We start from the raw sequence: 57,671 nt of genomic DNA on the forward strand, positions 1-57,671 counted from the left end.
AATCGGCAGGATGGGACGGTACCTATAATGGAAATCCATTGCCATCGAGTGATTACTGGTTTAGGGTAGAATATATGGAAGACGAAACCCCTAAAGAATTTAAAGGGCATTTTACCCTAAAAAGATAAGAATTAAGCATTATGAAGATTACTAAAATCTACTTATTACTTTTATTAGTAACACAATTTAGCTTTGCTCAGGATGGGATACCATTCTATTCAGATTATTTGTCTGATAATCTTTATTTGTTGCATCCCTCTATGGCAGGTGCAGCTTCTCATAATCAAGTGAGGTTAACGGCACGTCAGCAATGGTTTGACCAAAATGAAGCCCCTAATTTACAAACCTTGAGTTTTAATGCAAGACTCGGAGATAAATCTGGGGTAGGAGCCATATTATTTAACGATCAAAACGGATATTTTTCTCAGTCTGGAGGATACCTTACGTATGCGCACCATTTAATGTTTTCAAGAAGCGATGCAGATCTTAATCAGTTATCATTTGGGCTTAGTGCTGGATTGATACAAACACGTTTGGATGAAACACAATTTGATCCGCGGGACTTTGACCCAATTATTGCGGGGATCATTCAGAGTAGTTCTTATTTTAATGTTGATGCAGGTGTTTCATATAATTTCTTGAATTTTTCAGGACATTTTACGGTAAAGAACATAATATTCCAAAATAGAAATCTTTTTTCTGAAGAGTTTGAAAACAACAATCAACGCCGCTACATACTTTCGGCTGCTTACGCCATAGGAAAAGTGGGCGCCGATTGGAGCTTTGAGCCTTCCGCTTTGGTTCAGTTTCAGGAAAGAACAGGAGAACAAACAGTAGATGTGAATTTTAAAGCCTATCGTATGATGGACTTTGGAAAACTATGGGGAGGGTTATCCTATCGTAGAAGTTTTGATGGAGCAGAATTCCTTGATGGAAATGAAATTAAAGGTCAAAAGCTACAGTATTTTACTCCTATTTTGGGGGTGAACTATAAAAATTTTATGTTCGCATACACATATACTTACCAATCTGGGCAGGTTAAATTTGAAAGTGGTGGTTTTCACCAGATCACTTTAGGATATGACTTTTTGGGAGGTAGACCAGAGCCTTACGATTGTAATTGTCCTGCGATAAACTAATAAAAAAGCCCCTTTATGAGGGGCTTTTTTGCTTAATCCCAAATATAATTTTTACGTTTAGCTTGTTTTTTAAGGGCTTGAATCATGGCATTTTCTAAATTTTTAGACTCCGTATTTTTCTTGTTCTGAATAAAATTTCTTCGCTTCAGATTTTGTTGGGCTATTTCAGATTGGATGGTCTCACGTTCCTTTCGCATGTATTCTACATACGCTTTTATTTGACTTTCAGATTTCCCTCTTAACTCGGTGGGAAGTTCTTCATCTTTTAGTTTTGAATAGCTAAAACCGGCTTCTTTTTCGGCATCTACAAGGTCCCAGGTACTATTTTTATAGAGGTGCGACCCTTTAGAAACCGTTCGGCTTACGGCATTAGCTTTGCTATACTCTGCTGCGTTCTCATCCTGTTCTTGCTGCATGGCTACTTTTTTTCGTCCTTGACTTCCGTAGGGAATATAAGTATTGTTAAGGCGAATATTTAATTGTAAAATTATATCATCGTAAGGAGATGCGATATGAACGGTTTCTTTATTATGGTCAATTGCTATATAATCTCCATAGGTGATTTGTGCTCCGTCTTTCCATTTGGTTTCAACACCATGTTCATACTTTCCGCAGAAAATGGTATTGACCACAATATCTTTCTCTTTTGCCTGAAGCCCCGCATCTTTATAATTTATTTTTCCCTGAGTAAAAGGTTCATTTCCGGCAATAAAAATCATTTTTAAATCATCTGCATTATTTCCCCAGTCAAGTTGATCAAGCGAAGCCCTAATTACTGTTCCACAGAATTCGCTTCCGCCGTTTGTAGTCAGCGAAAAAAGTTCTTTTGAGACATCATCTAAATCTTCTGTAAAACCAAGAATCTTTCTAAGATATCCCGTTCTTTCAGATAAATTATCATTACCGTATTCATACAAGGCAATTTGTAGATCTGGACGGGAGTTTTCGCATTTAGCATACGATAGCTCATTGACTATTTCCCATAATTGTGATTTTGCTTGATCTATCAATCCATCCATGCTGTTGCTAGTATCCAATAATAATGCAACTTTAATTTGATAATTTTCAACATTCGCAGAGGGGGTGTATTGTGCGAGGAAGACTTCTTTTTTTGCATCAGCTTTGCAAGCTCCAATAGTACATAAAAAGAGTACAATACTTAAAAATTTAACTGTTTTCATAATTTTATTCTGTTTTTAATTCTTTTACATCAATAGTCCCATTTGGAGAAATGACGTAGTATTTATTTTTGACTTCAGTGTTGGTGATGGGTTCCTGTTTCTTTTCTTTGGGTCTAGGGGTAAATTGTAAAGCGATATGCATCCCTATTTGGATAACAGGTTCTAAAATGGAGGCGTTTAATACTAAATCATACTCCTGATATGACAATGGCTGGTAATAAAAGGAAGTTTCTTTTTCGACAGTAGTAACACTTTTAGGTTTTTTTAAAGCTTCAAATGAAATACTATTATATGCCTGATAGCTTTGGTAAAAATCTTTTGGGAAGAAACAAAATTTGTTATCTGCTATACGAGCATCATACGTAGAGACATCAAATCCTAGTGCTTTGTAGTATGCTTTTTTCTCGGCAATTAAGGAGAGTAATTCTTTTTGAAGTTCTTTGTAAACAGCAGCAATGTCCTCAATAAAGTAATCTACTTTTACGAGATTATAAATTTCATTTTTAGCACAAGCAGTAAGAATATTTTCAAAAGTTCTGGTTTTGGTAAAGCGAATATGTAAGTTTTGCTGGAGCTTAAATCCCTTTGGCACTTCGTTATATTTTGTACTGAAGATTTTTTTCTCCACTTCAATTTCATATACTGGAACAAATGATATGACATCAACTACCATGTCTTTTTCTGAAATACCTTTACTCACTAATTCGGCTCTCACATTTGCGATACGCTCTGCTGCCAAACTATTTGTTTCTTCGGCGGTAGCTCCAATCTGGGTTAAATTGAATATAGCTGTAAATGAAGTGGCTTCTACATTTTTTAACGCCCGAACATCTATAGAAATCATATCGCTGGGGATTAATTTCTGTAACTGTTGCTGAATATTAGGATTGTTTATATAAGCATTTCCATAGGCAGCCGTTGCAATATTCTGACGTGATATTTGAATGTCTTCATTATAATTGCCTTTATGTTGCGCAGGCATTGAAAGAAAAGATGTCAGTACTAAGAATAATAAGATCTGTTGTAGTTTCATAAGTTGTATATTTTGGTGTAAACCTAGAATCATCTTTTTTACTATAAAACAAATGATGAGTGAAGCAGTAGTTTGAATGAGTGAAATTGAACAGCGAATGAGAGAACCTCTTAAAAGTCAATGATAAATACAAGATATTGCCATTTTGCCATTTTAGGATATGGTAATAAGTCCGTAAGTTTACGTTTTAATAGCATATGAAATTAATTAACATCTTAGTGTCTCTTGCTTTTCTCTTATGCGTTAGTCAGCTAAGCGCACAGAGTAAACGTATTCAACGGCCCGTAATATCGATTGAAGGAGAAGTGGTGGACTCAGATAAAAATACTCCCTTATCTAAAGTAAACGTGGAGATTGTTGGAGGTGATTACACCACGACAAATACTTCTGGAAAATTTAGAATTCAAGCAAGGGTGGGAGATCTCATTGTAATTAAAAGTGATGAATTTGAGACTGTATATCACGAGATAAAGAATAACGATTACATTAAAATTCGAGTTGAAAAGGATAAAGCTCTACAGCCAATTCCAAAGGCTACCTCAAGAGAAGAGGCTAAAAGTATGTTCAATACCTATATTGATTCAGCTGGAAGTATCCTAAAAAAAGATGCCCAAAAAAGTATCGATTATGTGACCAAAGCCTTTGAGGCGATCCCTGGTAAAAATGCTTCCGCAGTACAAAACAGTATTGCTTTTGAGATGCTGGGAGATATCAACTTGTATTGGGATCAAAATGATCTAGCGGTAGATAATTTTAAAAGGAGTCTTGCTGCGAGGGGTACTATTGATGTTAAGATAAAACTGGCCAAAGCCTATCGAAAAAATAAGAACTATCAAGAAAGTATTACAACATACAATCAATTGCTACAACAAAACCTTTCTAGCTATCAGCGAGTTCTTGTATATGAGGGGCTTGGTGATACCTACAAGGAAATCAATGATACGGTAAAGAGTATTTTTAACTATCAAAAAGGATTAGATCTTGCCACAATACATTCTATTACACCTAAGATCACAGACTTGAATTCTAAAATTGGAGCCGTGTATGCTCAAGGAGGTGCTTTAGCTGAAGCTGAGACCTATTTTGATAACTCTCTTAGTTTGTCACGAAATGAGAATAAAAAACGAGCTGTTGAAGAAAAAAATAATGTAGCAGATTTTTATAATCAGAAACGTGATTTTGATAAAGAAATACAATTAAGAACTGAAGCCATTAAAGAAATACAATCGTTAAAAGATTCAGAAAAAATTGACGATGTAAACAGTCCTTTGACTCCACAGCGACAAAATTATAAAATAGCCAATGCTTTTTTAGGACAGGAAAAGTATGAAGAAGCTATTCCATTTTTAGAAAAGAGTATCGCTGAAGCCGATGCAGAAGAAGATTTGGTGGTTGAAAAAGATGCGACCAGAAAACTTTCAGAAATATACAGAGATATTGGAAATTTTGACAAAGCAGCCGAAAGCTATGAACGATATGTTGAAGTTGTAGATGAATTATATATTAAAAAAGAACAGGAAATTTCGCAGGCAGCCCGCTTTAGTCGTGAGATCACTCAAAAGCAAAACAGAATTGCAAGCTTAGAAAACGAACGACAGATTAACGAAAGTAGATATGCACTCGCTTTTGAAAATCAGGAGCTTATTGAAAAAAATAATAAAGTGCAAAAATGGGTTATTGGCTCCTTAATTTTAATTGCTTTGTTGTTACTGGGAATGGCTTACTTTCAATTCAAAAATGTTAAGCAGCAAAAATATGCCAATAGTCTACTCGCCTTAAAGTCATTACGAACCCAAATGAATCCTCACTTTATTTTTAATGCTTTAAACTCTGTAAATAGCTTTATCGCCAATAGCGACGAGCGCTCTGCCAATAGGTACTTAAGCGAATTTTCGCAATTAATGAGATCGGTTTTGGAGAATAGTGAAGAAGATTTTATACCATTAACAAAAGAAATAGAACTATTAGAACTGTATACGAAGCTAGAACATTTCAGATTTCAGGATAAATTTGAGTACCAAATTAATATTGATGAAGAAATCAAGCTGGATGAATTTGTAATTCCGCCTATGTTGCTTCAGCCGTATGTAGAAAATGCAGTATGGCACGGCTTACGTTATAAAGAAGAAAAAGGTACACTTCTCATAAATTTTGAATCGGTCTCTTCCGAAGCCATTAGAATTAGTATTATCGATAATGGAATTGGTCGAAAAAAATCTCAAGAATTGAAGACTGAAAACCAGAAAAAACAAAAATCTAAAGGGATGGGAAATACTCAAAAGCGTATTGCAATCCTAAATAAAATGTATAAAGATAAAGTGGACGTACTTGTAGAAAATGAATTTCAAAATGAAGAAGGAACCCGGGTAACGCTACTGTTAAAGAAGGATTAATATGATGCTAAAAGCAATTATCGTTGAAGACGAGGAGACAAGTAGAGAAATTTTAAAAAACTATTTAATAAAATACTGCCCAAAGGTTCAACTTATGGGAGAGGCCGAAAATGTGGACCAGGGATTAGAACTCATTAGGAACAACGATTTGGATCTGGTATTCCTTGATGTTGAAATGCCCTACGGAAATGCATTTGATCTACTTGATAAAGTTGGAGATAGGCAGTTTGAAACTGTTTTTGTAACAGCTTATAATCATTATGCGATCGATGCATTAAATGCACACGCCGCTTATTATCTTTTAAAACCTATTAGCATCGATACATTAATTGAAGCAGTAGCGTATGTATATGACATCAAAGAAAAGGAAAACAGTTTGCAGAATAGAGTTCTCCAGCCTAAACACAAAGTGGTTGCGAACAAAATCACTATTCCTGTGCAAAATGGATTTGAAGTATTGGATATCCCAGATATCTTATATTGCCAGGCAGACGATAACTACACCAATATATACCTTACCCATAAAAAGAAACTGGTAAGTAAAACGCTGAAGTATTTTGAAGAGATGCTTGCTGAAAGTGGGTTTGCTCGAGTTCACAAATCGTATTTGATTAATGTAAATGCTATTACCGAATATAAAAAGGGAAAGGGTGGAAGTGTGGTTCTGTCTAACGGAAAGGAAATTATGGTAAGTCCTTCAAAAAAGAAAGATTTGCTGGCATTTTTTAGCTGATTAAAACACTTTTTTTTCAATCGTAATATCTGAAGCATATTCTTTAAGCAAAAATTGTAAGGTGGTTGTTTCAGCATTTGTATAAAACTGAAGCAAAGGTTTTGTTGTTTTTTCTGAAAGTAAATGGTGTGCTGTTAGAATAGATTCCGTTTGTTTCGCTACTGCTAAACCAGAGTCGATGATGGTGACAGTAGGAGGAAGTAGATTTTTAATCTGCGGAATTAAATAGGGGTAATGGCTGCAGCCTAAAACTAGATAATCGATTTTAGCCGCAATCATCGGTAACAGATGTTTTTTAAGTAAACCTATTGTTTTTGGATCATCAAGCTTTCCAGCTTCAATTAGAGGCACCAATCCTTCCCCAATAATCTCAACAACCGATACATCTTTTGTGAATTCTTGAGAAGTTGCATGAAACAAAGCGCTGCTTAAGGTGCCTTTTGTGGCAAGTATTCCTATGCTTCCTGTTTTGGTTTGTAATGCTGCAGGTTTAATGGCAGGTTCAATTCCTATGATTGGAATCTCATAGGTTGCTCTAAGCGTCCTAATCGCATTAGTTGTCGCCGTATTACAGGCAACTACAATTAGTTTGCAACCTAGTTTTATAAGTGCTTCGGTATTTTTTACACTAAGCTTAGTAATCTCTTCGGAAGATTTATCGCCATAGGGGGCGTTCTTACTATCGGCCAGAAAGATCGTATCTTCAAAAGGAAGTTGTTTGTGGATCTCTTTCCAGATAGAGGTTCCACCTACACCTGAATCAAAAATTCCTATAGGTTTGTTTTTGAGCATATGTAAAAATAAAAAATGCTCACCAACTGGTGAGCATTTTTAACTAATCTTATACTTTTTAAAAGTTAGATTCCTAAATCTTTCTTTACGTCTCCCATTAGGTCTTTACCATCTGCAAGTAAGATACCAGATCCTTGTGAAGAGTCAACTACATATTGAAATCCTTGAGCACGAGCTACTTTTTGAATAGCAGCACGAGCTTTTTCCAATACTGGCTTTAAGATGTCCACTTCTTTTTTCTGAAGATCCTGTAAAGCTTGTTGTCTGTAAGCTGCAATATTATTTTGCATTCCTTGCACTTCTTGAACGCGCTTTCCGTTCTCTTCATCAGATTTACTTTCTGCCTCTGCTTCGTACTGCTTAATTTTAGTATCAAGCTCTTTTGCCAAAGATTTGATCTCTGTGTCGTACGTTTTTCTAATTTTTTCTAGTTCGCTTTGTGCAGTTTTCATTTGCGGCATTGACTCAACAAGCGCTTGCGTGTCGATATGTGCTATTTTGGATTGTGCATTCACAGTCGTTGCTCCAATAAATAGTACGATAGCTACTAAAAAAAGTTTTAAATTCTTCATTTTCAATGTATTTAATTAAATGTTTATGGTTTATAAATATTTGGAAAATTAATTTTCTCCGTTTCTGTTTTCTCTTGCTTCTCTTATCGAGTCAATTCTTCGTTGGCGTTCCTCTAAAAGGCGTTGTCTTCTAGCTTCAAACTCTGCCGCTTTTGCAGCTTTGATTGAGTCACGAACTCTTTTACGTTCTGCCATTAATGCTTCTCTCTCGTTCTTTTTTGCTTCAACCGCTGCTTCTCTTTCATCTTTTTTAGCTTCAATAGCCTGCTCTCTTTCGGTAACAGCTTGATCTTCTTCTAAAGATAAATTGTCACGTGCTTCAACTTCTCGCTTCTCTTGTCTTGTTTTTACCTCTTCACGCTTTGCAGCTCTATTGATTTGCCTAAGAACTTGATCGCTTATATCGTTTCTTTCCGCAGCAAATAACATAACAATATCTGCAGACTTATCAAAGATGAAATCATATTTTTTGGCTTCTGCAATTTCCTGAACAATATTAAAAACCTGATCTTGAATTGGCTGAACTAACTGTCTTCTCTGGATAATCAAGTCTCCATTAGGACCAAAACGATCTTGCTGGTATTTGAGCATTTCATCTTCTTTGATTTGAATCTCTTCTTCTCGCTCTTCAACAAGTTCTGCTGTAAGCAACACGCGTTCGTTACTAAGATTAAGTTTCATCTGGTCAATCTCTTTATTTTTTTTCTCAATATCAACCTTCCAGCGTTCTACTTTGCCTTCTAACTGTGTTGATGCTTCACTATATTCAGGAACACTTTCAAGAATATATTCCATGTCGATGTATCCAATACGAACTCCTCTTTGTGCTTGTATTGTTAACGTAAAGCAAAAAAGGATAACAGCGAAAAAAGCTAATTTTTTTGTTTTCATAATTAATGGTTATGGTTTAAGAAAATATCGTGCCAAAGTTAAAATTGTTGTCCTATTATAAAATGTGTTTCCCAGCCATTAGGTTGTATACCCCCCAAAACAGGATCAAAACCATAGCCAAAATCAATACCTAATAATCCAAATGCTGGCATAAATATACGTAATCCTAAGCCGGCAGATCTTTTAAGATCGAACGGATTATATTCTCTAAAGCCATCAAATGAGTTTCCACCTTCGGCAAATGCAAGCCCATAAATAGATGCCAATTGTCCTAATGTAATAGGATACCTTACTTCTAACGAAAATTTATTAAAAATGGTATTTCCATCAACATTAGATAATGACTGATTAGGATATCCTCTTAACTGGATCACCTCACGACCATCCAGACTAAAAGCTCCCAGTCCGTCACCTCCAACAAAAAACCGTTCAAAAGGAGGAATTCCTCTATCTTGATTGTAAGCTCCTAAGAACCCAAATTCGGTATTTGTTCGGAGTACTAATTTATCAATAATATTTGTATACCAAGTACCTTTAAACTTAATCTTATAATATTCTAACCATTTAAAGCGCTCTTGGTCGATTTTTGCCTGATCGGGATTTCCTTCAAAATTTTGAAATTCAGGATCATTTCCTAGGTTTCCATAATCAACATTGTTAAATGCAGAAAAGGGAGGAGTTAATTTTGCTGTTAAACTAAAGTCTGAACCAGCTAATGGATATATTGGATTAACAGTAGTATTATTTCTACTTAGTCCTATGGTGTAAGCGAGATTATTTGCATACCCATCTCCGAAAGTAAACAACCCAGTATTGTAATTTTGAAGGTTGTAATGCTGAAAACTAATGGCTTGTGAGAGTACAAAAAAGTCATCAGGCCATTTTAGCTTTTGGGCTACTCCTATAGATCCACCCGTAATCAAAAAGCGCCTATTACGATCTGTGTCTCTTTCTCTAAAATCGTAAAAATATTGAACCGTATGAGAAAGTGAAGTACTTAATTGTACAGGTTTTTTTCCTCCTAACCATGGTTCGACTAAAGATAAACTATAGGTTTGGTAAAAAGTACTTCCTTGAGCTCTAATGGATAATTTTTGTCCATCACCCATAGGTAAAGGCTTATAGGCTTCTTTGTTAAAGATATTACGAAGGGAAAAATTATTAAATGAAAGCCCTAAAGTACCTACAAAACCTCCACCACCATACCCCCCTTGTAATTCGATTTGGCTGGCGCCTTTTTCTACCAATGAATATTCTAAGTCTAGCGTACCATTATTTGGATCTACGTTCTTAAATTCTGGGGATAATTGTTCTGGATCAAAGAATCCTAATTGTCCCAATTCACGAAGTGTTCGAACCACATTTCTTTTGCTGTATTTCTGGCCTGGACGTGTTCTTAATTCCCTGTATATAACATGGTCATTTGTTTTTGTGTTTCCCACAACGTCTATATGGTCGAAATAAGCAATTTTTCCTTCTACAATTCTAATTTCAAAATCGATAGTATCATTTCTAACCGCAACCTCTACAGGGCTTATTCTTGAAAATAAATATCCTGTGTTTTGATAAAGATTGGTTAAGTCATCTGCTTCAGGATTTTCCACATCTGCAATACGTTCTTGAAGTAACACACCATTGTAGGTTTCACCTTTTTTTATACCAAGTTGCTGGCGAAGTTGGCCATCTGTATAAACGCTATTTCCAATAAAACGAATATCACCAAAGTAATATTTTTTTCCTTCTTCTACATTTATTCGCAATGCTACATTCTTTTCATCTTTTGCAATGAGTGTGTCCGAAAGTATGCGGGCATCTCTGAATCCATTGGATTTATACTTAGCAATAATGGATGCTTTGTCTTCATTAAAGCCTTCTTCAGAAAACTTAGATCTTTTATAAAATCTAAGTGGATTTTTTTGCTTTACATTTTTCATTGCACGCTTAACTTTAGCGTCAGAAAGCTCCTCATTGCCTACAATATCTATCTTAGAGACTTTTACACGTTCTCCCTTATCAATAAGAATCTTTAAATCTTTTCCAATTTCAGTTCCTGTAGAATCAATTGCTGGAGTAGTGCTTAATATGACTTCAGTATTTAAGAAACCATCTTTTTTATATTTATTTGTAATGTAGTTCTTTGTAGTCGTTAGGAGATTTTTGGTAAGTTTTACTCCCTTTTTAAGATTATTATCTTCTATTAATGTTTTGATTTTCTTTTTCCGAATACCTTCAATTGATACTTCGTTTAATTTAGGAAGTTCAACAATATAAAGTTCAAGATCTACGAGATTTTCATTAATATCTGTTACGTAAAAAGCGATGTCACTAAAGAGGTTTTGCTCCCAAAGTTTTTTAGTGACCGTACTTAATTTTTCTCCAGGAATATAAATCTGTTCTCCCTCCTTTAGGCCTGTAAATGCAATCACTGTTTGCTCATTGAAATTTTGAGCTCCGGTTACTGTAATTTTATTAATGGTGTATTTTTTACCACTATCAAGCTCTTTTTGTTGCGCCGAGAGGGTGCAAACCGAAAGTATTGTAATAAGTATGGTACAATAAAACTTTTTGTATACGTGCAATAGTAAGCTATTATTTAAGCTGTTCACTTGTCTTTCCAAATCTTCTTTCTCTGTTTTGATAATTTAATATTGCTTCAAAAAGATGGTTTTTTGTGTAATCGGGCCAAAGAGTATCGGTAAAATACAATTCGGCATAAGCAATTTGCCATAGTAAAAAATTGCTAATACGTTGCTCACCACTGGTGCGTATTAACAAATCGACATCTGGCAAATTACGGGTATATAGATGATTATTAATAACCGCTTCGTCAATAATTTCGGGCGAAATTAGGTTATTTTTTACTTTAAGACTAATCTCTTTAATGGTTTTTACAATTTCTTCTCTGGAGCCGTAACTCAAGGCAAGTGTAAGAGTCATTCGAGTGTTTGTTTTTGTTGCCTCTATCACATCGAGTAATTCTTTATGCGCCTTTTTTGGTAATGCTTCCAGATTGCCTATTGCATTCAATTTGATGTTATTATCCTGTAAAGTCTTAATTTCTTTTTTTAGGGAAGAAACCAAAAGCTTCATTAATAGTTCTACTTCTAGTTTTGGACGATTCCAATTTTCAGTAGAAAAGGCATATAATGTCAAATAAGGGATATTAATCTCAGCACACGCTTCCACGGTTTCACGGACTGCTTTTGTGCCATTTTCATGACCTATAGATCTAAACAATCCCTTTTGTTTTGCCCAACGGCCATTGCCGTCCATGATGACAGCAAGGTGTTGTGGGAGTTTGCTTGTATCTATTTGGTCAAGTAATTTCATGTCATCTACGTTACTGCTGTTCCTTTTTGAGTTATTAAATCATTTTTTGTTAAGTTGCCCTAAAGACTTGATCTATATTTAAAAATTACAATAGCAAGGTCTTCTTCCAAATGTAAAGGCAATTGTGACTCCAGTAAAAACATACCAGTCATCACTGTTGATGTTTCCGAAGCGTAATGTTTCATCATTTTTTAGTCCTTTTACAGGAAAGCTTCCGTCGAGATCATCTGTAAAGGTATATCTCGCGCCTATTTCCATCCCAATAGCAATACCATTAAATGGAGTTGCTTTAAATCCTACGACCATTGGAATTGCAAAGGATCCTGCAGTATCGTATTTTTCAATAGCATCATTTGCATCTTTAAATAATGCATCATAGGTAAAATATGTAATTCCAGTATATAAATAAGGAGCAGAAACGGGTTTTCCACTATGTACTTTATAATCCCAGAAAGTCAACTCAATACCAAGGGAAGCTTCTAATATGTTATTACTAAATGAATACCCTCTCTCTTTTCTTCTTGTTTCTTCACTATCAATATCATCTCCTTCGATTCTAGCAAATGTAATTGATCCTCTAAAGGCATGCCGCAAACTTCTGTTCCATTTAAAAATGGCTCCAAAAGCAGGTGTTTTAGGAGCAATGTAATTGGTTCTCCCTACATCGCCTACGTAATTTGCGCCGCCTATAAATCCACCGAATTCATAGGTTTGTGAATAGCTTGAAAATGTTGCAGTTAGTACTACAATGACGACTGCTAAATACCTCATATGCCTTAAAAGTTTGCAAATATAATAATAAACTTCGCTCTACCACAGGTTAAGCGAAATAGTCTCTGTTGATTAACAAATTTTGAAGGATTTTATTGTCTAATTTCTCTTGTCTTCACCCCAAAGTAATTTTTTCCGAAGTGTTTTAATAAAACTATCCTCAGGTAGCTGTACAAACTTAATCGTAAAAGGTGCCTTTTTAATGAGTAATATAGTTTCATTAGCAAGAGTCATAATGCGCGAATCAAGGGAAACTAAAAAAGTGTCTTCACGACCACTTACTTTTAAGGAGATTTCACTAGAATCTGGTAAAACTAAGGGTCTTGCGGTAAGGTTATGCGGCGCTATAGGGGTAATAACAACACTATTTGTAGAAGGGTCAATAACTGGTCCGCCACAACTTAAAGAATATCCAGTAGAGCCAGTAGGTGTTGCCACAATTAACCCGTCACTCCAGTATGAATTAAGATATTTGTCATTTACTTTAGTTTCTACTTTAATCATCGAAGTTGTATTTTTTCTGTTAACAGCAACTTCATTAAGGGCAAAATTAAGGGAAGTAGTTAGCGATTCGTCAGCCGGGTATGTTTCAATTGTTAGCAGGCTTCTTTCTGAAACCGAATATTCTTTGTTTAATATTTGAGCAATACTTTCAGAAATGTTTTCTTTCTGAATAGTTGCCAGAAACCCTAGTCTTCCCGTATTAATACCAACAATCGGGATATTCAAATTACGGACAAATGTAACCGACTTTAATATAGTGCCATCTCCTCCAATGCTAAAAAATAAATCATACGAGGAGTCGAGCTGTGTAAATGTGTTGAGTGCTTCAACGTTATGGGTAATCTCTTGGTGGTCTTTTAATATTTTTAAAAAATTCGCTTCAATAACTATCTCCACATTGTTTTTTTGAAGCGCGTCAAGAATTAACTGAATATAAGCTTCAGAATTATCATGATAAAATTGCCCGTAGATTCCAACCTTCATAATTACATATTAAGATATTTATCCAGATAATTGGAGCGTTTTTTTAAATCTTCCAAGAATTTATCTTCTTCATGATTAGAAATTACGTTGTAGCTATACCTTCTAAAAGTTTGCACAATTTCATTCATACCAGTATGTCCTATTTTAATAGTTGCCTGCATAAGATCATTTTCCATTTTTGAAATAAAAACTCCTAAGATTTTAGCATCATTGGATTCAACAATTTGGCAAATTTCACTAAACGAGTAATCGTGGATACCTTTTTCAATTACAATAATCCCTCCCGCTTCATTTAAAAAAGGGGTGTCATTAAAAAGGTTCATAATGTCACTAAGCTCGTAATATCCAAGATATTTTCCTGAAGCATCAAGTACAGGCATAATATTACTATTGTTCAATGCAAAAGATTCTAGGATGTCTAGCCAATTAGTTTCCTGTCTTACAAAAAAGGGTTCTAATGCATATTGATAATCACTTAAGACTTTTTCACTGTCAAAACAATACGCATCTGTTTCATTAATGCAGCCTACATAAGCCCCATCTTTTTTTACAGGAACGTGCGAATAGGTTAGCTGGTTAAACACATTTTGTATCTCCTTCATCTTTGAAGATATTTCAAAAGGTGTGATGTCGTTAATTATATAATGTTGTGTTTTCAAAAACTGAATTTTTATGCAAATTACTTAAAATATACCTTCAAAACCCTGCCAAAGGGTTGTATTTTTGTTATTATTATTTATTCTGAAAGAGAATCCTTCTATTTCTAATTGAGGTAGAATTTAATAATTTGCCCATTTTTGGGAGCATATATATGACAAAGTTAAGTGTAAATATCAATAAAATAGCTACGTTGCGAAATGCAAGAGGCGGGAATGTTCCCAATTTAATTCAAGTTGCAAAAGATGTTCAGCGTTTTGGAGCACAAGGGATTACCATACACCCTAGACCTGATGAACGCCATATTCGATATCAGGATGCTTATGATTTAAAATCGGTGGTCACGACTGAGTATAACATTGAAGGAAATCCTATGGATTCATTTCTAGACATGGTGCTACAAATACAGCCTACTCAGGTAACCTTGGTTCCAGATTCTGTAGACGCAATTACTTCTAATGCAGGTTGGGATACTGTAAAACATAAAGATTATTTAGCTGAAATCATTTCCGAATGTAAACGCAACCATATACGTACATCTATTTTTGTCGACCCAGAAATAGCCATGATTGAAGGGGCTGCTAAAACAGGAACAGATCGAATTGAGCTATATACCGAAGCATTTGCACACCAATACAGCCTGGGAAACAAAAAAGCTATTGAACCCTATACTGCATGTGCGGTAAGAGCAACCCAACTAGGCATAGGAATTAATGCAGGGCACGACTTATCTTTGGATAATATTCAGTTTTTTAAAGAACATATCCCAAATTTATTAGAGGTATCTATTGGACATGCCCTTATATGTGAAGCAATTTATCTAGGACTGGAAACTGTTGTAAGCCAATATCTCACTAAATTAAAATAAGATGGAATTACATTCTCAAATAATAGGAGAAGGCAAACCATTTGTCATCCTGCATGGTTTTTTAGGAATGAGCGATAACTGGAAAACACTCGGGAATGAGTTTGCAGAGGCTGGATATGAAGTGCATCTTGTCGATCAGCGCAACCATGGACGCAGTTTTCACAGTGATAATTTTAGCTATGAACTTATGGCAGAAGACGTCGTTTCCTATTGTGCTACTCACGATTTGGAAAATATAATTTTGTTGGGACACTCTATGGGAGGTAAGACAGCGATGCAAATTGCGACCACCCATTCAGATTTAGTTTCAAAATTACTGGTTGCAGATATAGGGCCTAAAGCATATCCGCAACACCATCAGGATATTTTAAAAGCCCTGTCAATACTGGATTTTTCAGAAATAAAAAGCAGAGGCGCAGCAGACAAAATTCTTTCAGAATATATTAAGGACTTGGGAACCCGTCAATTCTTGCTGAAAAATCTGTACTGGAAACAGAAAGGGACATTGGCACTGCGTATGAATTTACCGATACTTTCTGAAAAAATAGCTGAAGTAGGGAAAGCGCTAGCTGAAGATGCAACCTATGAAAAAGAAACGCTATTTTTGAAAGGGTCAAAATCGGGTTATATCGAAGAGATGGATGAAATTTTGATAAAAAAACATTTTCCGAAGGCGAAAATTATTGAAATATCAAAGGCTGGTCATTGGTTACATGCAGAAAATCCTTCCGAATTTTACCAAAATGTTATGAATTTTTTATAGTATTGCAGAAACAAATTTATTATGTATGCATAACAAATTCTCTTTCAGGGATTAAAAGCATACCAATAAGGCTAATTTAATTACTAAAATTTAATCATTATGAAGAAAGTATTACTACTTGCTGTTTTTGCTTTGGCAACAGCAACAACCTATGCTGGAGGTTACCGTGTGAGTTTGCAGGGTAATAAATCACTGGCTATGGGACACACAGGAGTTGCTGTAGTTAGCAGTGAGTCTATGTTCTTTAATCCTGCAGGATTAGTACATTTAGAAAATAAATTAAATATCTCTGTGGGAGGTTTTGGTGTATTTTCTAATGTTGCTTATCAAAATGAATCTACTGGTGAGTTTGCTAGAACAGACAGTCCTGTAGGTACTCCGGTATATGCTTACGCATCGTACGCAGTAACAGACTGGTTAACAGCTGGTGTTGGAGTATATACTCCTTATGGAAGTACGGTAGAGTATGAAGATGATTGGGCAGGATCACACTTGGTAAATAATATTGATCTTGCTGCTATTTATATTCAGCCAACGGTTTCTGTAAAACTAGGAGAATATTTTAGTGTAGGTGGAGGACCGATCTTCGTAACAGGTTCTGTGAATTTTAATAGAAACTTAAACCGTACTTTAACAGATATTGATGGAAACCGTTCAGAAGTTACAGTAGATGCTTCAGGAGTTTCTGGAACAGGATGGACTGCAGGTGTGATGTTTTCTCCAACAGAGAAATTAAACATTGGCGCGAACTACCGTGCAGAAATTATTTTAGATGCCGAAGGTGGAGATGCAGATTTTGAAAACATTCCAAATTCACCTTTAACACCGTTTGCAGATACTACCTTTGATGCTTCACTACCATTACCTGCTGAAATGAGCGTTGGTTTATCCTACCAATTCTGTGAAAAGTGGTTATTTGCTTTTGACTTTAATAGACAATTCTGGGATGTATATGAATCATTAGATCTTGACTTTGCAGATCCAAATATTCCAGATTCATTTAACAGAAGAAACTACAAAAACTCTTCAACATACCGTTTTGGTTTCCAATACGATGCAACGAGTAAGTTTACTTTAAGAGCTGGTTACTATTTTGATGAGTCTCCAGTTAGAGATGGATTCTTTGCACCGGAAACTCCAAGAAACGATAGTAATAACTTTACTGCAGGTCTTACATTTAATGTAAGTGATAGTTTCCAGATCGATGCTTCATTTTTATACTCTCACTTTGAGGAAATTGATGCTTCTTATGATTTCTATTTTGAAAATGGAAACGCTGTTCCTTTTGAAGGAACCTATAAATCAAATGCGTTTGTTCCTGGTATAGGTCTTACGTATAAAATGTAATTAAAAAAAATAGCAAGATGAAAAATACAATTAAAATAGTAGCTGGATTAGCAGTAGCCTTTGGCTTTGTTAGCTGTGATCCAGAATTTGAAAACTCTGTTGAAGATGCAGGATTCTACAGCAATGGAACCGCAGACCTCTCTAGATATGTGGCTGTTGGTAATTCACTTACTGCTGGTTTTGCAGATGGTGCACTTTATATCACTGGACAAGAGAACTCATATCCAAACATCATGGCACAGCAATTTGCTTTTGCTGGTGGAGGAGAGTTTACCCAACCTTTAATGGATGATAACTTAGGAGGTTTGCTTTTAGGAGGAAACCAGATCACTGAAAATAGATTTGTTTTGGCCGTTGGACCAAATGGAAATCCTGGGCCTGTTAGGTTAGAAGGAAATCCAACTACAGAGATTACAACAAGTGCTACCGGGCCTTTTAATAACATGGGAGTTCCTGGAGCTAAAAGTTTTCACTTAGTTGCTCCTGGGTATGGAAATGTTGCCGGTGTTCCTTCTGGCGCAGCCAATCCTTATTTTGCACGTTTCGCAACTAGCGATAATGCAACAGTTCTTGGAGATGCTGTTTCTTTAAGTCCTACTTTCTTTTCACTTTGGATAGGAAACAACGACATTTTAAGTTATGCAACTTCTGGTGGTGTTGGTGTATATCAGCAAGGAAACCAAAACCCATTAACATATGGGCCTAATGATATCACAGATCCAGGATTCTTTGCGAATGTATATAATCAGGAAGTTGCTGCTTTAGCTGCAGGTGCTTCTGGAGGAGTATTAGTTAATATTCCAGATGTAACATCAATTCCATACTTTACAACAGTTCCTGCACAGTCTATTCCATTAGATGCTGCAACAGCAGGAGCAGTAAATGCTCAGTTTGCATTATTCAATACACAAGTATTACCAGGGTTAGCACAGGCAGGTTTTATTACTGCTGAAGAAGCTGCTTCAAGGCAAATTAATTTTTCTGCAGGAGCTAATTTTCCTATTATTATGGATGATGACTTAACAGATCTTACACAAGTATTGCAAGGTCCTCCGTTTAATCTTCCTCCTCAAACAGCTGGTTTATTAGGAATGTTACGTCAGGCAAACGCCAATGATTTAATTGTATTACCTGCTGCTTCAGTTTTAGGTACTACGCCAGACCCAAACAATCCGTTAGGCGTAGTTGGGGTTTCTATCCCATTATCTGACGGTTTTGTACTTACAGGAACAGAGCAAAATAGAGTTGCTGCAGCTACAGCTTCATACAATCAAACAATACAAGCAGCAGCAGTAGCTAATAACTTGGCTTTTGTTGATGCGAGATCAGCTTTAGCTCAATTGAGAACAGGAATTCCTTTTGATGGGGGTGTATTGACATCAACCTTTGTAACAGGGGGAGCATTTTCTTTAGATGGTGTTCACCCAACACCAAGAGGATACGCCTATACTGCTAATCTAATTATTGATGCTATTAACAATAAATACGACGCAACTATTCCAATGGTAAACGTTGGAGCGTATGGAACAATCACGGCTGCTAACAACCCGTAATTGTACACCTAAAATTATAATGAACCGCTTTCAAATTTTTTGGAAGCGGTTTTTTTATCTTTATATTTCAAACTTAAATTTATTACTATGAAACTTTTATTAAAACTTGTATTAACGGCTGTTGCAGTTCTCATTTTAGCGTATGTATTACCTGGAGTTTCAGTTTCTGGATTTATAGCTGCTCTTATTGTAGCGGTTGTATTAGCTGTACTCAGGCTTATAGTGAAGCCTATCCTGGTTGTCTTAACATTACCTGTCACGATTATTACATTAGGACTTTTTCTTTTAGTAATAAATGCTGTTATTATTTTAATTGCAGATGAATTTATTGGAGGTTTTTCAGTCTCTAATTTCTGGTGGGCACTTATATTTAGTCTGTTGCTTTCATTTTTACAATCAATCTTCTATTCTTTTGTGGAAGAGAAAAAATAACCGCTTGAATTCCAGTGTTTAAATTTTTGTAACTACTAAAGAAATAGTGTACTTTTGCAAGCCGAAAATATAGCCGGTAAAAAGTTTCAGAAAATGAATATTACAAAAAAAGAAATTGATAGCTTAAATGCTGTTCTTACAGTAGAAATTAAAAAAGAGGATTATCAAGATAAAGTAGCTTCTGTTTTAAATAATTATAGAAAAAACGCGAACATTCCTGGTTTCAGAAAAGGCCATGTTCCCTTAGGCATGGTTAAAAAACAATATGGTAAGGCTGTTCTTGTTGAAGAAGTCAATAAATTATTACAGGATAACCTTCATAAGTTTTTAACCGAAGAAAAACTGGACGTTTTGGGAAATCCATTGCCTAAAAATGATACTGATATCAACTGGGATGCAGATGATTTTTCATTTGAATTCGACCTAGGGCTTTCTCCTCAATTTGATGTAGATGTTAAGAAAAAAGCGGTTACTCACTATAAAATTGTTGCCGATGATAAAATGTTGGACAATCAGGTGAAAACAATTCGTAAGCAATATGGGAAGTTAATCGCCAAGAAACAGGTGGAAAAAGGAGATGAGATCACTGGAACTTTTACTTCCGAAGAAAAAGATATCGATAAGAGTACTACAATCACTACTGAAGATATTAAAGGAAAAAAGCAGCTTTCGGCATTAATGGGTGCTAAAGTAGGAGATGTAATTAGTCTTAAAACAAAAGGATTATTTAATGATGATCACGATAACCAGAAGTTTTTAGGTGTTGAGCACGATGATGCTCACGGATTAGATATTGAGGTTTCTTTTAAAATAGAAGAGATCAATACTCGTGAAATGGCAGAATTGAATCAAGAACTTTTTGATAAGCTTTTTGGTGAAGGTGTGGTTACTTCAGAAAAAGAATTAAAAGAAAAGATTAAAGAAGATGCAGAGAAGCAATTTGAGCAGCAGAGTGATCAAAAGTTATTAAATGATGTCGTTGAAAGCTTGATAGAAAACACAAAATTTGAACTTCCAAAAGAATTTTTAGAGCGTTGGATCGCTGTTTCAGGAGAAAAAGAACTTACTGAAGCAGAAGCAAAAGCTGAGTATGAGCGTAGTGAAAAAGGATTACGTTATCAGTTAATTGAAGGCAAATTACGTTCAGAAAATAATCTTCAGGTTAGCTTTGATGAGTTAAAAGCATATAGCAAAGAGATGATCAAGGGACAGATGGCTCAGTTTGGGCAAACAAACCCTTCAGAAGAGGAATTGGACACTATTGCGGCACGAATTCTTTCAAACCAAGAGGAGGTTAAAAGAATTAACGAACAGCTACTTACTAATAAGATGCTTCAGTTTTTTAAAGAAAATGCAAAGTTAAAAACAAAAGAAGTTACCTACGATAAATTCATAAAGGAAGCGTACGAGTAATTAAGCTATAAATTGATTATCTTTAGGCGCTGAATTGTTAGAATTTAGCGCCTATTTTTTTACATACTAAAAGAGAAGAATTTACATGAATTACCAGAAAGAATTTAAAAATTTTGCTATTAAAGATCAAGGGGTTAGCAGTACCTATTACGATAAAATAATGAGTTCGATGTATCCTGTGGGATTGACACCAAATATTATCGAGGAACGCCAGATGAATGCAGTTGCGATGGATGTATTTTCGAGATTGATGATGGATCGTATTATCTTTTTAGGTACAGGAATCAATGATCAGGTTGCAAATATTGTACAGGCACAGCTTCTATTTTTAGCAAGTACTGATTCTTCAAGAGATATTCAGATTTATATCAATTCTCCCGGAGGAAGCGTATATGCAGGTCTAGGGATTTACGATACCATGCAATTTATCACTCCAGACGTTGCTACTATTTGTACAGGTATGGCAGCCTCGATGGGTGCCGTTTTGTTATGTGCTGGAGAAAAAGGAAAACGTAGTGGGTTGACGCATTCACGTGTCATGATTCACCAACCTTTAGGAGGTGCTCAGGGACAAGCAAGCGATATTGAAATTACTGCTAGAGAAATTGTTACGCTTAAAGAAGAGTTGTATAAAATTATTGCAAATCATACTGGACAAACGTATGAGAAAGTGTACGATGACAGTGACCGTGATTATTGGATGAAGGCTGAAAAGGCTTTAGAATACGGAATGATAGACGAAATTTTATCCCGAAAAAAATAAGTTTCAGAAAAAAGAACACTAACAGTTAGAAATTATGGCGAAAGAAGATTTAGAATGTTCGTTTTGTGGTCGAAAAAAAGCAGATACTAGTTTATTAATAGCGGGTCTAGATGCACATATTTGTGATCGATGTATTGAACAGGCGCATGGAATTGTGGTTGAAGAAGCGATACATTCCTCTAACACAGAGTTGAGTAAGGAACTTATCCTTAAAAAACCAACCTCTATAAAAGAGTTTTTGGACGATTATATTATTGGACAAGATCATACCAAACGTGTAATGTCTGTTGCTGTCTATAATCATTATAAACGATTATTGCAGCCAAAAACGGATGATGATATTGAAATCCAAAAGAGTAATATCATCATGGTGGGTCAAACTGGTACTGGGAAAACTTTGGTTGCAAAAACGATTGCAAGAATGCTGAATGTTCCTTTGGCTATTGTCGATGCCACTGTGTTAACTGAAGCCGGGTATGTAGGGGAAGATGTAGAAAGTATTTTAACACGTTTATTACAAGCTGCCGATTATAATTTGGAGAAAGCACAAAACGGAATTGTTTTTATTGATGAGATTGATAAAATAGCCCGGAAAAGTGATAATCCTTCCATCACACGTGATGTAAGTGGTGAAGGGGTCCAACAGGCCTTACTGAAGCTTCTCGAAGGAACTACAGTAAATGTACCTCCTAAAGGAGGTAGAAAACATCCCGACCAGAAATTTATTGAAGTCAATACAGAAAATATATTGTTTATCGCTGGAGGTGCTTTTGATGGTATTCACCGTCACATTTCCAAGCGTTTAAATATGCAGGCTGTTGGTTTTAGCGCTACTGTAAAAGAAGAGTCCTTTGATCGTGATAATATTTTACGATATATTATTCCAAAGGATTTAAAAGATTTCGGATTGATACCAGAAATTATTGGACGGCTACCTGTGCTTACATATATGCATCCTTTAGACAAAGGAACGTTAAGAGCTATTTTAACTGAACCCAAAAACGCGATTATCAAGCAATACAAAAAACTGTTTGAAATGGATGGAATCGATTTTGTAATTACTGAAGAGGCTTTAGATTTTATTGTTGAGCAGGCTATTGTTTATAAACTCGGTGCTCGGGGTTTACGCTCACTCTGTGAAGCCGTTTTAACCGATGCTATGTATGAGCTGCCAGGATCTGATGAAAAGTCCTTAAAAGTGACAAAACATTATGCAGAAGACAAATTAAATAAGTCTACTATAAAGAAATTAAAAGCAGTTTCTTAAAAGTATTAATTGACTTTATAAAAATAAAAAAGCCTCGAACATTAATCCGTTCGAGGCTTTTATAGTTAGTTATAATCCCTAAATTAAAATAACCTTTATGGTGTAGCAACAATAGTTTTAGAATTGGTATTTAAAATCTTTTGTTGCATTAATTCCTTTTTATTCTTTAATGTATAACCAGCAACTTCAGTATCACTTTTAACTGCATGAGAAGCAGTTCCACAAGAAGTAAAGCTTGCTGTAAAAATGAGTATTGAAATGATGTAAACTAAATTTTTCATTATAAGTATGCCTATTGATATTTGATACAAACATATGGCGTAAGAAAAGTACTACCAAAACTTTTAGTTGAACGGCTTGGATATTCGTTGAAATACACCCATATTTTCTTGTTTCGATAAACCGTATAAAATCATCGATATACGACAATTTTTTCATCCGATAAATGTGTATTTCGTCGATGCTTATAGCTTTTTGAGGATATAGAAGTATTCGTTCAGGACTGTTTCTTCTTTAAAATTTGATGAAAATAATCCTAACTGTTTCCCTGTTTGAAGACCACTATCAATAGCTGATAAAGTATACCCATTTACTTTTTTAAAATACCTGTGTGGCAAAGTTGTAAAAGGGTTGCCATGACTCGATAATGTTTCAGAAAAATAGGTCTTTAATCGGTTAAATACAGCAGTATTTTTTACTCGGTCTTCAAAGTTTACACAGTAGAGTAACTCTCCAGCATCTTGAAGTTGCGCACAAAATTTTAAAACACTTTTTATTTCTTCCGAAGAAAGAAAAAAGAACACCCCTTCGATCAAGATTACAGTCTTTTTCTTTTTAAAGGGTGCTATGCTTTTTATTAAATCACTGTGAGAAGTTTCAGCTGTGATATTACCAGCCAGATGAATTACATTTCTTTGAGGTAACATATCCAGTTCCTGAAACGACTTGATTTTATTACTTTTATAGGTACAAATTTGTGGTAATTCGACCTCAACAGTAGTCACTGTTTGGGGTAAAACATAAGGATACATGCTAAAGCCCGCTCCCAAATTTATAAAGAGTGTTTCGGGATTTTTCTTTGTGAGTTCTAGTAGTTGCTCGTAAAAAAAACGATTCCGCATACAATGCAAGATCTCATCATGTTCAGACACTTTGCTTGCAAAATCATCTGTCCAACTTTTTACATTAGTATCTTCTAACCATAATTTTGCATAAGGATCTTTACTTGCTTCTTCATGTTGAGCACGATAATAGGCAATCATGAATGCGGTATCATGTACCTCTATTTTCATTGGGAGTTTAAATTAAGAAGTTCTTCTAAGTATTCTCTCGAATTGGAAAGACGAGGTACCTTATGCTGTCCGCCTAATTTATTTTTCACTTTCAACCAGTCATAAAACAATTTATCACGTGCAATATGAACTGTTGGAGCTTTTAGTGTTGTATTATTAAAGCGTTTGGCCTCATAATCACTATTAACCTCTTGGAGGGATTGATCCAATAAGTGCATAAAACTTGAGCAATCCTTAGGAGGTGTTTTAAATTCTATAATCCATTCGTGAGCTCCTTTTTCCTTGCCTTCCATAAAGATAGGAGCCGCAGTATAATCTATTATTTCACTGTTGGTTAGTGTCGTTGCCTTTCGCAGGGCAGCTTCAGCATTTTCAATAATAAGCTCCTCGCCAAAGGCATTGATATGATGCTTTGTTCTTCCTGTAACTTTTATTCGGAAAGGATTGATGGACGTGAAACGTACTGTATCTCCAACTTTATAGCGCCATAAACCCGCGTTTGTAGTGATAACAATTGCATAGTTTTTATTGATCTCGACTTCTTCTAACGGAATTACCTTTTCTGAAGGGGTACCGTAGTCATCCATTGGAATAAATTCATAAAAAATGCCATAGTCGAGCATTAGTAATAATTCTTTGTTTGCATTCCTATCCTGAATCGCAAAAAACCCTTCCGAAGCATTGTAAATTTCATAATACCTGAACGTATCTTTAGGTAACAATCTATTGTATTGTTCAATATAAGGGTCAAAGCTTACGCCACCATGGAAATAAACCTCAAGGTTAGGCCAGATATCAAATAAGTTATCTTTCCCCGTGGTTTCTACAACATTGTTAAGTAGTACGAGCATCCAAGAGGGAACACCAGCCAGACTAGTTACATTTTCCCAAATGGTTTCATTTACAATCGCCTGCATTTTGGTCTCCCAATTTGCCAGTAATGAAATTTCATTTTTTGGAGTACTACTATACTCTGCCCAAAACGGCATGTTATCTATGAGTATAGCCGAAAGGTCACCATATACAGTTCCATTTTCGTTATACAATTCTTTGCTTCCTCCCAATCGTAGTCCCTTTCCAACAAATAATTGAGAATCTGAATTATTGTTAAGATACATACAAAGTAAATCTTTACTGGCTGCGTAATGACAGTCTGCCAGTGAGTCATCGCTTACTGGAATAAATTTGCTTTTAGAATTAGTTGTACCACTTGATTTTGCGAACCATTTTATAGGAGTTGGCCAGAAAATATTTGTTTCGCCTCGCCTCGCTCTTTCGATACGAGCTTCATTTTGTTCATAATCTGTAATGGGGACTCTTTCTGCAAATTCCCGATAAGTTTTAATGGAAGAAAAATCGAATTCTTTACCTATTTCGGTAAACCGGGCTTTATAGATTAAATTCTGTAGTAATTCATTTTGTACATCAACGGGGTATTTTAAAAATAGCTCTATCTGGTGAAATCGCTTTTTTAAAAACCAAGAAGCAATAGAATTTACTATAGGTATAGGCATTCTTTTAAGTATCTTTATGGTTTAAAAATACAATTTATTTTTTATGCAATACGAAGGTGTTTTAACAAAAATGCAAACTGAAAATGGAAGCCCCATTCAATATTATCTTGTTTTTGAAAATGATTTCCTAAGTGTCAACCAATTACTTGATAAAAAAATGAGCATTTCCTTTGTAAAATATCAGTGTCTCAATTGTAGCCTGGACAAGAAAATCTATCGTCAGGGGTATTGCTATGATTGTTTTTACGAAGTGCCCCAAGCAGCAGATTGGGTTATAAAACCAGAATTGAGTACGGCACACCTCGATAAGGAAGAACGGGATCTTGCATACGAAAAAAGGGTACAGTTGCAGCCTCATATTGTGTACCTAGCTAACTCCAGCAATGTAAAAGTAGGCGTGACCCGTAAAACACAAGTTCCAACTCGTTGGATCGATCAAGGAGCACATGAGGCGATTGAAATTGTAGAAGTACCCAACAGATATTTAGCGGGTATTACTGAAGTAGCTTTAAAAGATCATGTAGCAGATAAAACCAATTGGCGAACGATGCTAAAAAATGAAATAAAAGATGAAAATTTGGTCGAATGGCGTCAAAAATTAAAGCAGTTTATCCCTTCAGAAGCTTTAGAATATTATATTGAAAATAATACAGAAACTCATTTAGAGTTTCCAGTCTTACATTATCCAACTAAGCTTAAAAGTCTCAATCTTGACAAAACACCAGACTATTCAGGAGTTTTAAAAGGGATTAAAGCTCAATACCTAATCTTTGAAGATAATACGGTTTTTAACGTGCGAGGAAATGAGGGGTATGTCGTTCGGCTTACTATTGATCAATAATCATTCGTACTGCTTGAACAATAGTTCCGCCAATAAGTGCAATTCCAATTATTGTATATACGAGTGAATTGTCTTTTTCACTTTTATCTTTTTTCTTTCCAATCTTTCCATAAATGGTAAGAACGGTAATTCTTCCGAAGAAAATTCCGCAGAAAAAAGCAACTAAATAAAATACCGGACTTTTAATAGAAAGGGAAAGCAAATATGTATTTGCCAAGGAGATGACTAAAATCCAGAAAATGAGGGAGGGCGGATTTAAAAACGAAAGTAACGCACCTTTAGTAAAATTAGAAACATTCCATTTCTTGTTTAAAGGGTTTTCAAAAGATAAGTTGAACTGATTTCTCAAGAGAATGGCTAAACCCATTAAAAAGAAAAGCGCTAAAAAGGTAATTTGAAGCCATAGATTGTCTTCAAAATAATTGGTGAAAAGTCTGTGGTAAAAAAGCGCCAAAAACGCAAGCAGTGTAGAGCCTAAGGCTGCGCCATATACGATTCCCATTGCCCTCTTTAATGATGTATCCATCGCCGTAGTAACTACAGCGACGTTGGTACTACTTACAGGAATTGATCCGAGACCTGAAATGACAAAACCAGTCGCAAAAAAGAAAAGAAGCATTACAGATGATTCTATCATATCACAAAATTATTCAGGAAGTTGTTCATTTAATTACCACCCTTTGTACTGTCTGTTTTTTTCTTAGTTTTTCCAAATAAACCTCCCAAAATATCCTTTACTACCTGAGTAGTATTTTGCTGATTCGTAGTAGGATTGGTCTGCGTTTGTGTGGTATCGGTTGGTTTTGTTCCTCCACCTCCTAAGATATCCTGAAGAATATCGGTTCCTTTTGTGGTTAGTTCTTCTTTTTGTCTTTCAATTAATTTTTGTGTCAAGGTAGTTACAGCAGCTTTGGTGTCTACAGAAATCTGCGGACTCGTAAGCGTACCGGTTAAACCAATAGGCAACGCAACTTTCATCGTTTCTGCATCTGACGCACTTAACTTGGCTAATAATCCCGATACCTGACCACCCAAGTATTTTGCCGGAACATCCATGTTGAGGTTGTAATTAATCGATTTATCTAGACCATGACTCCCCGAAGCAGTTACTTTTATGCCTTTGATGTCAAAATCGAACGGAGCGACAACAATATTGCCGTTATCAAACGTCAATTTAGTGTCTACATCCCGCAAACTTAATTTATCGATATTTAAAAACTGAACCTGCTCTCCAAGTTTTGAAAGCAAAGGCGCTTTTGTGGGATCTACTTCTGCTGTGATAACTTCAGCCAATGCATTACCGGCTAATGAAGTGAGTTGAGGCGTAAGATCATTGTTGAGATTTCCTTTTAAATTGATTTTTGTATTAAAACTTCCCTTTAACGAATTGGCAATAGGAACAAGGTATTTAAGCATTTCAGACTTTGCAAATGTTTCGGCAATATCGATTTTGCTAAGGTCCAGATTCATGTCAAAAGTAGAAGTTTCTTTGGTGGAGAGATCACCCGCAAGTGCAATCGTACCCCCAAAAATGGTAGAGGTCACATTGCGTAAGCTCGCCGTTTCATTCTGAATACTCATCGTTCCTTTGGCATTGTTTAACGTAATGTTATCATAGATGACCTTATCTGCTGAAAAGTCCAGCGTAGCATCCAGAAAATCTGGAATTTTAACTGCTTTTGCTTCGGAAGTTGCAGCTCTATTTCTTGTGCTTCCTTCTTCTGAAGCAGTTTCCGAAGTCATAAAGTCATTAATATTAAAGGTGTTTGATGTCACATTAAATAGTCCTTTTAAATCCTGTTTTGATAATAAAAAAGGAATTAAATTCTGAATGTTTCCACTCGCTTTAATATCGGTTTGTCCAGAAGTAGCATTTAAATCATTTAATCGAATGTTTCCGGGATCGAAACTAATATTGGCATTCGCAACTTTTAGTTCATTTTTAAGTGCAGCGTCCGTATAATTAAAATTCGTTACGCTCGCTGTACCACTTGTTTTTATATTTTGGTATTGTTCATTTTCGACCGAAGCCATATCAAAATTGGTGGTCACATCTGCTTTAAATACGCCACTCAATTCTTGCTCAAGTTCGAGGGGTAATACTTGTTCAATATTGGCAAGGTTTAAAGTTCCTTTCAATGCGAGATTGACCAACGCATTTTCAGTAAAATTGCGAATGCTTCCGTTGGCATTAAAAATCTCGTTGTCGATTTTAAAAGTAAGTCCATTGATGTTAAGGTAGGTGTCTTTTGCAAGGCCCGTTTCATTTTTTAATTGCACATCCATAGATATGTTTTGCACTGCTTTTGGGAGATCGGGATATTTAAATGACGCATTCGAACTTTTTATTGCAATATCCATGGTAGGGATACGCTCTTCATCAATAATACCTTTGAGGACTCCATTGACGGTAAAATCTCCTGTGGTCTTCACATCATCCAACTCTTTTACATACACCTTTGGGATGACAGCAAGAAAGTTTTTAAAGTCGGATGACGGCGTTGTAAAGCTCAAATCGATCTCGTTATTGGTTTCATTCACTTTTACAAATCCGTTGAAGGTAAGCGGAAGCTCATTCACTCTGGCTTCATTTTCAAGAAAGGTATATTTTTGATTATCGAGATCCATTTCAATCACAGCATCTAACGATACGGTATTGTCACTCAAATATTCAATATCTCCAAGTCTAAAAGAAGTGATTGCTTCGGTTTTAGTATCTAATTGAGACTGAGCGAGTGAAAAATCACCTGTCCCTTCGTGATTTACATTTTTGAGTTGTAAAAATGTTTCCGTAGAGAGATCTGAATACGCTATTCTGGAATTTTTGATTTCGTACTTTTTTAAATCAAAAGTAAAACCTGCGTTGCCCTCGGTGTCATCTACCAATGGAGCATCTTGTTTGATAGCAATATCATAATTAGCACGACCTAGTGAATCCAGTTTAATATTGACAAAAGCTTCATTAAATAACAAGGCATCCACCTTAATAGGTTCGTCACTTGTTTTTAGTAATTGCATGATTCCCATATCCACTTTTAAAGATTTCCCGCTGGCAAGGGTATCTCCCGCAAAAGGTGTGCGGTTAATGACACTAAAATCTGTAATAACTAATGCGGCATCTGGAAAGCTTTTAAATAAACTTAAATCAAAGTCACTCCAACTCACTTCTGCATCAAGATTAGCGGCAATGGTTTTCTTAACCAATTTTTCTATGGTTCCTTTAAAAAAGAGGGGGGATAAGGCAAGTAAAATAAGTACGATGCCTAAAAATATTCCCAGTATTTTCAATAATTTTTTCATATCAATTTTCCGCAGAAGCGGGAATTTTATAATTGTTATATTTTAATATTTTCATTTTCTATGTGTATTTCTGAAAGTTCCTCTCCTATTTCAAGATTGAATCGCTTCCTAAATGCAAATACACTCAAATATAATAAGGGAGTATCCAACATAGCAACAAGTACTTTAAATAGAAAACCACTTGCAAGCAAGGTGGTAAATAAGGTCCAGTCAATTTTTCCGAAGCTACACAATAATAACAATACGGTTGCTGTATCTACAAACTGCGACAAAAATGTCGAGAAGTTATTGCGAAGCCAGAGATGTTTGCCTTTGGTCAATTTTTTCCAGAAATGAAATATCTGAATGTCGATATATTGCGCCAATAAGTATGCCATCATTGAGGCCAGTACCGCAATCGCTGTTGCACCAAAAACTGTAGTAAATAATGAGTCGCTAATTGGGCTCCAGGACGTTGCAGGAACTTGATCTGCCACAAATACAATCAATAATGAAAAGAACGAGGCAAAAATCCCAGCAGTAACGACACGATTTGCTTTTTTCTTTCCGTAGATTTCACTTATAATATCGGTTAGTAAAAAGGTAATAGGATATGGTAAAATTCCTACCGATATCTCAAAAGTATATATTCCGAAAAAATCCCAGTAAAAAAATTTTTGAAATATTAGATTTGAAACTACCAGAGAAGCAATAAATAACGCGCCTAAAATTAAATAGATACGTTCTGCTAACAGTCTGTCTTTTAAGGTAAGCGTTGCCAAGATGATTACTATACACACAAAGATACTGGCTAGTCATTTTGTTTTCCTTAATTTCGTCTTAAATTAGTAAGCACCCAAATCTTTGATTTGATAGTGCAAACTAACCCCGCCGAAGGGAGGGGTCTTTAAGACAATAGTAAGCACCCAAATCTTTGATTTGATAGTGCGAACTAACCCCGCCGAAGGGAGGGGTCTTTAAGACAATAGTAAGCACCTAAATCTTTGATTTGATAGTGCGAACTACCTATAGCTCAAATAATTTCGTGAACTAAGTAATAATTTTAAAAAACGTAACACATCAAACCACTCCAAAACGTATATCTTTCTCTGGGTAGCAATATGGGCAATCGTTTTGAACATTTGCAACAAGCGGTGAACTTGCTATTTGATGAAGTAGGTAGCGTTTTAAAAATTTCTCCGGTATATGAAACTCCCGCTTTAGGATTTGAAGGCGACTCATTTTTAAATTGTGTGATCTGGCTTCAAACAACCATGTCTTCTTCAAAACTGTTGGCTACCATATTGTCAATTGAAAAGAGAATGGGACGTGAACGAAAGAAAACAGCTGGATATACTTCGAGATCTATTGATATTGACATTTTATTGATCGATGATGAGGTCAAGAAAACAACAAAACTTACCCTACCACATCCAGAAATTGAAAACCGAAGGTTTGTTCTACAGCCTTTGGCAGAAGTAAATGCACAGATCATTCATCCAATTTCACAAAAAAATATCATTAGACTGTTAGCGGAAACTCTAGATACAAGCGAAATTGTCAAACAGTCTAAATGGCTTCGGAATCCAAAAAGTGATTACGATATTTCTAAGTTTAATTATATCGCAATAGAAGGAAATATTGGTGCGGGAAAAACAAGTCTGGCGACACTATTGGCAACGGATTTTAATTCAAAACTCATTTTAGAACGGTTTAAGGACAATCCCTTCTTGCCAAAATTTTACGAAGAGCCCAACCGATATGCATTTTCATTAGAAATGTCTTTTCTAGCAGATCGCTATCAGCAGCTATTAGAAGACATCACTCAATACGATCTTTTTAAAGACAATGTAATCGCAGACTACGATGCGTACAAATCGCTCATTTTTGCAAAGGTGACGTTAGGGGATGAGGAATATAATCTCTATAAAAAATTATTCCATTTGATGCACAAAGAGTTACCAAAACCCGATGTGTACGTGTATTTATTTCAGAATACGGAAAGACTACTGGAAAATATCAAAAAACGAGGGCGTGATTATGAGAAAAGCATACAACCAGAGTATTTGACAAAGATTAACGAAGGCTATTTGGAGTATATTAAAATGCAGCAAAATGATAAGATTAAAATCATTGATATTTCGGAGCTTGATTTTGTTTCGAATCGAAGTGATTATCTAACCGTATTACGGCGTATTATCGAATAGCTTTTAATTTGCTGAAAAAATCCCAGACTACCACACCCACACTCACACTAATGTTTAAGGAATGTTTGGTGCCGTATTGTGGAATTTCAATCACCACATCACTTTCAGAAACTACTTTCTGCTGAACGCCTTTTACTTCATTTCCAAATACTAATGCATATTTCTGCGCTGTCTGAAGCGAAAAATCCTGTAATTCCACCGAAAGTTCTGCCTGTTCGATCGAAGCGACAAATACCCCTTCATTTTGCAATTTTTTAATTAGAAGTAATGTATCTTCAGCATATTCCCAAACAACACTGTCTGTAGCTCCCAGCGCGGTCTTTTGAATGTCTTTATGAGGAGGTTTTGCAGTGATTCCGCAGAGATAGATCTTTTCAACTAAAAAAGCATCTGCTGTTCTAAAAACCGAGCCGATGTTATTTAGACTTCGAATATTATCAAGAATGATGATGATAGGAGTTTTATGAGCTTCTTTAAAATCTTCTGCATCAATTCTGTCTAATTCGCTATTCTTAAGTTTGCGGTACTTCATATCATTAATTCTCCCGTAGAGGTTGTGTTATTCAAATTCAATAGTTGATTGCCTGTCTCTGTTGACAGTCAATTTTGTCACGTCTGGTCTAGAATAGTGACCTACCGGGTCAAAATTTTGACGTTCTTCAAGCACTCGATTAAAATTAAGCGTGTGATATATATTGCCTTCTTTATGTAAAACAGGCTCAATGATCCATTCTCCATCTGGCCCGCAGATACAACTTCCTCCATTAGCTAAAACATCTGGCGCTTTTTCAAGTATTTTATCAAGATGTGGAGTGTCTGTAGGGAAATCTGCCGTGGTCATCAAGGAAGACACAGAAATCACAAAACTTCTACCTTCACGTGCGATAAAACGGGTGATATCTTTGGTGTTATGATCACTTCCTGGCCAAACTGCAATGTGTAAGTTTTCACCTAAGCCATATAAGGTAGCTCTAGGCAAGGGCATCCAGTTCTCCCAGCAGTTGAGTCCGCCAAGGGTAAAATCTTTAAGTCTATGTACTTCAAGTCCGTGCCCGTCGCCAGGGGCCCAGGTGAGTCGTTCGTCATAGGTTGGCTGTAATTTACGATGAACAGAAAGAATATTTCCTTCGTGCGAAATATATACTAAAGAAGCATAAATACTGTGGCCGCCACGATCTAAAGGGCGCTCAATGATCCCCAGATATACAGCAATAGTATGTTTTTCTGAAAGCGCACAAATCTCATCGAGATCTCCATTTTCTATGGTTACACTGTTTCGTACATAGTGCGCATGAAGCTCCTTATTAATTTTAGTGTCCCATTGCGCTCCTTCGGTCAATGCAAGCCAGAATGGGTAGCCGGGCAGTAAACCCTCTCCAAAAACAATAAGTTCTGCATTGTTATTGGCAGCTTCAGTTATCTGTTTTTTTATTTTCTGAAGGGTTTCAGCTTTATTGAGCCACACAGGAGAGATCTGAGCTAAAGCAACTTTTAATAAATTGGTTTCTTTCATTTTCTAAAATTAAAGAATTCTATTGAGTACGACATCGATATCGATTAATACAATACTAAAGACACCAATTACAATGATAAATTTCAGGATGTTATGTAAAATGATATAGTGTAGTTTTTTCCCAGATTTCCAAAGAATAATATCGAAGACTAGAAGTCCGAGTATGCTTCCGAAGAAAAAGAAGTACATATAGCCAATTTCATATTTTGTCAATAGCAAGAGAATAGGGATTAAGGTTAAAATACTTAATACCGTTAGCATTATTTTAGAAGGTTTTTCGCCATACACTACTGGAATGGTATGATAGCTTTGAGCGAGGTCGCCTTTTATATTTTCCAGATCTTTTGTAAGCTCCCGCATGGAGATGAGTAAAAACAAGAATGTTGCATGTACAAAAATAACTTGGTCAAAATTTCGGTAATAAATAAACACAGCAAAAAATGGGATGACAGCTAGTATTGCCGCTGTGATATTTCCAATGAAAGGATACTTTTTTAGCTTGTGGGAATACAACCAAATTCCAAAAATGTAGATTGAAAAAAATGCTACTGCTCTAAAGGAAACATAACTTGCAAAGACAACCGATAAGAAGTTGAGTATAAAATATCCTGTCAATTTTTTTTGCTGACTTACCAATCTGTCCAACATGGTTTTGTTGGGTCTATTGATTAGGTCTTTTTCGCTATCGTAAAAACTATTAATGATATATCCTCCTGCTATTGCTGAAGCCGAAGCAAGGACCAACATTAGTAAATTTATGTCGAGTAGTACTTTTCCAAGCGGCAGGTCTGGTGCAAGGATATAAATAGAGGTCAAATACTGGGCAATTACAATCACAAGAATGTTATACCCACGTACAATTGAAAACAGACTAAAAAACTTTAGTAAAAAGTGTTTTTGTTTTCTGCTTAGCATGAAATGAAATTGAAACTATTAGAAGTTATAGACAACCTCTAATTGGTGATCTTTAAGTGCCGCACGCGCCTTGTCAATATCTTCGGTAAAACCTAACATGTAGCCGCCACCGCCAGAGCCACATAATTTTAAATAATAAGCATTGGTGTCTAGTCCTTTTTTCCAAAGCTTGTGAAATTCTTGCGGGATCATAGGTTTGAAATTATCGAGCACTACTTTAGACAATTGTTTGATATTGCCAAAAAGAGATTTTACATCTCCTTTTAAGAAATCATCGACACAGGCATCGGTATGTTTAACAAACTGATCTTTAAGCATATTTCGAAACCCTTCCTGTTTCATGTTTTCCATAAAGATGTTCACCATAGGAGCGGTTTCACCAGTCATGCCACTGTCGAGTAAAAACACAGCGCCTTTGCCATCCTGTGTTTGGGAAGGAATCCCTGCAGGCTCAATATTGTCCTGACTATTAATTAGGATAGGTAAACTTAAATAACTATTTAGCGGATCAAGACCAGAAGATTTTCCGTGGAAAAAAGATTCCATAGCCGCAAAGATCTCTTTTAAGGTGAGTAATTTTTCACGGGTGAGATTTTCTAAAACCGTTATTTTTTCGGTAGCATATTTGTCGTAAATCGCTGCTACTAGTGCACCGCTACTGCCTACTCCATATCCTTGAGGGATGCTACTGTCAAAATACATTCCGTCAGCAATATCTTTTTTAAGCGCTTCCATATTAAAAGTAACGAGTGGATTTTCTCCTTGCTGAAGTGTTTCAAGGTATTCAGAAAAACGACGCAAATTATCATTAGAAGCATGAGTAGCAACTGTATGGTGTTCGTCAATTTTTAAAGCTCCTTTATAAAAATTATAAGGAATCGAAAGACCTTTAGAATCTTTAATGATTCCATATTCACCAAAAAGTAAAATTTTAGAATAGAAAAGGGGACCGCGCATAGTTACGATTAATGGTTATACAAAAGTACAAAATTTAACAATAGAAATGACACTATTTAAAATACCTGTATTTTTTTGATGACATTTTATACGCTTGGCGATGTGGTAGTGTAGATATAAAACGCAATACCATGAAAACACTAAAGAAAATATTTTCACTCTTATTACTAAGTACTTTTTTCACTTCTTGTCTTTTAAATACTTCAGGAAATGAGTCTTTTTATGAGGAAGATGAAATGAGTTATGAAGCTTTTGAACAAATCCCCAATAAGCTGGATAATAATCAATATTTAAATACTAACGAAACGGCTATGAAAACAAAAGGGCATGAAGTTTTTGATCAAAAAACAGGAATGGTAATGGCTGTAGTGCCTTTTCCAAGTAGTTGGAGAAAAGTGGATAGCAAGGAATTTCAGTATGAAGGACCAAATAATATAAAAGTAAGCGGAAGCTTTGGAGCAAATTTTATGTATGGTAATCAGATGGGAAATTATGGAAATGCACAAAATAGACCTCCAATGAATATCAATCAGATAACTCAGGAATTTTTTATGCCAACGGCTAGGCAAACAAACAGAAGGTTGATTACTACCTACGAATTACCAGCTGTTGCTCGTAAAAATTTTGATTATTTAAATTCTTTATGGCAATATGCCCCATCTCAAAAAACACTTAAAGCGTATGGATTGGAATGGGAGGATGACAATAATATGAAGTATATAACAGTAGTCGTTGTGAGCGATAATAAATCCCAATTAGGAAGCTATTGGAATTTCTTCGGGCAATATTTACAAGCCCCTTCTCAAGCGTTTGAAAAAGCAAAAAAGCAATTTATTTATGGCCTGGCGAATACCTGGTACAATCCAGCACAAATTGCTGCCCATAATGCAAATGAAGTACAACTTGCAAATAGCAGGGATGCCAATCATCGAGCGCGTATGGGTTCACTAAAACAACAAGGAGATGCACAGGCAAAGTTGGCTCAGACGTATAGTGATATTTCAGATATATCTCATAATGGATATATGAATAGGAGTGGAATGAATGATGCTGGTCATGCAAAAAGTGTTGATGGTATCTACGGAAATACAACCGTATTTAATCCTTATCAATCGGGACAAACTTATAAAGTAGAAAGCTACGACAACTATTATTACGGAAATAATCAAGGACAGGTGATAAGCACAGATAATAGCTTATATAATCCTAATCTTGATCCAAATGTTAATAATCAAGATTGGACACGATATGAAATTGATAATTAATAAAAAATAATTAGTACCTTTCCTCGTACTACAACGTATGGGGAAAGTACTTCAAATAAGAGAGCAACACGCGCTTGTAAAATCGATTAAGGCCAACGATCAAATGGTCTTAAAGACACTATACCAACAAAACTATAAAAAGGTAGAAGTGTATGTTTTACAAAATAGCGGGTCGGTTGCACAAGCAAAAGATGTATATCAGGAAGCTTTTTTAGCCATGTATCAGAATGTGAAAGCTGAAAAATTTACACCTGAAAATGAAACAGCCTTGCAAGGGTATTTATATCAGATCTCAAAAAACAAATGGAGAGACATTTTGCGTTCTTCTGTATTCAAAAAAACGAGTTCTTTAGAGAATAATTTTTATGAAACCGAAGATCAATCTGAAGAATACAAAAACGAGATTGAGCTAGAAGAACAAGATAAATTGAAAAAAACCATGGATGCTTTTTCAAAATTAGGAGCAGAGTGTAAAGAATTATTACTCCAATTCTATTTTCAGAAAAAATCCCTTAGAGAAATTTCATCCAATGCAAATTATGCAGAAGCATCTGCCCGAAATAAAAAATACCGCTGTATTCAAAAATTAAAAGAATTAGCACAAACCCCAAAGTAAAAAAGTGAACAATTTTAACAACATATCACAAGAAGAGTTTGAGAAGATAGAGCGTTATCTTGATGGAACTATGGAGCCTTCAGAAAAACTTGAATTCAACACCAGAATTCAGGAGGATCCAGTGCTGGCTGATCTAGTCAAAGAAGTTAGACTTACCTTATTAGGTGTAGAAAGTAGCGCCCTTACACAGAGGCTAAATACCTACCATCAAGAGATGGAAGATGTTACAACATTGGCACCTACATCAACCAAAAATAAGTATTGGTTGTTAGGCATAGCAGCTACAGTGGCAATCATTTTTGGAGTTACATGGTTTATGAATGTAAACAGTCCTTCAGAAAAATTATATGCTAAATATTATACGGTAGACCCTGGCCTTCCAACAACGATGAGCTCATCAGACAATTTTCAGTTTTATGATGCAATGGTCAATTATAAGCGAGAAGAATATTCCGAAGCCATTAAAAAATGGGAAGCATTGTTACCGCAAAAACCTACTAATGATACACTCCATTACTTTTTAGGTGTAGCAAATCTGGCTAACGGCGATAACAATAAAGCACTGAACTATCTTGCCAAGGCTGCAGAGGACGAGGAGAGTTTTCTTAAAAGTGATGCGTATTATTATTTAGGGTTAATTCATTTAAAAGAAAATAATATTGAGCAGGCTAAGAAAAATTTTGAATTGAGTACAAACGAGACTGCCAATAAAATTCTTTCAGAATTAAACAGATAGAACAGATAATGTTTAAGCGTAGCAACATACTTTTCCTATTTTTTCTTTTTAGTATTCAATATAGTATTGCTCAAGATTCATCTTTGATTACTCGAAATGATCTTAGAAAATTGATTGCTGAAGACAAACTAGAAAAAGCCCAAACCGAACTAGACAAAAATATCGCTTATTATAAAGCTCAAAAAAACTATGATTCTTTAGTAAATTATTTTGAGTTTGCAGGTAGTTTTATTCTAGCTAAAGGGAACAAGGCACTTGCCATAAGCAGAAGTAATGCACTGAATCAGTTTTTTCAAGAACAAAAAGATCCATTTCTTACAGCAAAAGGAATAGTTGGTCATGGAGGAATTATTTATGAAGCAGGCGAAGTGAAAGACGCCTATGATTTGTTATTGACTGCCTTAAAATTTGTACCATCATCTGGAGAAAAAAAGGAATATATAAAATATGAAATTGAGTACGATTTGGGTTACTATTCACAGAATTTGAGTGATTATCCTAATGCAAAAAAACATTATATTAATGCGATTAGGGCGCTTGAGAAATATTCGGAACCTGATTATATTTCGTCTCAACGTACATACAATGCAATTGCTGGAATCTACTGGGCACTTGGTAAAATGGACAGTACCCAATATTATTTTCAGAAATCATTGGATGCCCTTGAAAAAGCTCCAGATGAAGGGGATTTTATGAATGAATATTATAGACCCGCTTTATTACAAATGAATATGGCAGTCGTTGCTCAAGCGTTGGGTAAAAGTAATGATGCTATTTCTTCCACAGAAAATGCTGTCAAATTGTTTCAGAAGTTTTTAGACAATTCTTTAGATGAACAGCGAACATTGGGTGCTAGAAAAAATCAGTTAGCAGCAATAGACAATTTAGGAGTATTTTATAGTGAACGTGGAGAATTTACACGAGCGGAAGAGTTGATTACCTATTCTTATAATCTTAAAAAGAAATTTTTAGAAGATGACGATGGCAATATCATTCTTTCAAAAATTATTTTAGCGCAGAGTAAAGTAAATACAAAAGATCTTGAAGGGGCAGCTGCATTATTGGACGAGGCTATTTCCCAAATTGAAGATGAGGGTGATATTTTAATTCTTTGGAAAGCATTGGCCTATACTACCAGAGGATCTGTTTATAAAGAAATGGGAGATTTTGAAAATGCGAGTGTGTTTTTTGAAAAAGGAGAGCAAATTCAGAAACAAGCATTAAATGGTAATTATTCAAAAGAATTTCTTGAGGATTTAGGCGCAATGGCAGTTTTTTACGCAGAAATAGGCGATAAAGACAAAGCTATTGCAAAAGCAACGGAAGCTTATACTAGTACTAAAAAAGGTGATTTTAAAAATACGTTAAGGGAGTTTAAAAGTACCACCATTCTTGCACAGGTATATTATATCTTAGGAGAGTATGAAAAAGCGAAGGAATATAGCAATGCCGCACTTAATTTCACATATTCTTCTGAAAATCAAGTGAACAAAGTAACAGATTCTATACTGCTCCAATTCGAAAAACCAACGGCTTTAGCAATAAATATTGGAGCGGTTTATAAACTGGAGTCAAATAAATCTAAAGATTTTTTAATTCAATTATTAAATAAAGTTGAAGAGGGGGTTGCAATTTTAGATCAGCGTAAAACTATTTTAAAAACTCATAGTGATTTAACCAGTTTAATAACTCAAAATCAAGAACTTTTCAACCTAGCTAAAAAAATTAGGCTCGAGTTGTATAGGTTGACTAAAAATCAACAATATTTAGATGATATTATTGAATTACACGAATCGAGTCTCTATAACAGGATTCGCTCGCGTCTTAATTTTAGACAGGATATTGCATTTTCTGGTGTCCCTACAGACATATTAGAACGAGAGATAGCACTCAAAAACTCAATCGCTTCGGCTTTAGAAGGAAATTCAGATGCAGGAATAAATACTTTTTTCAAAGCTACTAAAACGTGGAACACATTTTTAGATTCATTACAGCATTCCTACCCCGATTATTATAAAATGCGATATGCAAGTATCAAGGAGCCTCTTGATGATTTGCAAGCTAAAATTCCGACTAATACTACGGTCGTCCGGTATTTATTCATAGAAAAAGAATTATATGCTATTATCATTACCACATCAGAAAAAAAAATGGTTCCGCTGCCATTTAAAGAAGATGATCAATTAATCGCTAGGCTTGATCAAGCTATTTTTAATGAAAAAGAATCGGGAAATTTGTCGTACGTTTTATATGAACAATTGTGGAAACCATTTGAAAATGAAATAAAAACAAAAAATATTATTGTGATTCCAGATGGCGCTCTTTTTAATTTAAGTTTTGAAACCCTTACCCCAATAAAAAGTACTTCTTTTAAAGAAATAACCAAGAATGGATTACTTAGTAAATATGTAATTTCATATAACTACAGCCTGTTATTGCTTAACTCCAAAACAAATACTACTGTTTTCAATAAAAATCTTATCGCTTTTGCTCCAGAATTTACCGGAACTATGAAACAGGATTATAAGTTGAGTATAACAGATTCAATCGAAACCGACAATACGTATCTAACACTACTGCCCCAGCCATTTAGTGCAGATTTGGCAAAAAAATCTTCAAAACTATACGATGGAAAAGCATTTCTTAATACAAATTCGACTGAAACGGTATTCAAAAACAATGCTGCAGAACACAAAATCATTCATATTGGAACGCATGCAGAATCCAATAACATAAATCCTGAATTATCCCGTCTTATATTTGCGAAGAGCAACGATGATTGGGAAGACAATTCTTTATATACATACGAAATTTACAATACCAACTTATCTTCTAATCTTGCCATATTAACTGCTTGCGAAACGGGTAAGCCATCCTATCAGCCAGGAGAGGGAATGATTTCGTTAGCCCACGCCTTTAATTATGCAGGTAGTGAAAGCATGTTGACCAGTCTTTGGAAAATTGATGAACAATCAAGTACTCAGATTATTGAGTATTTTTATGCAGAATTGGCTAAAGGGCTTCCTAAAGATGAGGCACTTAAAAATGCAAAGTTGAGGTATATAGAAACAGCTCAAGGGCGTACGCTTTCACCACAATATTGGGCAGGATTGGTCCTGATTGGTGATACCACTCCAATCAATTTAGCTAAAAATCAATCGGTATGGCTATGGGTATTTGTTAGCGTTGTTTTGTTATTACTACTTTTCTTTTTTCTACGGAAAAAGAGTGCCACTTAAATCAACTTAGAACCTAGACCTACTACATCCTCAATATAGTCGCCATTTTTACAAAAAGGAGTGAGTTCTTTTTTTATAAATTCTGAAACTATTTCGGTCTCATTTTCAGGATACAAGACATGAACATTGGCACCAGCATCCAGGGTAAAGCATACCATACTTTTTGTTTTTTTTCTGAAGGACCAAATGCGATTGATGATTTCTAACGTATTTGGCTTCATTAAAATAAAATAGGGTTGTGAAGTCATCATCATTGCATGCAATTGAAGCGCTTCAGACTCTACAATTTTTATAAATTCTGAAAGAGCTCCATTTTCAAAAATAGAGATCAATTTTGTAAGATTATTATTCGCTTCTTTAAAACGTTCAGCAGAATAGGGATGGTTGTGCATGAGATCATGTCCTACGGTACTACTTACTTGTTTTTCTCCTTTGTCAACCAGAAGAATTGTGTCTTTATAATTTGTAAAGTTCTTATGAATATGCTTTGGATAGATAGTTCCAAACAAATCACTACTCCCATCAATATTTGAATGTGCTCCCCAAACGACCAACGGACCTTCAATACTTCTTGAAGCACTCCCAGAACCTAGACGTGCTAAAAAAGAAGCTTTTTGTTTTTTATAAGTATCTGAAATGTCTTCTGAAAGTAAGAGATCTTCCATTGAAACAATGCACATGGCTAACGCACTCATGCCACTTGCAGATGAAGCAATACCACTACTGTGTGGAAAACTATTTGTTGTTCTTATTATAAAACGATACGCTTCTATAAATGGAACATATGAAACTATCCGATTAAAAAAAGTTTTAATCTTTGGTTCAAAACTTTGTTCTTTTTTTCCGTCGAGATAAACCGTAAAATCAAAACCCTTTGAAGTTTTTGGGGAAAATTCTAAAGTAGTTTTGGTATGACAATTCGTAAGCGTAAAACTTACCGAAGCATTCTGTGGTAATTGTTCCCCATGTTTTCCCCAGTATTTTACCAGTGCAATATTGCTTGGAGATTGACAGGAGAGAGTGCCCGTAACTGTATTTTTAAAGGTTGATTTTGGAATAAAATCTTTGTGAGTCATGATGTCTTGTTTCGGTGACAAAAATAATACTTTTTAAAATGGTGATGACATTTCATTTTTTTTTCGATAGATACATATACTGTAAAAAGTGAACACCGATTTTTGCCCAAAATCTATTTTTACCTGAACTCCTGCTTGTGCTATTTAAAGTTATTAAATATGAAACGAGCAATCTATCTTTTATTCTTTTTTACTACAGTTGCTTTTTGTCAAGTGGGGATTAATACTACCACTCCAGATCCATCAGCTGCATTAGACGTAACCAGTACATCCACAGGGGTGTTGATTCCTAGAATGACCCAAGTACAGCGTGACCTTATATCTAGTCCGGCCATTGGGTTACTTATCTATCAAACCGATGCTTCTCCAGGATTTTATTTTTATAATGGTTCTTGGACTTCATTATCAAGCGGAGGAGGAGCGGGTGAGTTTCAAAGTATTTCAGGAATAGTGCAAAATACTACCAATGTAGGTTCAGATGATTTTGTTTTTGGAAGTACTACGTTGGATGGTTCAGAAAACCGATTTTTCTTCGATAAAAGCAAAGCCGCCTTTAGAGCAGGAAGTACTTTTGGAGGGGAATGGGATGATGCGAATGTGGGGAGCAATTCTATTGCATTTGGTTCTGGAGCTATTGCATTTGGAGCAGATTCTTTTGCTCTCAATTTTGGTATTGCAAACGGCATAGGTTCTATTGCTTTTGGTGGTGTAGCCGATGGTCTATTTGGGTATAGCCTTAACGGGACTGCCAATGGAGATTATTCCTTTGCGGTACAGGGTGGATCTGCTACGGCTAATTTTGGAGTTTCGATAGGCGATACTTCTAATAGTTCTGCTACAAATGCGGTTGCCATTGGTCCAAACTCGACTGCTTCCGGGATTGCTGCTTTTGCATTGGGTTCTAATGCTACTGCTTCTGGAGAGAGTTCCACCTCATTTTCCAATGGTCAGGCGATTGGAGAGAATTCAATAGCGAGTAATTTTGGTATTGCCAATGGATCAAATTCTTTAGCTATTAGTGGTTCAGCCGATGGTCTATTTGGGTATAGCCTCAACGGGACTGCCAATGGAGATTATTCTTTTGCGGTACAGGGTGGATCTGCTACGGCTAATTTTGGAGTTTCTATAGGCGATACTTCTAATAGTTCTGCTGCAAATGCAGTTGCCATTGGTCCAAACTCGACTGCTTCCGGGATTGCTGCTTTTGCATTGGGTTCTAATGCTACTGCTTCTGGAGAGAGTTCCACCTCATTTTCCAATGGTCAGGCACTTGGAGAGAATTCAATAGCGAGTAATTTTGGTATTGCCAATGGATCAAATTCTTTAGCTATTAGTGGTTCAGCCGATGGTTTATTTGGGTATAGCCTTAACGGGACTGCCAATGGTGATTATTCTTTTGCGGTACAGGGTGGATCTGCTACGGCTAATTTTGGAGTTTCGATAGGCGATACTTCTAATAGTTCTGCTGCAAATGCGGTTGCCATTGGTCCAAACTCGACTGCTTCCGGGATTGCTGCTTTTGCACTTGGCAACAATGCGCTAGCTTCGGGACAGAGTTCGACTTCTTTTTCAAATGGTCAGGCACTTGGAGAGAATTCAATAGCGAGTAATTTTGGTATTGCCAATGGATCAAATTCTTTAGCTATTAGTGGTTCAGCCGATGGTCTATTTGGGTATAGCCTTAATGGGACTGCCAATGGAGATTATTCTTTTGCGGTACAGGGTGGATCTGCTACGGCTAATTTTGGAGTTTCGATAGGCGATACTTCTAATAGTTCTGCTGCAAATGCGGTTGCCATTGGTCCAAACTCGACTGCTTCCGGGATTGCTGCTTTTGCATTGGGTTCTAATGCTACTGCTTCGGGACAGAGTTCGACTTCTTTTTCAAATGGTCAGGCTCTTGGCGATAATTCAATAGCGAGTAATTTTGGTATTGCCAATGGATCAAATTCTTTAGCTATTAGTGGTTCAGCCGATGGTCTATTTGGGTATAGCCTTAATGGGACTGCCAATGGAGATTATTCTTTTGCGGTACAGGGTGGATCTGCTACGGCCAATTTTGGAGTTTCTATAGGCGATACGTCTAATAGTTCTGCTGCAAATGCAGTTGCCATTGGTCCAAACTCGACTGCTTCCGGGATTGCTGCTTTTGCATTGGGTTCTAATGCTACTGCTTCTGGAGAGAGTTCCACCTCATTTTCCAATGGTCAGGCGATTGGCGATAATTCAATAGCGAGTAATTTTGGTATTGCCAATGGATCAAATTCTTTAGCTATTAGTGGTTCAGCCGATGGTCTATTTGGGTATAGCCTCAACGGGACTGCCAATGGAGATTATTCCTTTGCGGTACAGGGTGGATCTGCTACGGCCAATTTTGGAGTTTCTATAGGCGATACGTCTAATAGTTCTGCTGCAAATGCAGTTGCCATTGGTCCAAACTCGACTGCTTCCGGGATTGCTGCTTTTGCATTGGGTTCTAATGCTACTGCTTCTGGAGAGAGTTCCACCTCATTTTCCAATGGTCAGGCGATTGGCGATAATTCAATAGCGAGTAACTTTGGAATTGCCAATGGATCAAATTCTTTAGCTATTAGTGGTTCAGCCGATGGTCTATTTGGGTATAGCCTCAACGGGACTGCCAATGGAGATTATTCTTTTGCGGTACAAGGAGGAACCACAGCTGTAGGTGCTAATTTTTCAGTTGCTATGGGAGATACAGTCGTAACAAATGGTTCAAATAGTTTTGCCGCGGGAAATGATATCACAGCTTATTCGTATGCTGAGACAGTTTTTGGATTCAATAATATAATGTATACACCCTCTAGTACAACAACTTCAAATGCGAATGACCATCTTTTTGTTGTAGGAAATGGGGATGCTGCTATAGGTATTTCGAGTACTAATAACGCACTTACTATATTAAAGGACGGTAGAACAGGGATCATGCGAATTCCAACTACCAATATTTTGGAAATTGAAGGAAATGCGTCAAAGAATGCCGCTGGAGATTGGTTGGCAAATAGTGATGAACGATTGAAAAAAAACATTGAAACTTTTTCAGAAGAAAAAGCACTACAGTCGGTATTACAATTAAGAGGTGTAACTTACGAATGGAATGATGATCAAACGGGTAGTAAGAGACCAGAAGGTATTCAATATGGTTTTATTGCGCAGGAAATTCAGGAAGTTTTCCCCGAAAATGTAACTATGGATAATTTAGGCTTTTATCAGACCGCGTATGGAACGTATGATGCTATGTATGTTCAGGCAATAAAAGCATTAAACACGAAAATTGAAGGTCTTGAAGTCGAAAACAACACCTTAAAAGAAGAACTTAAAAAAATTTACACATTATTAGAAAAAATTGAGGTTGTTACCCTGGAACCGACTTCTAATTAGTCATTTTTAATAGCGCTACCATTGTTTTGTAATTTCTTGACGTAGCTGAAACATTTAATTTCCGTTCTATAAAATTGTTATTAATTTTAACTCGGGCTGCACTTTTGGTAGAATAGAAATAAACACATCGTTTGCCGATGTAAAATTCTTCTTCAGGATAGGAAATTTTATTGAATAAAGATATGTCAGTAGCTGAAGGTGCTTCCGATAAAAGGGTGAAATAGCTTTCTAGTTTTTTTTCTTCGGAAAAGGGACAATTAGAAATAATTATTTTAAATGCTGAAGCATCTAAAATAATGATAGGCAGTTCCCAATTATAAGTTGCTTTAATTTTTTCAGAAACAAGCGTATTGATGTCAACTTCGGAACTTTCAGAAGAGAACACCCAATTTCCTGTATGAATATAGACTTGAGGGTTTTTAAGTTTCAAATCGATTAGGAACCTTAGTTGCGCTGCTTTCGGAAATTTTTTATGACCCCCTACATTAATCCCACGTACTAAAGCAATATATGTTTTCATGATTTTTTTGTAATTGCTTGCGCTACAAGATACCCGCCTGTCCAGGCATTTTGAAAGTTAAATCCCCCTGTAATTGCATCAATGTTGAGAATTTCTCCTGCAAAATAAAGGTCTTGGCATATCTTGCTTTCAAAAGTCTTAAAATTAACTTCCTTTAGTTTTATCCCTCCCGCTGTTACAAACTCTTCTTTAAATGTGCTTTTTCCTGTTACCTCAAATTTTGACTGAGTAAGCTGATTTGCTAATAGCTGTAACGATTCTTTTGAAAGATTAGCCCAGATCTGAGTTGAACTAATTCCTGAAGTAGTGACCAGGCTCTGCCACAACCGTTTTGGCAACTCAAATTGCGTATATTTTTGAAGAGTTTGTTTGGCATGTTTCATTTTTAAATCAGACAATGCTTTCAAAATATCTTCATAAGATTGATCCAGCAACCAATTCACTTCAATGGTAAAATGATAGTGTGTGGGTTCCAAATCCCGAGCTCCCCAAGCAGATAATTTTAAAATTGCAGGTCCGCTCATTCCCCAATGTGTTATCAATAATGGTCCCTCGCTTTCTAACACCTTTCCATTTTCTAAAAGCACTTTTACAGCAGCTTCGGTTGCTATACCAGGAAGGTTGCTAATGCGCTCATCTTGTATGTTAAATGTAAACAGCGAAGGCACAGGGGGTATAACAGAATGTCCCAATGTTTGCAGCAGCTTCCACACTTTTGGATTACTACCCGTTGCCATCACAATTTTTGTTGCCGAAAATTCTTCGGTAGACGTTATTACGTTCCATGTATCATTTTTAAAAGAAATAGATTTTACAGACTGGCCTGTTAGCACATCAATGTTTAAACGTTTAGTTTCAGAAATAAAACAATCAATGATCGTTTTTGAACTATCTGAAACAGGGAACATTCTGCCATCTTCTTCAATTTTTAATATGACCCCGCGCTCTTCAAACCAGGCAATAGTGTCTCCCGTCATAAAGCTATGAAAAGGGCCTAACAATTCCTTTTTGCCTCTAGGGTAGTTTTGAGTAAGTTCTTTTGGGATAAATTCGGCATGAGTGACATTACATCTGCCGCCTCCAGAGATACGGACCTTGGTGAGCACTTCTTTTCCACGCTCAAGAATAGCGATTTTTAACGTCGAATCTAACGTAGCGGCATTAATGGCGGTAAAAAATCCAGCCGCACCTCCGCCAACAATTATTATATCATAGGTGTTAATCACCTGTCAAAAATAGCGATAATTCTCACTAAAACTGTACTTTTATACTTTATGATCGTACTCTATATTCTTAGTGTTATCTTTATAATAAGTCCTTTTTTACCAGCGACAGAGTTACCGCATTGGTTTTTTAGAACGGCCGATTTTGTACGTTTACAATCTATATTTATAGAGGTAGTTCTTTTAATTGTAGTGGCGATATTGGCTCCAGAATATACAGTTTGGGTTTGGATCGTACTCGGCGGATTGCTTGCTGCTATACTTTACCAAACTGTCAAAGTGTTTAAGTACAGTTCTTTTTTTCCGCGAAAAAAACCAAGCTTTCCTCATAACGGAAAAATTTCTTTGTTGGCAGCCAATGTCTTACAGGATAATAGAGATTATAATGCATTTATTTCAGAAATAAATAATTACGACCCAGATTTAGTGCTTACCATGGAAAGTGATAGTGGCTGGGAAGAAGGCATAAAAGAAATCGAAAAAAAATATCCACATACTATAAAAGCTCCAAACGAACAATACTATGGGATGCATCTGTATTCTAAAAAAGAGATTAAAGGAGCTTCAATTAGGTATTTGGTAGAAGATATAGTACCCTCTATTCAGTTTGAATACAATATAACTGAAGATATCTCGGTATATTTTGAATGTTTACATCCTGCACCCCCAAGTCCCACCGAAAACGAAACTTCAAAAGAACGGGATGCCGAATTAATGATTGTTGCAAAAAAGATTAGAGAACGAAACGAGCCTACCGTAGTTTGCGGGGATATGAATGATGTGGTGTGGTCACGAGTAACTCGAATGTTTAAAAAGATGACCAATATGATAGATCCACGAATTGGCCGCGGGTTCTTCTCCACCTATCATGCCGATTATTGGTTTATGCGATTTCCATTAGATCATTTATTTCATACAAAGGATTTGTTTGTAGGGAGGATGGAACGAACCAAAAACTTTGGGAGTGACCATTTCGGGATGTATTATGAAATACATCATAAAAAAAAAGCCACAGTGAAAACAAAGACTAAACTAGATGCTGATGATAGAGAGTTTGTCGATGAAATTATGGATAGAATGGAGCAAGCATAATGAGTACCGATAAAAAAAACAGTGGAGGCATCTACATTCATATTCCCTTTTGCAAACAGGCCTGTCATTATTGTGATTTTCATTTTTCGACTTCGCTGAAGCACAAAGACCGAATGATTGCTGCTATTTGTACAGAATTAGCACTTCGGAAAGTAGAAATGAAGGTTCCTGTGCAGACGATTTATTTTGGCGGTGGAACCCCTTCGTTGCTTACTTCGGAAGAAATTACAACGATTATTAAAACAGTTTCTTCAAATTTTAATGTCCTTCCCAATCCCGAAATTACGCTCGAAGCAAACCCCGATGATCTTTCTGAAGCTGTGCTCAAAGCTTTAGCAGCATCACCCATAAACAGACTGAGTATAGGTGTGCAATCTTTTTTTGAAAAAGATCTAAAACTTATGAACCGGGCACATAATGCTTACGAAGCTAAAATTTCTATTCAGCTTGCGAAACAGTATTTTACAAACATAAGTATTGATTTGATCTATGGAATTCCTCAAATGTCGACCAAGCGGTGGCTCTCCAATGTAAATAAAGCGCTAGCATTAGATATTCCACATTTTTCATGTTACGCGCTTACGGTAGAGCCTAAAACAGCATTGGAGAATTTTATTAAAAAAGGGATCATTCCGCCAGTAGAAGATGATGTAGCTCAGGAACATCATGCTGCACTCATAGAAAAAATGGAAGCCGCAGGCTATGATAATTATGAATTTTCAAATTTTTCTAAACCTGGTTGGGAATCACAAAATAATATGGCTTACTGGCAAGGTAGGCCGTATTTGGGAGTGGGTCCTTCTGGACATAGTTATGATGGAGAGACCCGAAGCTGGAATGTTGCAAACAATTCAAAATATTTAAAAAGTATTGAAAAAAATGAGTTGCCTCTGGAGCGCGAACAACTTTCAGTAATTGACAAATACAATGAATATGTGATGACGCGATTACGTACAAAAAATGGTGTTTTACTTTCAGAAATACGAGAAAATTTTGGAGAAAAATATGAGCAATATGTACGTACACAAGCAGACCAATATATACAATCTGGACATGTAGAACTTTCAGAAGACAAACTACGTGTCACTAAAAAAGGGAAGTTTTTAAGCGATGGAATTGCATCCGGGTTATTCTTAGTAAATTGGTAATCAAATTGAAAAAGAATGAAAGCCACCATTAAAATCCGCGAGGAATTATGTACAATAGATCTATCCAGACCCTTGGATATTTCGATACCCTTGAAAGATACTTTAGAAAATCCGTTGGCATGGTATTTAGATAAACCTAAGATAGAACCAGTTCAATTAGATACTTGGATTGGTAAGGTGAGCGAAGGTGCATCGGTCAATTTTAATAATATATTTTTTAATCCGCACGCGCATGGAACTCATACCGAATGCGTTGGACATATATCCAAAGAATTTCATTCAGTCAATAAAGCCTTAGGTAGCTATTTTTTTTCTGCGGAAGTGATTTCAGTCACACCAGAAAGCTTAGGGGAAGATCAAATCATTCCGTCGGCACAATTAAAAGGGTTGCTAGCTGGAAAAACTCCTGAAGCTGTTGTGATACGAACCTTGCCGAATACTGCTGCAAAAAAAAGTAGAAAATATTCAAATAGCAATTGGCCCTATTTACATGAAAATGCTGCCAAATATTTACGAGAACTAGGAGTGAAGCATTTGTTGATCGATCTGCCTTCGGTCGATAAAGAAAAAGATGGAGGGCAGTTACTAGCTCATAAAGCCTTTTGGAACTACCCTGAGATGCCAAGATATGAGTGTACAATTACCGAATTTATCTATGTGTCAAACAGTATCAAAGACGGCTCTTACTTGTTAAATTTACATATGGCATCTTTTGAAAATGATGCTTCGCCGAGCAGACCCGTATTGTTTAAATTTTTATAATATGAAAGTGCATTTAAAAATAGAGGAGTTATTTCAACTATTGCTAGGCATTTGGCTTTTTAGTCTATCTCCCTATGCTTGGTGGTGGTTTCCAGTATTATTTCTTTTACCTGATTTGGGTATGTTGGGATACTTAATCAATCCAAAAATTGGTGCATTTATGTATAACTTACTTCATAGCAAAGTTCTTGCGATTGCTTTGATCATTGGTGGAATGTATTTTGATATAGATATTTTAGCTTTGCTGGGAATACTGTTGTTTTCACATGCTTCTTTTGATAGAATGCTTGGGTACGGATTGAAATATTCAGACAGTTTTAAACACACACATTTAGGATTTATAGGAAAAAAATAAGATGGAAGAACTTTTTATTGGATTGGCTCTTGGTGCCGTTATCGCTTATTTTGTATTCGCCCGTTTTTCAATTGGCAAGAGGAATAATAGAAGAAAGTCTCAATCTGTAGTATTGCTTCAAAAAATAAGAAGTGTTTGCAAGTTCATCACCGTAGAAGGAGATTTTTCAGAAATTTACCATTACGAAAATTTAAAAGACAAATGGGCTAATGCTCTGCTGGGTAAAAAAAAGGCACTAATCCTTATTGAAGCCAAGGCACATGTGGGATTTGACCTTACAAAGATCGATATGGAAGCTAATGAAAAGACCCGTACGATTAAACTGAATAACTTTCCGCAGCCAGAATTAATGACGGTAGAAACAGATTTTAAATATTATGATAAAAAAGAAGGCTGGGCCAATCCGTTTACAGCAAGTGATCTCACAGAAATTACTGCGGAAGCGAAACAGCATATTATTGACAAAGTGCCTAGCAGCGGAGTGATGCAAGAAGCGAGTAAGCAGGCTCTGGAAACGCTTCAGTTGCTCGAGAAATTAGTAGAAACCATTAATTGGAAACTCGATTATTCTGCATTAACAATTGAAGAACCCAAAAGAATTGATACCTCAAAAAATGAGCTTCAGTAATATAAAATATTTAAGCGTACTATTATTTGTTTATAGCTTTACAGGCTTTTCTCAGGACTATACACGAGTGGATGAGACGATCAAATTATATCCTGAAACGTTCAATTCGGCCGAAGAACTTTCTTTTTTTATCACCCGTGATTTTACTTCGGAAGAAGATAAGGTTCGTGCCATGTATAGCTGGATGCTTGCAAATATTGAATACGATCCAGAAGAGTATAATAAGTTTGATTACAGTTTCAAAAATTACCGGGAGCGCAACGAAAAAGAAGAAAAAGTACGTCAGAAAATAATTAAACGGACTTTAAAAACAGGGAAAGCAGTGTGTGAAGGTTACGCAATGCTTTTTGAAAAGTTATGCGAACTCCAAGGAATTAGTAGTTACTTAGTTCGTGGTGATGTAAAAAGTAACTTTGACGATATTGGGCGCCCTTTTAAAAACAAACATATGTGGAATGTCATTATCATTAATACGAAACCCTATCTTTTTGATGCGACCTGGGGGGCAGGAAAATGGGGCGGAACTTCATTTATAAAAGAACCCGATTATTTTTATTATAAAGCGAATCCAGAGCAACTTGTAAAAACGCATTATCCAAGTATGGAGGAAGATACATTGCTTAAAAATGGAAGTAACAATAAAGAGTCTTTTGCGGCAATGCCACTTATCATTGATAAACAACTTCAGTTAGAACATATTGAAACGCCCAAACGAGGCTTTTTAAATGGAGATGAATATAGTAATGAAATACCTTTTGTGATCAATGCGCCTGCTCCAGAAACAATTAGTTATCTGGACGGTAATCAAAAAAAGACCTTACTTTTTATAAAAAATGAGGATTCTTTTAGCTTTTCGGTGCCTTATGCTGGGAAAGCTCAAAATATTTTAATTTATTTTAATGATCAACCCGCGCTCGCATATCGTATAAAATAATATGAACGTAGAAGAATACAGGGACTATTGTATCGCTAAAAAAGGAGTAACCGAATCATTCCCTTTTGACGAACACACACTTGTCTTTAAAGTTATGGGGAAGATGTTTGCAGTTTGCGGACTCGAACGTAAACCCACCCAAGTCAACTTAAAGTGTGATCCCGATCGCTCGGTTGAACTACGAGCTGAGTATGATGGATTAATTATTCCCGGGTGGCATATGAGTAAATTGCATTGGAACACAGTACTAATTGAAGAAAATCTACCGCATGGTTTAATTCTGGAACTCATTGATCATTCGTATGAGCTTATTGTGAATTCACTTACTAAAAAACTTCAGGCAGAATTGGCCGCGTTATGAATAAAAATGTAGCAGAATTTTATCAGGCTGAAATTGAAAAATTTACGCAAGACCTACACCAACTCAAAAAGCAACTGCTTATTTCTAGCATCACGAGATTGCTACTATTTTTACTGGTGTGTGTTGGGATTTATGTTTTCTTCGGAAACACAAAAATTGTCATTGCCATAATTATTGCTGGCATTGCAGGATTTCTTTTTTTAGTGACTCGCCATAGCAAATTTCAATCTCAAAGAGATTTGATTGAGGCAATCCTATCACAAAATGAAAGAGAGCTCATTGTTTTAAACCGAAACTTTCATCATTTACCAGACGGATCGGAATATAAAAATACCATGCATGAATACAGTCAGGATATAGACTTGTTTGGTCGTGGTTCCTTTTACCAGTATCTCAATAGAACAGCACTTAGCAGTGGTTCAGATTTGCTAGCACAATTACTTACTGAAAATTCAATCACTCACATTCCGAAGAAGCAAAAAGCAGTACAAGAACTAGCTGAAAAACCACAATGGCGACAGCGTTTTTCTGCAATCGCTTCCCTTGTTAAAACTGAAACCTCTGTAGCTGAGGTGACTCGCTGGTTAGACTCCTACACCTCTTTTGCACCTTCGTGGACAAAAATAGTTTCCTTGTTGTTTTCGATTCTTTCAATAGCAGGAATGGTAAGTTATTATTTTGGATTTATTTCTGGGTATGTGCTGTTTGGATGGTTTTTGTTAGGATTGGCTATTAGCGGCAGGTATTTAAAAAGGGTAAACGAACTATCTTCAAAAACATCCAAAATACAAAGTACATTTGCACAGTTTCAGCAGCTTATTTTGGCTATTGAGAAAGAGGACTTTTCTTCGGAAATGCTTTCAGAAAAAAAGAATCTGATATTAAATACATCTGCTAAGGCTTCAGAAAAACTGAAACAATTTGCCAAACATCTTGACTCGCTAGACCAGCGAAATAATATGCTTATTGGAGTGATTGCCAACGGCTTTTTCCTGCGGGATTTGAATATTTCATCAAAAATTGAAAAATGGATCGCTGCTTATAAAGATGAAGTTGCTGCATGGTTCGATGTTATTACTCATTTTGACGCTTATAATAGTTTAGGAAATTACACTTTTAATCATCCTTCGGCACAATTTGCAACCATAACAGAAGATGCTACAGTAATTGATTTAAAAGGAACAATACATCCTTTACTTAACCCTGAAACAGCTATAGCAAACGATTTTAAAATCGACGCCCATGAATTTTTTATCATTACGGGTGCAAATATGGCTGGGAAAAGTACGTTTTTAAGAACCGTAGGATTACAAATAGTCATGAGTAATATGGGCTTGCCCACACATGTTAAGAGTGCTTTTTATACACCCATTAAATTGATCACAAGCATGCGAACTACCGATAGCCTAACCGATGACGAATCGTACTTCTTTAGCGAATTAAAACGTTTAAAACTGGTGGTGGATAAAACAAAGGATGATGATTATTTTATCATACTCGACGAAATCTTAAAAGGGACGAACAGTATCGATAAAGCAAAAGGGTCTAAGAAATTTGTTGAGAAACTCGTTAAGAGCAATGCTACTGGAATTATCGCGACGCATGATTTAAGCTTATGTGAAGTAGCCAATGAATTACCTCAGGTACATAATTATTTTTTTGATGCCCGTATTGAAAATAACGAGTTGTTTTTTGATTACACTCTTACCCCTGGAATTTGTAAAAATATGAATGCTTCTTTTCTGCTGAAGAAGATGGAGATTGTTGAATAAGTTGAGAGAAGGGAGAAGCTGGAAGTGAATTCATATTTTCAACAAACAGCAATCCTTTACCCACAACTCATGTCGGCAACAACTTTCCATTGACCGTCGATCTTTTTAAAGATAATCATAAAAACACCATTGGCATCTCCCACAGTTCTCTTTAAAAAATATTGACCCATCACATAGTAGCTTTTGTTTTCGATAGGTGTCATGCTTTCAATTGTAAAATTCAAAGTGCCACTATCTGCTTTGGTTGGGTATCCCTTTTTATAGTTATCTAACGTTTGCTGCCAGCCTTTAGTAAGCCCAGATTTTCCGTAGAATTTTAAAGAATCACTTTTCCAGTAACCTTGCATAAATCCTTCTAAATCATTGTTGCTCCAAGCCATTTCCTGCGCTGACATTACTGCTAGGATCTCCTTTTTATCACGCTCTATTTCTATTGTACTTTTTTGAGCACTGCAGCTTGTTGTTAGATAGAGTACTGAAAATATTAAGAGTATTTTTTTCATAACTTTTACTTTAGACATTATAATTTCAACAATCAACAATCAACAATCAACAATCAACAATCAACAATCAACAATCAACAATCCTTTAGTCTTGCCATTCGGCTATAAATAAATTGGTATCTCTGCCACCGCCATTATTTCGGTTAGAAGAGAAGGCAAGATATTTTCCATCATTTGAAAAAACAGGAAATGCATCAAAGGTCTCTCCGTGAGTCACTCGTTCTAAATTCTTTCCGTCGAGATCAATTAAATACAGGTTAAATGGAAAGCCCCGTTCTGCTTCAAAGTTACTGCTAAAAAGAATTTTATCTCCGCTTGGGTGAAAAAATGGTGACCAGTTCGCATTTCCGAGGTTGGTTAATTGGCGAAGGTCACTCCCATCAGCATTACAAATGTAGAGTTCCATATCTGTAGGTTCTACGAGGCCTTCGGCCAAAAGATCTTTGTATTTTTTAATAGCTTCTGGAGTTTTAGGTCGTGACGAACGAAAAATCAATTTGGTGCCGTCTGGCGAGAAGAACGCTCCGCCATCATATCCAAGTTCGTCTGTGATTTGCTGTACGTCAGTTCCATCAATATTCATAGTGTACAACTCCAGATCACCACTTCTGGTTGAGGTAAATACAATTTTATCTCCTTTGGGAGAAACGGTTGCCTCTGCATCGTACCCAGGTTCGTTGGTTAACTGAGCGGTAATATTACCTTCCAAATCTGAAACATAAATATCAAAACTATCATAGACCGGCCATACGTAGTTCCCGTTTTTCCGAAGGGGTACTTCAGGACATGCTTCATCTGCCAAATGAGTGGATCCATAGACATAATGTTTGTTGTCTGGTAAAAAATACGCACAGGTTGTTCTTCCTTTTCCCGTGGAGATCATAGGTGGCTGTCTGTCCTTAAAAGTTTCCGAAGCATTCATTAAAAACATTTGATCGCATTCCATGCCCCATGCTTTATTATTTGACTGAAAAACCAGTTGGGTATCATCAAAACTCCAGTACGCCTCGGCATTATCTCCTCCAAAAGTCACCTGACGAATGTTTTTAAAATGTTTTTCTTCAGGATAGATAAGACTATCATTATCCCATTGCATGTTATTATTTTCTGAAGCTATTGCTGCGGAAGGTTTTTCAGAAACAAGTACCTCTTTGGGTGTTTTTTTACACGATATGAGTAAGGAAACAAAGGCTAGTAGTGACAAATATTTCATTTTCATTTATTTTTGTGCAAAAATAGTAATATGCGATTAATTTTAGGAGTATTGGTTGGACTGTTTCTTATTTCTTGTGCTGAAAAAGAAAAAGTAAAAGTAACGATGAAAGAAGATGTTGCTGCTTTGGCAGATGATGCTTTAAATGGTCGCCAAACAGGAACTGAAGGAGAGTTAAAAGCTGCAGCCTATATTGAGAAAAGATTTAAAGAAATTGGATTGCAACCTAAGGGCGTCTCTGGTTTGTACACCCAAACTTTTACCTTTAAGCCAAGTACAAATCCGCACGAGCAAGCAGAATACACAGGATCAAGAAGCGATAGTACACTTACGGGCACCAATGTCATTGGCTATTTAGATAACCAAGGAGAAAACACGATTGTCATAGGTGCACACTACGATCATCTCGGAATGGGAGGAGAAGGCTCATTATATAGAGAAGGTGCTGCCATTCATAACGGAGCCGATGATAATGCAAGTGGGGTTTCTGTAATGCTTCAGATAGCCGAAGAACTTTCAGAAAAAAAATCCAACAATAATTATCTGTTTATCGCATTTTCTGGCGAGGAGATGGGACTTTTAGGTTCTAATTATTTTGTAAAAAATCCAACCATTGATACTAAAAAAGTACCCTATATGATCAATCTTGATATGGTGGGAAGATTGAACCAAGAAAACACCTTAGCGGTTCACGGTGTGGGAACCTCTCCTGTTTTTAAGCAAACATTATTTGCAAATAACGATCAGGGATTTACCATTGCAGAACATGAAAGCGGGATTGGTCCGAGCGACCATACCTCGTTTTATTTAGCCGATATTCCTGTGCTCTTTTTCTTTACTGGTCAGCATGAAGATTATCACAAGCCTAGTGATGATTCAGAAAAACTGAACTATGAAGGAATGGAAAAAATTAAAAAGTATCTTCTAAACATTATAGAAGATCTGGATGATAAAGGAAGATTAACTTTCATAAAAACAAAGAACGAAACCGAAGATGTTCCTGCGTTTAAAGTTGCTTTAGGAGTCGTACCGGATTATTTGTATACAGGCAAAGGAATGCGCATTGATGGAGTGAGTGAAGACAAACCCGCACAGAAAGCAGGATTAAAAAAGGGAGATATTGTCATGAAATTAGGTGAGCTGGATACGCTAGATATGATGAGTTATATGAAAGCACTTGCTACATTTGAAGAAGGGCAAACTACGATAGTTACTGTAAAAAGGGGTAAAGAAATGGTAGAAGTTGAAGTTACTTTTTAAGCTTTACTAAATAAGCTTTTAAAGAATACAAATCCGAAGCCTACAAAAAGCATGAAGTGAAAAGGAAACAATCCGAAGTCACTTTCATCTTTCCCTACAGCAAAAGCACTATACATACCAAAGGCAAAGTAGACCATTAGCATTCCCTCGATAATAGTATTTGGAG

54 protein-coding genes (1 of these 54 running past the window's edge) are annotated in these 57,671 nt (G+C 36.0%); 28 read left to right on the top strand and 26 right to left on the bottom strand.

The features are described 5' to 3' along the window. The coding region (locus ACFQO1_RS09810; RefSeq protein ID WP_380218154.1) for a T9SS type B sorting domain-containing protein at positions 1–128 on the top strand (128 nt) is incomplete at its 5' end. 12 nt (positions 129–140) lie between these two features. After that, positions 141–1,139, top strand: a complete 999-nt coding sequence (locus ACFQO1_RS09815; protein WP_380217866.1) for a PorP/SprF family type IX secretion system membrane protein — start codon at positions 141–143, stop codon at positions 1,137–1,139. Positions 1,140–1,171: 32 nt separating this feature from the next. Here the strand turns inward: ACFQO1_RS09815 and ACFQO1_RS09820 are convergent, their stop codons facing one another. Next, positions 1,172–2,320 (bottom strand): vWA domain-containing protein, encoded by a 1,149-nt coding sequence (locus ACFQO1_RS09820; protein ID WP_380217867.1) that lies wholly within the window; start codon positions 2,318–2,320, stop codon positions 1,172–1,174. A gap of 4 nt (positions 2,321–2,324) precedes the next feature. Beyond that, positions 2,325–3,353, bottom strand: coding sequence for an SIMPL domain-containing protein (locus tag ACFQO1_RS09825; RefSeq protein ID WP_380217868.1), 1,029 nt, complete (start codon positions 3,351–3,353; stop codon positions 2,325–2,327). 197 nt (positions 3,354–3,550) lie between these two features. On the opposite strand from ACFQO1_RS09825, the gene ACFQO1_RS09830 reads away from it, so the two are divergent. After that, positions 3,551–5,746 (top strand): histidine kinase, encoded by a 2,196-nt coding sequence (locus ACFQO1_RS09830; protein ID WP_380217869.1) that lies wholly within the window; start codon positions 3,551–3,553, stop codon positions 5,744–5,746. A gap of 1 nt (position 5,747) precedes the next feature. Further along, positions 5,748–6,479, top strand: a complete 732-nt coding sequence (locus tag ACFQO1_RS09835) for a LytR/AlgR family response regulator transcription factor (RefSeq protein WP_380217870.1) — start codon at positions 5,748–5,750, stop codon at positions 6,477–6,479. Here ACFQO1_RS09835 and murI read toward each other — a convergent pair whose 3' ends face one another. The 8 genes from murI to ACFQO1_RS09875 all read right to left on the bottom strand — a co-directional run bounded on the left by murI (position 6,480) and on the right by ACFQO1_RS09875 (position 14,481). Then, positions 6,480–7,271 carry a glutamate racemase gene (gene murI / locus ACFQO1_RS09840; RefSeq protein WP_380217871.1) on the bottom strand — a complete coding sequence of 264 codons (792 nt, stop codon included), beginning with the start codon at positions 7,269–7,271 and terminating at the stop codon, positions 6,480–6,482. It lies immediately after the preceding gene. A 65-nt stretch (positions 7,272–7,336) separates the two neighbouring features. Beyond that, complete coding sequence (locus ACFQO1_RS09845) at positions 7,337–7,843, bottom strand: OmpH/Skp family outer membrane protein (RefSeq protein WP_380217872.1); 507 nt, start codon at positions 7,841–7,843, stop codon at positions 7,337–7,339. 48 nt (positions 7,844–7,891) lie between these two features. Then, positions 7,892–8,734, bottom strand: coding sequence for an OmpH/Skp family outer membrane protein (locus tag ACFQO1_RS09850; protein WP_380217873.1), 843 nt, complete (start codon positions 8,732–8,734; stop codon positions 7,892–7,894). A gap of 38 nt (positions 8,735–8,772) precedes the next feature. After that, on the bottom strand, positions 8,773–11,313 hold the full coding sequence (locus ACFQO1_RS09855) for a BamA/OMP85 family outer membrane protein (protein ID WP_380217874.1): 2,541 nt from the start codon (positions 11,311–11,313) through the stop codon (positions 8,773–8,775). 10 nt (positions 11,314–11,323) lie between these two features. Beyond that, positions 11,324–12,064, bottom strand: coding sequence for an isoprenyl transferase (locus ACFQO1_RS09860; RefSeq protein ID WP_380217875.1), 741 nt, complete (start codon positions 12,062–12,064; stop codon positions 11,324–11,326). 78 nt (positions 12,065–12,142) lie between these two features. Further along, positions 12,143–12,835, bottom strand: a complete 693-nt coding sequence (porG, locus tag ACFQO1_RS09865) for a type IX secretion system protein PorG (RefSeq protein WP_380217876.1) — start codon at positions 12,833–12,835, stop codon at positions 12,143–12,145. A gap of 99 nt (positions 12,836–12,934) precedes the next feature. Then, on the bottom strand, positions 12,935–13,822 hold the full coding sequence (locus ACFQO1_RS09870) for an NAD kinase (protein WP_380217877.1): 888 nt from the start codon (positions 13,820–13,822) through the stop codon (positions 12,935–12,937). Positions 13,823–13,824: 2 nt separating this feature from the next. Then, positions 13,825–14,481: a CBS domain-containing protein gene (locus tag ACFQO1_RS09875; protein WP_380217878.1), complete on the bottom strand. Its 657-nt coding sequence runs from the start codon at positions 14,479–14,481 to the stop codon at positions 13,825–13,827. Positions 14,482–14,633: 152 nt separating this feature from the next. Here ACFQO1_RS09875 and ACFQO1_RS09880 point away from each other — a divergent pair, with 152 nt between their 5' ends. The 8 genes from ACFQO1_RS09880 (at position 14,634) to clpX (ending at position 22,885) form a co-directional block, all read left to right on the top strand. Then, a complete protein-coding gene (locus ACFQO1_RS09880) occupies positions 14,634–15,347 on the top strand; it encodes a pyridoxine 5'-phosphate synthase (RefSeq protein WP_380217879.1) in 714 nt (237 codons plus the stop codon). A 1-nt stretch (position 15,348) separates the two neighbouring features. Continuing rightward, positions 15,349–16,110, top strand: coding sequence for an alpha/beta fold hydrolase (locus ACFQO1_RS09885; protein ID WP_380217880.1), 762 nt, complete (start codon positions 15,349–15,351; stop codon positions 16,108–16,110). 99 nt (positions 16,111–16,209) lie between these two features. After that, a complete protein-coding gene (locus ACFQO1_RS09890; protein WP_380217881.1) occupies positions 16,210–17,457 on the top strand; it encodes an OmpP1/FadL family transporter in 1,248 nt (415 codons plus the stop codon). 17 nt (positions 17,458–17,474) lie between these two features. Further along, on the top strand, positions 17,475–19,010 hold the full coding sequence (locus tag ACFQO1_RS09895; RefSeq protein ID WP_380217882.1) for a G-D-S-L family lipolytic protein: 1,536 nt from the start codon (positions 17,475–17,477) through the stop codon (positions 19,008–19,010). A gap of 87 nt (positions 19,011–19,097) precedes the next feature. Next, positions 19,098–19,442, top strand: coding sequence for a phage holin family protein (locus ACFQO1_RS09900; protein ID WP_380217883.1), 345 nt, complete (start codon positions 19,098–19,100; stop codon positions 19,440–19,442). A 93-nt stretch (positions 19,443–19,535) separates the two neighbouring features. Continuing rightward, entirely contained in the window at positions 19,536–20,855 is a 1,320-nt protein-coding gene (gene tig, locus ACFQO1_RS09905; protein WP_380217884.1) for a trigger factor, read from the top strand. Between the two features lie 85 nt (positions 20,856–20,940). Further along, positions 20,941–21,618, top strand: coding sequence for an ATP-dependent Clp endopeptidase proteolytic subunit ClpP (gene clpP, locus ACFQO1_RS09910; protein WP_380217885.1), 678 nt, complete (start codon positions 20,941–20,943; stop codon positions 21,616–21,618). Positions 21,619–21,652: 34 nt separating this feature from the next. Beyond that, positions 21,653–22,885 (top strand): ATP-dependent Clp protease ATP-binding subunit ClpX, encoded by a 1,233-nt coding sequence (gene clpX / locus ACFQO1_RS09915; RefSeq protein WP_380217886.1) that lies wholly within the window; start codon positions 21,653–21,655, stop codon positions 22,883–22,885. A gap of 95 nt (positions 22,886–22,980) precedes the next feature. On the opposite strand, the gene ACFQO1_RS09920 is transcribed toward clpX, so the two are convergent. From ACFQO1_RS09920 to ACFQO1_RS09930, 3 genes are all read right to left on the bottom strand, one after another. Further along, complete coding sequence (locus ACFQO1_RS09920; RefSeq protein WP_380217887.1) at positions 22,981–23,166, bottom strand: hypothetical protein; 186 nt, start codon at positions 23,164–23,166, stop codon at positions 22,981–22,983. Between the two features lie 183 nt (positions 23,167–23,349). After that, positions 23,350–24,177: a class I SAM-dependent methyltransferase gene (locus ACFQO1_RS09925; RefSeq protein ID WP_380217889.1), complete on the bottom strand. Its 828-nt coding sequence runs from the start codon at positions 24,175–24,177 to the stop codon at positions 23,350–23,352. Continuing rightward, a complete protein-coding gene (locus ACFQO1_RS09930; RefSeq protein WP_380217891.1) occupies positions 24,174–25,691 on the bottom strand; it encodes a GH3 auxin-responsive promoter family protein in 1,518 nt (505 codons plus the stop codon). Before ACFQO1_RS09930 ends, ACFQO1_RS09925 begins: the two co-directional genes overlap by 4 nt. 43 nt (positions 25,692–25,734) lie before the next feature. Between ACFQO1_RS09930 and ACFQO1_RS09935 the strand changes: the two genes are divergently transcribed. Continuing rightward, positions 25,735–26,532 (top strand): DUF2797 domain-containing protein, encoded by a 798-nt coding sequence (locus tag ACFQO1_RS09935; RefSeq protein WP_380217892.1) that lies wholly within the window; start codon positions 25,735–25,737, stop codon positions 26,530–26,532. Here ACFQO1_RS09935 and ACFQO1_RS09940 read toward each other — a convergent pair. Genes ACFQO1_RS09940 through ACFQO1_RS09950 form a run of 3 tightly spaced genes read right to left on the bottom strand, consistent with a single transcriptional unit; the run spans position 26,519 to position 30,593 of the window. Next, positions 26,519–27,169 (bottom strand): LysE family transporter, encoded by a 651-nt coding sequence (locus tag ACFQO1_RS09940; protein ID WP_380217893.1) that lies wholly within the window; start codon positions 27,167–27,169, stop codon positions 26,519–26,521. The two genes, ACFQO1_RS09935 and ACFQO1_RS09940, sit on opposite strands and share 14 nt — an antisense overlap. A gap of 29 nt (positions 27,170–27,198) precedes the next feature. Next, a complete protein-coding gene (locus ACFQO1_RS09945; RefSeq protein WP_380217894.1) occupies positions 27,199–29,832 on the bottom strand; it encodes an AsmA-like C-terminal region-containing protein in 2,634 nt (877 codons plus the stop codon). Between the two features lie 35 nt (positions 29,833–29,867). After that, positions 29,868–30,593, bottom strand: a complete 726-nt coding sequence (locus ACFQO1_RS09950) for a queuosine precursor transporter (RefSeq protein ID WP_380217896.1) — start codon at positions 30,591–30,593, stop codon at positions 29,868–29,870. A 327-nt stretch (positions 30,594–30,920) separates the two neighbouring features. Here ACFQO1_RS09950 and folK point away from each other — a divergent pair, with 327 nt between their 5' ends. Next, entirely contained in the window at positions 30,921–32,018 is a 1,098-nt protein-coding gene (folK, locus tag ACFQO1_RS09955; protein ID WP_380218155.1) for a 2-amino-4-hydroxy-6-hydroxymethyldihydropteridine diphosphokinase, read from the top strand. Here the strand turns inward: folK and ACFQO1_RS09960 are convergent. Genes ACFQO1_RS09960 through ACFQO1_RS09975 form a run of 4 tightly spaced genes read right to left on the bottom strand, consistent with a single transcriptional unit; the run spans position 32,008 to position 35,403 of the window. Further along, entirely contained in the window at positions 32,008–32,550 is a 543-nt protein-coding gene (locus ACFQO1_RS09960; RefSeq protein WP_380217897.1) for an RNA methyltransferase, read from the bottom strand. The genes folK and ACFQO1_RS09960 overlap by 11 nt on opposite strands. 27 nt (positions 32,551–32,577) lie before the next feature. Continuing rightward, positions 32,578–33,531, bottom strand: coding sequence for a carbon-nitrogen hydrolase family protein (locus ACFQO1_RS09965; RefSeq protein ID WP_380217898.1), 954 nt, complete (start codon positions 33,529–33,531; stop codon positions 32,578–32,580). 9 nt (positions 33,532–33,540) lie between these two features. Next, complete coding sequence (locus tag ACFQO1_RS09970) at positions 33,541–34,446, bottom strand: geranylgeranylglycerol-phosphate geranylgeranyltransferase (protein WP_380217899.1); 906 nt, start codon at positions 34,444–34,446, stop codon at positions 33,541–33,543. Positions 34,447–34,464: 18 nt separating this feature from the next. Then, positions 34,465–35,403 carry a mevalonate kinase family protein gene (locus ACFQO1_RS09975; protein WP_380217900.1) on the bottom strand — a complete coding sequence of 313 codons (939 nt, stop codon included), beginning with the start codon at positions 35,401–35,403 and terminating at the stop codon, positions 34,465–34,467. Between the two features lie 131 nt (positions 35,404–35,534). Here ACFQO1_RS09975 and ACFQO1_RS09980 point away from each other — a divergent pair, with 131 nt between their 5' ends. The 4 genes from ACFQO1_RS09980 to ACFQO1_RS09995 are packed head-to-tail and all read left to right on the top strand — an operon-like array spanning position 35,535 to position 41,259. Continuing rightward, positions 35,535–36,668, top strand: coding sequence for a hypothetical protein (locus ACFQO1_RS09980; RefSeq protein ID WP_380217902.1), 1,134 nt, complete (start codon positions 35,535–35,537; stop codon positions 36,666–36,668). A gap of 37 nt (positions 36,669–36,705) precedes the next feature. Next, on the top strand, positions 36,706–37,284 hold the full coding sequence (locus tag ACFQO1_RS09985) for an RNA polymerase sigma factor (RefSeq protein WP_380217903.1): 579 nt from the start codon (positions 36,706–36,708) through the stop codon (positions 37,282–37,284). Positions 37,285–37,288: 4 nt separating this feature from the next. Next, positions 37,289–38,020 carry a tetratricopeptide repeat protein gene (locus ACFQO1_RS09990; RefSeq protein WP_380217904.1) on the top strand — a complete coding sequence of 244 codons (732 nt, stop codon included), beginning with the start codon at positions 37,289–37,291 and terminating at the stop codon, positions 38,018–38,020. An 8-nt stretch (positions 38,021–38,028) separates the two neighbouring features. Continuing rightward, positions 38,029–41,259, top strand: coding sequence for a CHAT domain-containing protein (locus ACFQO1_RS09995; RefSeq protein ID WP_380217905.1), 3,231 nt, complete (start codon positions 38,029–38,031; stop codon positions 41,257–41,259). Here ACFQO1_RS09995 and ACFQO1_RS10000 read toward each other — a convergent pair. Beyond that, a complete protein-coding gene (locus tag ACFQO1_RS10000) occupies positions 41,256–42,335 on the bottom strand; it encodes a diphosphomevalonate decarboxylase (protein ID WP_380217906.1) in 1,080 nt (359 codons plus the stop codon). The two genes, ACFQO1_RS09995 and ACFQO1_RS10000, sit on opposite strands and share 4 nt — an antisense overlap. A gap of 159 nt (positions 42,336–42,494) precedes the next feature. On the opposite strand from ACFQO1_RS10000, the gene ACFQO1_RS10005 reads away from it, so the two are divergent. Further along, on the top strand, positions 42,495–45,734 hold the full coding sequence (locus tag ACFQO1_RS10005; protein WP_380217907.1) for a tail fiber domain-containing protein: 3,240 nt from the start codon (positions 42,495–42,497) through the stop codon (positions 45,732–45,734). On the opposite strand, the gene ACFQO1_RS10010 is transcribed toward ACFQO1_RS10005, so the two are convergent. Together ACFQO1_RS10010 and ACFQO1_RS10015 are read right to left on the bottom strand one after the other, a co-directional pair. After that, the gene (locus tag ACFQO1_RS10010; protein WP_380217908.1) at positions 45,727–46,254 is read right to left on the bottom strand and encodes a DUF1697 domain-containing protein; all 528 of its coding nucleotides are present in this window, start codon (positions 46,252–46,254) and stop codon (positions 45,727–45,729) included. The two genes, ACFQO1_RS10005 and ACFQO1_RS10010, sit on opposite strands and share 8 nt — an antisense overlap. Continuing rightward, a complete protein-coding gene (locus ACFQO1_RS10015; RefSeq protein WP_380217909.1) occupies positions 46,251–47,480 on the bottom strand; it encodes a BaiN/RdsA family NAD(P)/FAD-dependent oxidoreductase in 1,230 nt (409 codons plus the stop codon). The genes ACFQO1_RS10010 and ACFQO1_RS10015 overlap by 4 nt, the downstream gene beginning before the upstream one ends. 48 nt (positions 47,481–47,528) lie before the next feature. Here ACFQO1_RS10015 and ACFQO1_RS10020 point away from each other — a divergent pair, with 48 nt between their 5' ends. The 8 genes from ACFQO1_RS10020 to ACFQO1_RS10055 are packed head-to-tail and all read left to right on the top strand — an operon-like array spanning position 47,529 to position 54,529. Further along, a complete protein-coding gene (locus ACFQO1_RS10020; protein ID WP_380217910.1) occupies positions 47,529–48,569 on the top strand; it encodes an endonuclease/exonuclease/phosphatase family protein in 1,041 nt (346 codons plus the stop codon). Beyond that, on the top strand, positions 48,569–49,717 hold the full coding sequence (gene hemW / locus ACFQO1_RS10025) for a radical SAM family heme chaperone HemW (RefSeq protein ID WP_380217911.1): 1,149 nt from the start codon (positions 48,569–48,571) through the stop codon (positions 49,715–49,717). The genes ACFQO1_RS10020 and hemW overlap by 1 nt, the downstream gene beginning before the upstream one ends. 15 nt (positions 49,718–49,732) lie before the next feature. Beyond that, positions 49,733–50,479 (top strand): cyclase family protein, encoded by a 747-nt coding sequence (locus ACFQO1_RS10030; RefSeq protein WP_380217912.1) that lies wholly within the window; start codon positions 49,733–49,735, stop codon positions 50,477–50,479. 1 nt (position 50,480) lies between these two features. After that, positions 50,481–50,834, top strand: coding sequence for a DUF4260 domain-containing protein (locus tag ACFQO1_RS10035; RefSeq protein WP_380217913.1), 354 nt, complete (start codon positions 50,481–50,483; stop codon positions 50,832–50,834). Position 50,835: 1 nt separating this feature from the next. Continuing rightward, the gene (locus tag ACFQO1_RS10040) at positions 50,836–51,462 is read left to right on the top strand and encodes a DUF4230 domain-containing protein (protein ID WP_380217914.1); all 627 of its coding nucleotides are present in this window, start codon (positions 50,836–50,838) and stop codon (positions 51,460–51,462) included. Next, positions 51,434–52,396 (top strand): transglutaminase domain-containing protein, encoded by a 963-nt coding sequence (locus tag ACFQO1_RS10045; RefSeq protein ID WP_380217916.1) that lies wholly within the window; start codon positions 51,434–51,436, stop codon positions 52,394–52,396. Before ACFQO1_RS10040 ends, ACFQO1_RS10045 begins: the two co-directional genes overlap by 29 nt. Position 52,397: 1 nt before the next feature. Further along, positions 52,398–52,757 (top strand): MmcQ/YjbR family DNA-binding protein, encoded by a 360-nt coding sequence (locus ACFQO1_RS10050; RefSeq protein WP_380217917.1) that lies wholly within the window; start codon positions 52,398–52,400, stop codon positions 52,755–52,757. Further along, positions 52,754–54,529: a MutS-related protein gene (locus ACFQO1_RS10055; RefSeq protein ID WP_380217918.1), complete on the top strand. Its 1,776-nt coding sequence runs from the start codon at positions 52,754–52,756 to the stop codon at positions 54,527–54,529. The genes ACFQO1_RS10050 and ACFQO1_RS10055 overlap by 4 nt, the downstream gene beginning before the upstream one ends. A gap of 56 nt (positions 54,530–54,585) precedes the next feature. Here the strand turns inward: ACFQO1_RS10055 and ACFQO1_RS10060 are convergent, their stop codons facing one another. Together ACFQO1_RS10060 and ACFQO1_RS10065 are read right to left on the bottom strand one after the other, a co-directional pair. Next, complete coding sequence (locus ACFQO1_RS10060) at positions 54,586–55,032, bottom strand: YybH family protein (protein ID WP_380217920.1); 447 nt, start codon at positions 55,030–55,032, stop codon at positions 54,586–54,588. An 85-nt stretch (positions 55,033–55,117) separates the two neighbouring features. Next, positions 55,118–56,245 (bottom strand): TolB family protein, encoded by a 1,128-nt coding sequence (locus tag ACFQO1_RS10065; protein WP_380217921.1) that lies wholly within the window; start codon positions 56,243–56,245, stop codon positions 55,118–55,120. A 30-nt stretch (positions 56,246–56,275) separates the two neighbouring features. Here ACFQO1_RS10065 and ACFQO1_RS10070 point away from each other — a divergent pair, with 30 nt between their 5' ends. Beyond that, the gene (locus ACFQO1_RS10070; protein ID WP_380217922.1) at positions 56,276–57,505 is read left to right on the top strand and encodes a M20/M25/M40 family metallo-hydrolase; all 1,230 of its coding nucleotides are present in this window, start codon (positions 56,276–56,278) and stop codon (positions 57,503–57,505) included. Here ACFQO1_RS10070 and ACFQO1_RS10075 read toward each other — a convergent pair. Beyond that, positions 57,502–57,671, bottom strand: the end of a protein-coding gene (locus tag ACFQO1_RS10075; RefSeq protein WP_380217923.1) for a cellulose synthase family protein. It continues 1,321 nt past the right edge of the window; the window shows 170 of its 1,491 coding nt (coding positions 1,322–1,491); the start codon falls outside the window, past its right edge; its stop codon occupies positions 57,502–57,504. The two genes, ACFQO1_RS10070 and ACFQO1_RS10075, sit on opposite strands and share 4 nt — an antisense overlap.

The sequence above is a fragment of the Jejudonia soesokkakensis genome (genome assembly GCF_042664795.1).
Taxonomy (GTDB): Bacteria; Bacteroidota; Bacteroidia; order Flavobacteriales; family Flavobacteriaceae; genus Jejudonia; species Jejudonia soesokkakensis.

Coding starts and splice junctions, on each gene's coding strand:
- ACFQO1_RS09890 (WP_380217881.1), top strand. CDS start 16,210: ATGAAGAAAGTATTACTACTTGCTGTTTTTGCTTTGGCAACAGCAACA.
- ACFQO1_RS10000 (WP_380217906.1), bottom strand. CDS start 42,335: ATGACTCACAAAGATTTTATTCCAAAATCAACCTTTAAAAATACAGTT.
- ACFQO1_RS09900 (WP_380217883.1), top strand. CDS start 19,098: ATGAAACTTTTATTAAAACTTGTATTAACGGCTGTTGCAGTTCTCATT.
- ACFQO1_RS10035 (WP_380217913.1), top strand. CDS start 50,481: ATGAAAGTGCATTTAAAAATAGAGGAGTTATTTCAACTATTGCTAGGC.
- ACFQO1_RS10030 (WP_380217912.1), top strand. CDS start 49,733: ATGAAAGCCACCATTAAAATCCGCGAGGAATTATGTACAATAGATCTA.
- ACFQO1_RS09975 (WP_380217900.1), bottom strand. CDS start 35,403: ATGCGCGGTCCCCTTTTCTATTCTAAAATTTTACTTTTTGGTGAATAT.
- ACFQO1_RS09985 (WP_380217903.1), top strand. CDS start 36,706: ATGGGGAAAGTACTTCAAATAAGAGAGCAACACGCGCTTGTAAAATCG.
- hemW (WP_380217911.1), top strand. CDS start 48,569: ATGAGTACCGATAAAAAAAACAGTGGAGGCATCTACATTCATATTCCC.
- clpP (WP_380217885.1), top strand. CDS start 20,941: ATGAATTACCAGAAAGAATTTAAAAATTTTGCTATTAAAGATCAAGGG.
- ACFQO1_RS09995 (WP_380217905.1), top strand. CDS start 38,029: ATGTTTAAGCGTAGCAACATACTTTTCCTATTTTTTCTTTTTAGTATT.
- ACFQO1_RS09920 (WP_380217887.1), bottom strand. CDS start 23,166: ATGAAAAATTTAGTTTACATCATTTCAATACTCATTTTTACAGCAAGC.
- ACFQO1_RS09860 (WP_380217875.1), bottom strand. CDS start 12,064: ATGAAATTACTTGACCAAATAGATACAAGCAAACTCCCACAACACCTT.
- murI (WP_380217871.1), bottom strand. CDS start 7,271: ATGCTCAAAAACAAACCTATAGGAATTTTTGATTCAGGTGTAGGTGGA.
- clpX (WP_380217886.1), top strand. CDS start 21,653: ATGGCGAAAGAAGATTTAGAATGTTCGTTTTGTGGTCGAAAAAAAGCA.
- ACFQO1_RS09930 (WP_380217891.1), bottom strand. CDS start 25,691: ATGCCTATACCTATAGTAAATTCTATTGCTTCTTGGTTTTTAAAAAAG.
- tig (WP_380217884.1), top strand. CDS start 19,536: ATGAATATTACAAAAAAAGAAATTGATAGCTTAAATGCTGTTCTTACA.
- ACFQO1_RS09980 (WP_380217902.1), top strand. CDS start 35,535: ATGAAAACACTAAAGAAAATATTTTCACTCTTATTACTAAGTACTTTT.
- ACFQO1_RS09935 (WP_380217892.1), top strand. CDS start 25,735: ATGCAATACGAAGGTGTTTTAACAAAAATGCAAACTGAAAATGGAAGC.
- ACFQO1_RS09895 (WP_380217882.1), top strand. CDS start 17,475: ATGAAAAATACAATTAAAATAGTAGCTGGATTAGCAGTAGCCTTTGGC.
- ACFQO1_RS10010 (WP_380217908.1), bottom strand. CDS start 46,254: ATGAAAACATATATTGCTTTAGTACGTGGGATTAATGTAGGGGGTCAT.
- ACFQO1_RS10055 (WP_380217918.1), top strand. CDS start 52,754: ATGAATAAAAATGTAGCAGAATTTTATCAGGCTGAAATTGAAAAATTT.
- ACFQO1_RS09830 (WP_380217869.1), top strand. CDS start 3,551: ATGAAATTAATTAACATCTTAGTGTCTCTTGCTTTTCTCTTATGCGTT.
- ACFQO1_RS09885 (WP_380217880.1), top strand. CDS start 15,349: ATGGAATTACATTCTCAAATAATAGGAGAAGGCAAACCATTTGTCATC.
- ACFQO1_RS09835 (WP_380217870.1), top strand. CDS start 5,748: ATGATGCTAAAAGCAATTATCGTTGAAGACGAGGAGACAAGTAGAGAA.
- ACFQO1_RS10050 (WP_380217917.1), top strand. CDS start 52,398: ATGAACGTAGAAGAATACAGGGACTATTGTATCGCTAAAAAAGGAGTA.
- ACFQO1_RS09945 (WP_380217894.1), bottom strand. CDS start 29,832: ATGAAAAAATTATTGAAAATACTGGGAATATTTTTAGGCATCGTACTT.
- ACFQO1_RS09825 (WP_380217868.1), bottom strand. CDS start 3,353: ATGAAACTACAACAGATCTTATTATTCTTAGTACTGACATCTTTTCTT.
- ACFQO1_RS09820 (WP_380217867.1), bottom strand. CDS start 2,320: ATGAAAACAGTTAAATTTTTAAGTATTGTACTCTTTTTATGTACTATT.
- ACFQO1_RS10060 (WP_380217920.1), bottom strand. CDS start 55,032: ATGAAAAAAATACTCTTAATATTTTCAGTACTCTATCTAACAACAAGC.
- ACFQO1_RS09940 (WP_380217893.1), bottom strand. CDS start 27,169: ATGATAGAATCATCTGTAATGCTTCTTTTCTTTTTTGCGACTGGTTTT.
- ACFQO1_RS10005 (WP_380217907.1), top strand. CDS start 42,495: ATGAAACGAGCAATCTATCTTTTATTCTTTTTTACTACAGTTGCTTTT.
- ACFQO1_RS10070 (WP_380217922.1), top strand. CDS start 56,276: ATGCGATTAATTTTAGGAGTATTGGTTGGACTGTTTCTTATTTCTTGT.
- ACFQO1_RS09845 (WP_380217872.1), bottom strand. CDS start 7,843: ATGAAGAATTTAAAACTTTTTTTAGTAGCTATCGTACTATTTATTGGA.
- ACFQO1_RS10065 (WP_380217921.1), bottom strand. CDS start 56,245: ATGAAATATTTGTCACTACTAGCCTTTGTTTCCTTACTCATATCGTGT.
- ACFQO1_RS09815 (WP_380217866.1), top strand. CDS start 141: ATGAAGATTACTAAAATCTACTTATTACTTTTATTAGTAACACAATTT.
- ACFQO1_RS10040 (WP_380217914.1), top strand. CDS start 50,836: ATGGAAGAACTTTTTATTGGATTGGCTCTTGGTGCCGTTATCGCTTAT.
- porG (WP_380217876.1), bottom strand. CDS start 12,835: ATGAGGTATTTAGCAGTCGTCATTGTAGTACTAACTGCAACATTTTCA.
- ACFQO1_RS09870 (WP_380217877.1), bottom strand. CDS start 13,822: ATGAAGGTTGGAATCTACGGGCAATTTTATCATGATAATTCTGAAGCT.
- ACFQO1_RS09880 (WP_380217879.1), top strand. CDS start 14,634: ATGACAAAGTTAAGTGTAAATATCAATAAAATAGCTACGTTGCGAAAT.
- ACFQO1_RS09960 (WP_380217897.1), bottom strand. CDS start 32,550: ATGAAGTACCGCAAACTTAAGAATAGCGAATTAGACAGAATTGATGCA.
- ACFQO1_RS09965 (WP_380217898.1), bottom strand. CDS start 33,531: ATGAAAGAAACCAATTTATTAAAAGTTGCTTTAGCTCAGATCTCTCCT.
- ACFQO1_RS09850 (WP_380217873.1), bottom strand. CDS start 8,734: ATGAAAACAAAAAAATTAGCTTTTTTCGCTGTTATCCTTTTTTGCTTT.
- ACFQO1_RS10020 (WP_380217910.1), top strand. CDS start 47,529: ATGATCGTACTCTATATTCTTAGTGTTATCTTTATAATAAGTCCTTTT.
- ACFQO1_RS09970 (WP_380217899.1), bottom strand. CDS start 34,446: ATGCTAAGCAGAAAACAAAAACACTTTTTACTAAAGTTTTTTAGTCTG.
- ACFQO1_RS09925 (WP_380217889.1), bottom strand. CDS start 24,177: ATGAAAATAGAGGTACATGATACCGCATTCATGATTGCCTATTATCGT.